This is a genomic window from Escherichia sp. Lx600-2 (genome assembly GCF_036662595.1).
In the GTDB taxonomy this organism is placed as follows: domain Bacteria; phylum Pseudomonadota; class Gammaproteobacteria; order Enterobacterales; family Enterobacteriaceae; genus Escherichia; species Escherichia coli.
In genome coordinates this window covers 57,672-111,738 of record NZ_JAYQWM010000008.1, presented here as the reverse complement: position 1 = coordinate 111,738, position 54,067 = coordinate 57,672, and the positions used below count along the sequence as shown (strand labels likewise).

Annotated in this window: 51 protein-coding genes and 1 pseudogene (1 of these 52 running past the window's edge); 29 read left to right on the top strand and 23 right to left on the bottom strand. The window is 51.1% G+C overall.

The window, feature by feature from the left end:
* The 3 genes and pseudogenes from OQV04_RS25005 to OQV04_RS05100 all read left to right on the top strand — a co-directional run.
* Positions 1 to 62 (top strand): IS1 family transposase (locus tag OQV04_RS25005; RefSeq protein ID WP_071528444.1); only part of this gene is annotated, 62 nt, incomplete at its 5' end.
* Positions 63 to 77: 15 nt separating this feature from the next.
* Positions 78 to 896, top strand: a pseudogene (locus tag OQV04_RS05105) (DUF2773 domain-containing protein); the annotation flags it as partial.
* Positions 893 to 1,348, top strand: coding sequence for an SF0329 family protein (locus OQV04_RS05100; RefSeq protein WP_000194199.1), 456 nt, complete (start codon positions 893 to 895; stop codon positions 1,346 to 1,348). The pseudogene OQV04_RS05105 and the gene OQV04_RS05100, both read left to right, overlap by 4 nt.
* Before the next feature lie 77 nt (positions 1,349 to 1,425).
* Here OQV04_RS05100 and rdgC read toward each other — a convergent pair whose 3' ends face one another.
* A complete protein-coding gene (rdgC, locus tag OQV04_RS05095) occupies positions 1,426 to 2,337 on the bottom strand; it encodes a recombination-associated protein RdgC (RefSeq protein ID WP_001298537.1) in 912 nt (303 codons plus the stop codon).
* 124 nt (positions 2,338 to 2,461) lie between these two features.
* Between rdgC and mak the strand changes: the two genes are divergently transcribed.
* A complete protein-coding gene (gene mak / locus OQV04_RS05090) occupies positions 2,462 to 3,370 on the top strand; it encodes a fructokinase (RefSeq protein ID WP_001612495.1) in 909 nt (302 codons plus the stop codon).
* Between the two features lie 142 nt (positions 3,371 to 3,512).
* Here the strand turns inward: mak and araJ are convergent, their stop codons facing one another.
* The 3 genes from araJ to sbcD all read right to left on the bottom strand — a co-directional run bounded on the left by araJ (position 3,513) and on the right by sbcD (position 9,165).
* A complete protein-coding gene (gene araJ, locus OQV04_RS05085) occupies positions 3,513 to 4,697 on the bottom strand; it encodes an MFS transporter AraJ (protein ID WP_001306939.1) in 1,185 nt (394 codons plus the stop codon).
* A gap of 125 nt (positions 4,698 to 4,822) precedes the next feature.
* Positions 4,823 to 7,966, bottom strand: a complete 3,144-nt coding sequence (gene sbcC, locus OQV04_RS05080) for an exonuclease subunit SbcC (RefSeq protein ID WP_032288156.1) — start codon at positions 7,964 to 7,966, stop codon at positions 4,823 to 4,825.
* Positions 7,963 to 9,165, bottom strand: coding sequence for an exonuclease subunit SbcD (sbcD, locus tag OQV04_RS05075; RefSeq protein WP_032288157.1), 1,203 nt, complete (start codon positions 9,163 to 9,165; stop codon positions 7,963 to 7,965). The genes sbcC and sbcD overlap by 4 nt, the downstream gene beginning before the upstream one ends.
* A gap of 189 nt (positions 9,166 to 9,354) precedes the next feature.
* Between sbcD and phoB the strand changes: the two genes are divergently transcribed.
* The 6 genes from phoB to OQV04_RS05045 all read left to right on the top strand — a co-directional run bounded on the left by phoB (position 9,355) and on the right by OQV04_RS05045 (position 18,202).
* Positions 9,355 to 10,044, top strand: a complete 690-nt coding sequence (gene phoB, locus OQV04_RS05070; RefSeq protein WP_000113933.1) for a phosphate response regulator transcription factor PhoB — start codon at positions 9,355 to 9,357, stop codon at positions 10,042 to 10,044.
* A gap of 57 nt (positions 10,045 to 10,101) precedes the next feature.
* Positions 10,102 to 11,397: a phosphate regulon sensor histidine kinase PhoR gene (gene phoR, locus OQV04_RS05065; RefSeq protein ID WP_000893611.1), complete on the top strand. Its 1,296-nt coding sequence runs from the start codon at positions 10,102 to 10,104 to the stop codon at positions 11,395 to 11,397.
* Positions 11,398 to 11,803: 406 nt separating this feature from the next.
* Complete coding sequence (gene brnQ / locus OQV04_RS05060) at positions 11,804 to 13,123, top strand: branched-chain amino acid transporter carrier protein BrnQ (protein ID WP_000149639.1); 1,320 nt, start codon at positions 11,804 to 11,806, stop codon at positions 13,121 to 13,123.
* Between the two features lie 75 nt (positions 13,124 to 13,198).
* Positions 13,199 to 14,572 carry a proline-specific permease ProY gene (proY, locus tag OQV04_RS05055; protein WP_001591613.1) on the top strand — a complete coding sequence of 458 codons (1,374 nt, stop codon included), beginning with the start codon at positions 13,199 to 13,201 and terminating at the stop codon, positions 14,570 to 14,572.
* 155 nt (positions 14,573 to 14,727) lie between these two features.
* Positions 14,728 to 16,545, top strand: a complete 1,818-nt coding sequence (gene malZ / locus OQV04_RS05050) for a maltodextrin glucosidase (RefSeq protein WP_032280386.1) — start codon at positions 14,728 to 14,730, stop codon at positions 16,543 to 16,545.
* Positions 16,546 to 16,732: 187 nt separating this feature from the next.
* Positions 16,733 to 18,202: a hypothetical protein gene (locus OQV04_RS05045; RefSeq protein WP_032280387.1), complete on the top strand. Its 1,470-nt coding sequence runs from the start codon at positions 16,733 to 16,735 to the stop codon at positions 18,200 to 18,202.
* Positions 18,203 to 18,222: 20 nt separating this feature from the next.
* Here OQV04_RS05045 and acpH read toward each other — a convergent pair whose 3' ends face one another.
* The gene (gene acpH / locus OQV04_RS05040) at positions 18,223 to 18,804 is read right to left on the bottom strand and encodes an ACP phosphodiesterase (RefSeq protein WP_032280388.1); all 582 of its coding nucleotides are present in this window, start codon (positions 18,802 to 18,804) and stop codon (positions 18,223 to 18,225) included.
* Positions 18,805 to 18,896: 92 nt separating this feature from the next.
* Here acpH and queA point away from each other — a divergent pair, with 92 nt between their 5' ends.
* The 6 genes from queA to yajD all read left to right on the top strand — a co-directional run bounded on the left by queA (position 18,897) and on the right by yajD (position 24,838).
* Positions 18,897 to 19,967 carry a tRNA preQ1(34) S-adenosylmethionine ribosyltransferase-isomerase QueA gene (queA, locus tag OQV04_RS05035; protein WP_001266503.1) on the top strand — a complete coding sequence of 357 codons (1,071 nt, stop codon included), beginning with the start codon at positions 18,897 to 18,899 and terminating at the stop codon, positions 19,965 to 19,967.
* Between the two features lie 55 nt (positions 19,968 to 20,022).
* Positions 20,023 to 21,150: a tRNA guanosine(34) transglycosylase Tgt gene (gene tgt, locus OQV04_RS05030; protein WP_032280389.1), complete on the top strand. Its 1,128-nt coding sequence runs from the start codon at positions 20,023 to 20,025 to the stop codon at positions 21,148 to 21,150.
* A 22-nt stretch (positions 21,151 to 21,172) separates the two neighbouring features.
* The gene (gene yajC / locus OQV04_RS05025) at positions 21,173 to 21,505 is read left to right on the top strand and encodes a preprotein translocase subunit YajC (RefSeq protein ID WP_000007629.1); all 333 of its coding nucleotides are present in this window, start codon (positions 21,173 to 21,175) and stop codon (positions 21,503 to 21,505) included.
* Between the two features lie 27 nt (positions 21,506 to 21,532).
* Complete coding sequence (gene secD, locus OQV04_RS05020) at positions 21,533 to 23,380, top strand: protein translocase subunit SecD (RefSeq protein ID WP_000934822.1); 1,848 nt, start codon at positions 21,533 to 21,535, stop codon at positions 23,378 to 23,380.
* A gap of 10 nt (positions 23,381 to 23,390) precedes the next feature.
* On the top strand, positions 23,391 to 24,362 hold the full coding sequence (gene secF, locus OQV04_RS05015) for a protein translocase subunit SecF (protein ID WP_000046637.1): 972 nt from the start codon (positions 23,391 to 23,393) through the stop codon (positions 24,360 to 24,362).
* 128 nt (positions 24,363 to 24,490) lie between these two features.
* On the top strand, positions 24,491 to 24,838 hold the full coding sequence (gene yajD / locus OQV04_RS05010) for an HNH nuclease YajD (protein ID WP_000974813.1): 348 nt from the start codon (positions 24,491 to 24,493) through the stop codon (positions 24,836 to 24,838).
* Between the two features lie 37 nt (positions 24,839 to 24,875).
* On the opposite strand, the gene tsx is transcribed toward yajD, so the two are convergent.
* Positions 24,876 to 25,760 carry a nucleoside-specific channel-forming protein Tsx gene (gene tsx / locus OQV04_RS05005; protein WP_001295328.1) on the bottom strand — a complete coding sequence of 295 codons (885 nt, stop codon included), beginning with the start codon at positions 25,758 to 25,760 and terminating at the stop codon, positions 24,876 to 24,878.
* A gap of 298 nt (positions 25,761 to 26,058) precedes the next feature.
* Positions 26,059 to 26,598 carry a DUF3251 domain-containing protein gene (locus OQV04_RS05000; protein ID WP_032280390.1) on the bottom strand — a complete coding sequence of 180 codons (540 nt, stop codon included), beginning with the start codon at positions 26,596 to 26,598 and terminating at the stop codon, positions 26,059 to 26,061.
* A 150-nt stretch (positions 26,599 to 26,748) separates the two neighbouring features.
* On the opposite strand from OQV04_RS05000, the gene nrdR reads away from it, so the two are divergent.
* The 6 genes from nrdR (at position 26,749) to pgpA (ending at position 30,854) form a co-directional block, all read left to right on the top strand.
* Positions 26,749 to 27,198 carry a transcriptional regulator NrdR gene (nrdR, locus tag OQV04_RS04995; RefSeq protein WP_000543535.1) on the top strand — a complete coding sequence of 150 codons (450 nt, stop codon included), beginning with the start codon at positions 26,749 to 26,751 and terminating at the stop codon, positions 27,196 to 27,198.
* Positions 27,199 to 27,201: 3 nt separating this feature from the next.
* Positions 27,202 to 28,305 (top strand): bifunctional diaminohydroxyphosphoribosylaminopyrimidine deaminase/5-amino-6-(5-phosphoribosylamino)uracil reductase RibD, encoded by a 1,104-nt coding sequence (ribD, locus tag OQV04_RS04990; protein WP_032280391.1) that lies wholly within the window; start codon positions 27,202 to 27,204, stop codon positions 28,303 to 28,305.
* A gap of 88 nt (positions 28,306 to 28,393) precedes the next feature.
* Complete coding sequence (gene ribH, locus OQV04_RS04985; protein ID WP_001021161.1) at positions 28,394 to 28,864, top strand: 6,7-dimethyl-8-ribityllumazine synthase; 471 nt, start codon at positions 28,394 to 28,396, stop codon at positions 28,862 to 28,864.
* 19 nt (positions 28,865 to 28,883) lie between these two features.
* Positions 28,884 to 29,303: a transcription antitermination factor NusB gene (gene nusB / locus OQV04_RS04980; RefSeq protein ID WP_000801125.1), complete on the top strand. Its 420-nt coding sequence runs from the start codon at positions 28,884 to 28,886 to the stop codon at positions 29,301 to 29,303.
* Positions 29,304 to 29,380: 77 nt separating this feature from the next.
* Positions 29,381 to 30,358: a thiamine-phosphate kinase gene (thiL, locus tag OQV04_RS04975; RefSeq protein WP_032280392.1), complete on the top strand. Its 978-nt coding sequence runs from the start codon at positions 29,381 to 29,383 to the stop codon at positions 30,356 to 30,358.
* Positions 30,336 to 30,854 (top strand): phosphatidylglycerophosphatase A, encoded by a 519-nt coding sequence (gene pgpA, locus OQV04_RS04970; protein ID WP_000154044.1) that lies wholly within the window; start codon positions 30,336 to 30,338, stop codon positions 30,852 to 30,854. Before thiL ends, pgpA begins: the two co-directional genes overlap by 23 nt.
* 53 nt (positions 30,855 to 30,907) lie before the next feature.
* On the opposite strand, the gene yajO is transcribed toward pgpA, so the two are convergent.
* From yajO to xseB, 4 genes are read right to left on the bottom strand one after another with little or no spacing between them, the layout of a single operon-like run.
* Positions 30,908 to 31,882 carry a 1-deoxyxylulose-5-phosphate synthase YajO gene (gene yajO / locus OQV04_RS04965; RefSeq protein ID WP_001199835.1) on the bottom strand — a complete coding sequence of 325 codons (975 nt, stop codon included), beginning with the start codon at positions 31,880 to 31,882 and terminating at the stop codon, positions 30,908 to 30,910.
* 54 nt (positions 31,883 to 31,936) lie between these two features.
* Positions 31,937 to 33,799 carry a 1-deoxy-D-xylulose-5-phosphate synthase gene (gene dxs, locus OQV04_RS04960; protein WP_032280396.1) on the bottom strand — a complete coding sequence of 621 codons (1,863 nt, stop codon included), beginning with the start codon at positions 33,797 to 33,799 and terminating at the stop codon, positions 31,937 to 31,939.
* A gap of 24 nt (positions 33,800 to 33,823) precedes the next feature.
* Positions 33,824 to 34,723, bottom strand: coding sequence for a (2E,6E)-farnesyl diphosphate synthase (ispA, locus tag OQV04_RS04955; RefSeq protein WP_000347221.1), 900 nt, complete (start codon positions 34,721 to 34,723; stop codon positions 33,824 to 33,826).
* On the bottom strand, positions 34,723 to 34,965 hold the full coding sequence (gene xseB, locus OQV04_RS04950) for an exodeoxyribonuclease VII small subunit (protein WP_001124935.1): 243 nt from the start codon (positions 34,963 to 34,965) through the stop codon (positions 34,723 to 34,725). The genes ispA and xseB overlap by 1 nt, the downstream gene beginning before the upstream one ends.
* Positions 34,966 to 35,170: 205 nt before the next feature.
* Between xseB and thiI the strand changes: the two genes are divergently transcribed.
* Positions 35,171 to 36,619 (top strand): tRNA uracil 4-sulfurtransferase ThiI, encoded by a 1,449-nt coding sequence (thiI, locus tag OQV04_RS04945; protein WP_000668703.1) that lies wholly within the window; start codon positions 35,171 to 35,173, stop codon positions 36,617 to 36,619.
* Between the two features lie 53 nt (positions 36,620 to 36,672).
* Here the strand turns inward: thiI and yajL are convergent, their stop codons facing one another.
* Both yajL and panE read right to left on the bottom strand, forming a co-directional pair.
* A complete protein-coding gene (gene yajL / locus OQV04_RS04940; protein WP_001276309.1) occupies positions 36,673 to 37,263 on the bottom strand; it encodes a protein deglycase YajL in 591 nt (196 codons plus the stop codon).
* Complete coding sequence (gene panE / locus OQV04_RS04935; RefSeq protein ID WP_000705869.1) at positions 37,226 to 38,137, bottom strand: 2-dehydropantoate 2-reductase; 912 nt, start codon at positions 38,135 to 38,137, stop codon at positions 37,226 to 37,228. Before panE ends, yajL begins: the two co-directional genes overlap by 38 nt.
* A 167-nt stretch (positions 38,138 to 38,304) precedes the next feature.
* Between panE and yajQ the strand changes: the two genes are divergently transcribed.
* Positions 38,305 to 38,796: a nucleotide binding protein YajQ gene (yajQ, locus tag OQV04_RS04930; RefSeq protein WP_001138904.1), complete on the top strand. Its 492-nt coding sequence runs from the start codon at positions 38,305 to 38,307 to the stop codon at positions 38,794 to 38,796.
* Positions 38,797 to 38,923: 127 nt separating this feature from the next.
* Here the strand turns inward: yajQ and OQV04_RS04925 are convergent, their stop codons facing one another.
* Positions 38,924 to 40,288: an MFS transporter gene (locus tag OQV04_RS04925; RefSeq protein WP_001000956.1), complete on the bottom strand. Its 1,365-nt coding sequence runs from the start codon at positions 40,286 to 40,288 to the stop codon at positions 38,924 to 38,926.
* Positions 40,289 to 40,694: 406 nt separating this feature from the next.
* On the opposite strand from OQV04_RS04925, the gene OQV04_RS04920 reads away from it, so the two are divergent.
* A complete protein-coding gene (locus tag OQV04_RS04920) occupies positions 40,695 to 41,630 on the top strand; it encodes a tetratricopeptide repeat protein (RefSeq protein ID WP_032280441.1) in 936 nt (311 codons plus the stop codon).
* 55 nt (positions 41,631 to 41,685) lie between these two features.
* Here OQV04_RS04920 and OQV04_RS04915 read toward each other — a convergent pair whose 3' ends face one another.
* The 9 genes from OQV04_RS04915 to OQV04_RS04875 all read right to left on the bottom strand — a co-directional run bounded on the left by OQV04_RS04915 (position 41,686) and on the right by OQV04_RS04875 (position 50,060).
* Positions 41,686 to 42,228, bottom strand: a complete 543-nt coding sequence (locus tag OQV04_RS04915; protein WP_032170811.1) for a GNAT family N-acetyltransferase — start codon at positions 42,226 to 42,228, stop codon at positions 41,686 to 41,688.
* Positions 42,212 to 42,523: a type II toxin-antitoxin system TacA family antitoxin gene (locus OQV04_RS04910; RefSeq protein WP_001577859.1), complete on the bottom strand. Its 312-nt coding sequence runs from the start codon at positions 42,521 to 42,523 to the stop codon at positions 42,212 to 42,214. Before OQV04_RS04910 ends, OQV04_RS04915 begins: the two co-directional genes overlap by 17 nt.
* Positions 42,524 to 42,707: 184 nt before the next feature.
* Positions 42,708 to 43,598 (bottom strand): heme o synthase, encoded by an 891-nt coding sequence (gene cyoE / locus OQV04_RS04905; protein WP_000971336.1) that lies wholly within the window; start codon positions 43,596 to 43,598, stop codon positions 42,708 to 42,710.
* 11 nt (positions 43,599 to 43,609) lie between these two features.
* Positions 43,610 to 43,939, bottom strand: a complete 330-nt coding sequence (locus OQV04_RS04900) for a cytochrome o ubiquinol oxidase subunit IV (RefSeq protein WP_000019869.1) — start codon at positions 43,937 to 43,939, stop codon at positions 43,610 to 43,612.
* On the bottom strand, positions 43,939 to 44,553 hold the full coding sequence (locus OQV04_RS04895; protein ID WP_032280399.1) for a cytochrome o ubiquinol oxidase subunit III: 615 nt from the start codon (positions 44,551 to 44,553) through the stop codon (positions 43,939 to 43,941). Before OQV04_RS04895 ends, OQV04_RS04900 begins: the two co-directional genes overlap by 1 nt.
* Entirely contained in the window at positions 44,543 to 46,534 is a 1,992-nt protein-coding gene (gene cyoB / locus OQV04_RS04890; protein WP_000467180.1) for a cytochrome o ubiquinol oxidase subunit I, read from the bottom strand. The genes OQV04_RS04895 and cyoB overlap by 11 nt, the downstream gene beginning before the upstream one ends.
* 21 nt (positions 46,535 to 46,555) lie before the next feature.
* Positions 46,556 to 47,503, bottom strand: coding sequence for a cytochrome o ubiquinol oxidase subunit II (gene cyoA, locus OQV04_RS04885; protein ID WP_001239436.1), 948 nt, complete (start codon positions 47,501 to 47,503; stop codon positions 46,556 to 46,558).
* A gap of 459 nt (positions 47,504 to 47,962) precedes the next feature.
* Positions 47,963 to 49,438 (bottom strand): muropeptide MFS transporter AmpG, encoded by a 1,476-nt coding sequence (gene ampG / locus OQV04_RS04880; protein WP_000098445.1) that lies wholly within the window; start codon positions 49,436 to 49,438, stop codon positions 47,963 to 47,965.
* Between the two features lie 43 nt (positions 49,439 to 49,481).
* On the bottom strand, positions 49,482 to 50,060 hold the full coding sequence (locus tag OQV04_RS04875; RefSeq protein ID WP_001295326.1) for a lipoprotein: 579 nt from the start codon (positions 50,058 to 50,060) through the stop codon (positions 49,482 to 49,484).
* A 304-nt stretch (positions 50,061 to 50,364) separates the two neighbouring features.
* On the opposite strand from OQV04_RS04875, the gene bolA reads away from it, so the two are divergent.
* The 4 genes from bolA to clpX all read left to right on the top strand — a co-directional run.
* Positions 50,365 to 50,682, top strand: coding sequence for a transcriptional regulator BolA (gene bolA / locus OQV04_RS04870; RefSeq protein ID WP_000973448.1), 318 nt, complete (start codon positions 50,365 to 50,367; stop codon positions 50,680 to 50,682).
* Between the two features lie 343 nt (positions 50,683 to 51,025).
* The gene (gene tig / locus OQV04_RS04865) at positions 51,026 to 52,324 is read left to right on the top strand and encodes a trigger factor (RefSeq protein WP_001198386.1); all 1,299 of its coding nucleotides are present in this window, start codon (positions 51,026 to 51,028) and stop codon (positions 52,322 to 52,324) included.
* Between the two features lie 245 nt (positions 52,325 to 52,569).
* Positions 52,570 to 53,193: an ATP-dependent Clp endopeptidase proteolytic subunit ClpP gene (gene clpP, locus OQV04_RS04860; RefSeq protein ID WP_000122253.1), complete on the top strand. Its 624-nt coding sequence runs from the start codon at positions 52,570 to 52,572 to the stop codon at positions 53,191 to 53,193.
* 125 nt (positions 53,194 to 53,318) lie between these two features.
* Positions 53,319 to 54,067: the 5' portion of an ATP-dependent protease ATP-binding subunit ClpX gene (clpX, locus tag OQV04_RS04855; protein WP_000130305.1), read on the top strand. The gene runs 526 nt beyond the window's last position; only the first 749 of its 1,275 coding nucleotides appear in the window; its start codon is at positions 53,319 to 53,321; the stop codon falls past the right edge of the window.

Genomic DNA, 54,067 nt, shown 5'->3' with positions numbered 1-54,067 from the left:
AATCGGTGGAGCTGCATGACAAAGTCATCGGGCATTATCTGAACATAAAACACTATCAATAAGTTGGAGTCATTACCGAAGATGTGCACAATTTGCGCGAAGGTGCGCGTTATCTGACATCGAAGGACGTGATTAGTTATCTATTGACTCAGCATGATGTTCCCACCGTCTGGGATGAGCTGGCACGCGATAAATTATTGCCGCTGGAATATAAGAAACAGTTATGGCAACGCACATTAAATTTAATGATGAGCAAACGGCAAGAAGATCAAGAGCAAGCCTACGAAGTACAGCTGGCGCTGATTGATAATGGTGTTGTTGACGAAGAGATGTTAAATAATGCCATTGATTTACTGGTTGATTTACCCGCTGAATACCGCTATCGAATGCGTAACCAATTATTTGATAATAAAGATTTATCTTCCGGAATTATCAACAAACTCGATCAACAGTATCGCTTCAACTCTGACTGGGCGCTGTCTGTTGTCAGTATGAAAAATAGCACCCGTAGGCAAAGTGAAAGAGGATTACACCGCTGGAACCGTGAGGATAGCGATATTTTTGCAGAACTGGCGACGATAAAAGATAAATCAGATGATGAATGGTGGCGTGCATTGCTGCAAAGTCGCAATGATCATTTGCGCCAAACGGCATTACGCAACGCACATACCCCGGCGTCGTTGTTAACGACATTGACTGAGCCTCAGGATCGGTCGCTGGCTATTAATAATCCACAGCTGGCTGCCGATGTGAAAACGGCGTGGTTAAAAGAGGATCCATCATTACTCTTATTTGTCGAACAACCCGATCTTTCGCTGTTACGTGATTTAGTGAAAACCGGGGCAACGCGGAAAATTCGCAGTGAAGCGCGTCACCGGCTTGAGGAAAAACAATGACACAACGTCCATGGAGCAAGTTACAGCGGGAGATCTATGACTTACTGACGCCAACGATCAACCTGCAAATTCACTGTACCCGTTATCCCATGCGCAGCCAAAATGGTGGAAGCACCGATTTACCGCGTTATTGGATCACGTTGGATAAAAACGTGATCTGGGATTACCCGAAAGACTTTATTGCAGGTAACGGTGGAGTGCGTAATTTTCACGGTGAAACTTGCTGGTATCCTTACCTGACGGATATTTGTTCAATTTCTGATTTATTGCGTGAATATATTGACACCCCAAAAGCGGAGTTGTTAACAAAACAATTTACCAGCGATAAATGGGGGTTAGTGAATATTCTGCGTGCTGCTGACAGGCGAATAGGGATGAGGCGATTAGATCAGTTACGGCGTAAAACGCATAATATTGCTGCGCTAAAAATTATTGCCCGCCGTAGCGAATAATTATATGCCTGGTGTGGCTTCGTACGCCGGATAAGACGCGGCAGGCGTCGCATCCGGCATTAAAGGAAAATCAGCAATTAACGTTGTGCTTCGCCACCTAATCCTTCAATCAGGTTTTGAATTAACGCTGCCAGTTCACCAGTCATCAGGATGAAATCGGCATCAAAACGCTGGGCGAAATCTTCACGGTCGATATCTTCGTTTTGATCGCGCAGCTCGTCGCAGAACTTCAGACGCTTGAGCGAACCATCGTCGCACATCACAAACTGAATGCGCTGCTGCCAGTCGAGCGCCAGTTTAGTCACCACTTTTCCGGCTTCAATGTGATTGGTGATCTCTTCGCTGGTCAGATCTTGTTTCTTCGCGCGGATCACGCCGCCATCTTCCAGCAACGATTTCAGCTCGGCTTCATCAAGCAGCTGGAAGCCCTGTGCCGCACTACCGGAGCGAACCCATTCGGTCAACGTCAGTTCAATCGGGTTTTCCATGCTCAATGGTACAACCGGTAACGACCCCAGGCTTTTACGCAGCAGTGCCAGCGTATCTTCCGCTTTTTTGGCACTGGCGCAGTCCACCATAATCAAACCGTTAACCGTGTCGATCCACATCATTGTCTGGCTAAAACGGCTGAAAGCACGCGGCAACAGAGAGTGCAGCACTTCGTCTTTCAGCGAATCTTTTTCGGTTTTCTTCAGCTTACGCGCCTGTTCCGCTTCCAGTTTGGCGATTTTCGCTTCCAGCGCCTGCTTAATCACCGGAGACGGGAGGATTTTTTCTTCTTTGCGCGCGCAGATAACAATTTGACCATTGGCAACGTGCGTTAACGCATCGCTGTGCGATCCCATCGGAGGAACCCAGCCCATCTTCGCCATGTCCTGGCTGCCGCATGGGGTAAATGCCATCGAGGCTAGCTGTTTTTCCATCTCTTCTGCACGCAGCGAAATCTCGCGGCTAAGACGGTAAACCATTAAATTTTTGAACCACAGCATGATAATTTCCACGGCCTTGTCGTTAAATTTAGCGGGCATGATAACGAATTGTCGGCGGCCTTGCATTGCCAATCCGGTTGTCCGTCTCTACGCTATTGATATTGAAAAAAATAAGGAGAGTACCGTGCGTATAGGTATCGATTTAGGCGGCACCAAAACTGAAGTGATTGCACTGGGCGATGCAGGGGAGCAGTTGTACCGCCATCGTCTGCCCACGCCGCGTGATGATTACCGGCAGACTATTGAAACGATCGCCACGTTGGTTGATATGGCGGAGCAGGCGACGGGGCAGCGCGGAACGGTAGGTATGGGCATTCCTGGCTCAATTTCGCCTTACACCGGTGTGGTGAAGAATGCCAATTCAACCTGGCTCAACGGTCAGCCATTCGATAAAGACTTAAGCGCGAGGTTGCAGCGGGAAGTGCGGCTGGCAAATGACGCCAACTGTCTGGCGGTTTCAGAAGCAGTAGATGGCGCGGCAGCGGGAGCGCAAACGGTATTTGCCGTGATTATCGGCACGGGATGCGGCGCGGGCGTGGCATTCAATGGGCGGGCGCATATCGGCGGCAATGGCACGGCAGGTGAGTGGGGACACAATCCGCTACCGTGGATGGACGAAGACGAACTGCGTTATCGCGAGGAAGTCCCTTGTTATTGCGGTAAACAAGGTTGTATTGAAACCTTTATTTCGGGCACGGGATTCGCGACGGATTATCGTCGTTTGAGCGGACATGCGCTGAAAGGCAGTGAAATTATCCGCCTGGTTGAAGAAAACGATCCGGTAGCGGAACTGGCATTGCGTCGCTACGAGCTGCGGCTGGCAAAATCGCTGGCACATGTCGTGAATATTCTCGATCCGGATGTGATTGTCCTGGGGGGCGGGATGAGCAATGTAGACCGTTTATATCAAACGGTTCCGCAGTTGATTAAACAATTTGTCTTCGGCGGCGAATGTGAAACGCCGGTGCGTAAGGCGAAGCATGGTGATTCCAGCGGCGTACGCGGCGCTGCGTGGTTATGGCCACAAGAGTAAAAAACGTAGGCAATTGGCGCATCATGCCTGATGCGACGCTTGCCGCGTCTTATCAGGCCTACAAAATGTGCCAGAACCGCGTAGGGCGGATAAGGCGTTCACGCCGCATCCGGCAATAAGCAACGCGCACCGTGACAGTAATCTACCCCAGTGGTTTCGCCAGCACCGGACTATCCGCCGCTTGCTGGCGCTTATAGCGACCATACAGCAGCAACGATGACATCGCAGCAAACGAAAGCAGGGCGGCAGGCAGCGCCACGTAATTATATGCCAGCCCCAGCGTCAGCATCATACCTCCGCAATATGCGCCGACGGCGCTACCGAGGTTAAACGCTATTTGCCCACCTGCGGCACCTAATAACTCTCCGCCTTTGGCATTTTGCAGTAACAATATTTGCAGAGGTGCTGAAAGGGCAAATAATCCCGCGCAACAAATAAAAGCAAAAATAAGCGACGTTGTTTTCATGCCGCCGCAGAAAAAGAGCATCAGCAGTGCCAGTACAATGATAAAGTCAGTCACTGCTGCAATGCGCAGTGGTGAATAACGTCCTGAAATCCTGCCACTTAGCATATTTCCCAGCACCATCCCTAGCCCAACTAACATCATAATAAAGGTCATCGCCGTTTCCGAAAAACCGGAAATAAACATCATGTATGGCTTTACGTAGCTGAACCAGGCAAATACACCTGCGTTGCCAAACATGGTGGCGGCGAAAATTAACCACGGGGCCGGGCTGCGCAAAAAGTGAAATTGTTCGCGCAGCTTTCCTTTCGCCTCGTCGCGAATATCCGGCACCCAAAAATAGACCGATGCCATCACCGCAATATTAAAAACAGCGATCAATAAAAAGGTGTAACGCCAGCTAAATTCCTGACTTAAATACGTTCCCAGCGGAATGCCCAGCAAATTGGCGACTGTCATCCCGGAAACCATCCCCGCCACGGCGGCGGTGACTTTTCCGGGTTTGATAATTTTTGATAACACGATCGCTCCGACGCCAAAAAATGCGCCATGCGGAAAGCCGGAAACCAGGCGACCAATAGCAAGCATCAGGTAAGACGAAGAGAGCGTGAACATGGCGTTGCCAATGACGCACAACGCCACCAGAAACAACAAGATATGTTTGAGTGAGTAGCGGCTAGAAAAGAGTGCGATGATTGGCGCACCGACCACCACCCCCAGCGCATAATACGAGATCATATGCCCGGCGGCAGGAATCGAAATTCCTACGTTATGCGCCAGCTCCGTGAGCACGCCCATAATGCCAAATTCGGCCATCCCCAAACCAAACGTGCCCAGAGCCAAAGATAAAATGACTTTTTTCATACCACCATCACAACCACCAGAACGGCTACCAATCACCGTAGCCAATAAAGTGATAGCTTGCAGGATAACGACCAGCAAGGCCAAGAGATAATTCGCCCCTCTGTATTCATTATCCTGCTGAATAGTTATTTCACTGCAAACGTACTTTCCAGTTTGCTGTAGCCCAGTCCATTGATCTTTTTCACTTTGATCTGCACCGGAATACGCTCTTTCATCGCTTCTACGTGGCTAATCACACCGATGGTTTTGCCACTGGCGTTCAGGGCATCCAGCGCATCAAGGGCGGTATCCAGCGTTTCGCTATCCAGCGTGCCAAAACCTTCATCAAGGAACAGCGAGTCAATACGCGTTTTATGGCTGACCAGATCTGAAAGCGCCAGCGCCAGCGCCAGACTGACGAGGAAACTTTCGCCGCCAGAAAGGGTACGGGTGTCGCGTACCGCATCTGCCTGCCAGGTATCAACAACCTCGACTTCCAGCGCCTCGCTGGCTTTGCGCTGTAACAGATAGCGCCCGTGCAGCCGGGTAAGTTGCTGATTAGCGAGATGGACTAAATTATCCAGCGTCAGCCCCTGGGCAAACTTGCGGAATTTATCGCCCTCTTTGGAACCTATTAGCGAATTCAGATATCCCCAGTCCTCAACCTGCTGCGTCATTTGAGCAATTTGCTGCAGTAAGGTTTGTTGTTGCTGACGGTTATCTGCATCCTGCTTCAGCTGCTGGCGAATCTCGCCTTGACTCGTGGTGTTCTCACGCAATTTTTGGTGAGTTTGCGCTAACTCTTGCTGAATCTGCTCCACCGTCACAGTGAGAGCCAACCCGTCAGGTCGGTGTTGCTGATGCTGTGCCAGCGTTTCTGCTGTCTGAGTGACCAGCGTTTGCGCCTGACGGCGCTGGTTTTCCAGATTCTGCTTGAGCTGTTCCAGTTGCGTTAGTGTTTGTTCATCCATTAGCGCCGCAAGGAACGCCTGCTGATCGTCAAAGACGCTGGCCTGTAGCGCGGTGTCAAACTGCGCCTGGGCTTTTTGCAGACTTTGCGCCGCCAGAACGTCCTGTTGCTGTAACGTCTGCTGCTGGCTGTGTAATGCGAGACATTGTTCATGTACCTGCCGCCAGTTTTCCAATACCACAGTTTCTTCGCAGTGCGGGAGTTCATCACTTTGCGGCAACGTTTCCAGAATCGGCGTCAGCTGCTGAATACGGTTTTGCAGCGCGGTTAATTCGTTCTGGCGTTGCTGCCAGCTCTGCGCTTCTTGCTGACGTGTCGCCAACCAGCTCTCTTCTTCATCTTCCTGTGGCACTGTCAGTGCATAACCCGCCAATGCCGTTAAGAGTTGCTGCTGGCGTTGTTCAATTTGCTGTTGATACTGGATAATTTGCTGATTATGCGCGGCAATCTGCCCTTGTAATTCATGCCGTTGGCTGAGTAACCGCAGCTGGCGTTCGTGCTCATCTTGTGCATCCAGCCACGGTTGAATATCGTCCTGTGGCTGCAACGTGATATTGAGGCTGGCCGTGACGGCTTGCCATTGTTGAGTAAGTGCTTGCTCATCTTGTCGGAGGCTTTGCGCTTCGTTTTCATCACGCTGAAGCTGCTTTGTTAAGGCGTCCAGTTGCCCACGTAGCGTCGCACCTTCTTCACCGAGCTTTTTAACTTCGTTTTCCAGCGCCAGTAATCGAGACTGATTAACACCAGGCTCCAGCGCCTGATACGCCTCGACCGCCGGGTGGCTGGTGGAACCACAAAGTGGGCAAGGCTGACCCGCCTGTAACTGTGCACGTTGAGCTTCCAGCGTTTTGATGCGCGCTTCCTGCTCGCAAATGGTTTTGACATCGGCAAGTTGCTGCGTCTTTTCTTTATAACGCTGGCGCATTTCGTTAAGTGCGGCATTACGTTGCGTCTGTTCCAGAGTGACATTCTGGATAGTGACCATTAACTGCGCCAGACGTTTTTGTTGGGGAACAATCTGCCCATGCAGCGCGACCAGGCGCTGACGCAGTGGGCGTTGCTCGGCATGTTGCGCCAGGGCGCTAGCAACTTCATCGGCGGTTAACGTCAACGTGATCGCCGCAAGCGTATTAAGTTTTTGCTCAGCATGGGTTAACTGTTGCTGCCATTGCCGCAGATGCTCGCGATCGCTGGTTTGTTGGGAGAACTGCGCACGCCAACCCGCCAGTTCGTTGTTCCACTGACGGAAGCGGTCGTGTTCCTGTAACCAGGTATTCAGGCTTTGTTGCTGCTGCTGTAATTCTGCTGACTGCTTCGCCGCGTGGTGGCGAATGCTCGCGCGAAGCGCCATTGTGCTCTGTAAGCGAGTATTTACTTCTTCAATCTGCTGGCGAGTATGCGCCAGCGCCGCGCTGTGTTCTGCGATGCGTTCCCAGTGCGGACGAAGATTTCGTGCCGGTTGTGCCAGACTGAGCGCCGCCAGTTGAGGTTGCGCTTTTTCTTCTTCGGCTAACGCCTGTTGCAAGGCCTGCTGACGGCGGCTGGCTTCTTGCTGCAATTCGTCCAGACGCGTTAACCAGTTTAGTGATTGTTGTTCTTGCTGCTGCGCGGTAAGTAACTGTTTTTCTTCGTCAGTAAGTACCTGCAAACTCGCTGTCAGCGATTGCACTTGTTCCGGCGTGAGCAACGCGACGCCGCTGGCCTGCGCTTGCAGCTTCTCCAGCTCAGTGCGGGCCGATTTGTGCTGCTCAAAAACCATCGCCGAGATTTGCCCGTAGATTTCAGTGCCGGTTAACTCCTCGAGCAATTCCGCGCGTTCTTTTGGTTTGGCATTCAGGAAGGCAGCAAATTGCCCCTGCGAAAGCAGCATCGAACGGGTGAAGCGCCCGTAATCCAGTCCGGTTAACGTCGCCGTCAGTTCCAGCTTATCTTTCACTTTGTCGGCGAGAATTTTGCCATCGGCGCAGCGCGCCAGCTCTACGCGTGGCACCTGCAAATTACCGTCGGGTTGGTTACGCGCCCGATTCTGGCTCCAGAACGCGCGATACGCTTCACCTTTCACTTCAAACTCCACCTCCGCCAGACATTCGGCGGTATCGCGGGTCATGAGATCATTTTGCGATTGTGAAACGTTAGAGAGACGCGGAGTTTCGTGATACAGCGCCAAACAAATGGCGTCCAGCAGGGTGGTTTTCCCCGCACCGGTTGGGCCGGTAATGGCAAACAGCCCGTTGCTGGCGAACGGCTCGCGGGTGAAATCAATCTTCCATTCGCCTTTTAATGAGTTCAGGTTTTTCAGGCGCAGGCTGAGAATTTTCATGCTTCGTGTTCTCCGGCGAGGGTATGCAACGTCGTGGTGAAAAGATGCTGCAGACGTTGCTGCTGCGATTCATCCAGTTCTTCCAGTGCCAGACGGCGATTGAACACCTCTTCGACGCTGAGTTCGCTGAGGGTTTCACGCTGTTGGCTGGCTAACACACGCTCGCGCTGTTCACGACTCCGGCGTACCAGTAATACTTCAACAGGCAATGATTCGGTTAATGTCTGGATTTTGCGCTGAATATCATGCAGATACTCATCAGTAGTGATTTCGATATCCAGCCAGACAGGTGGCTCCTGTGATACATCGCGCCACTGTTCCAGCTGTTCGGTAATCGACGCCAGATCGCCTTTCAGCACCGCCATAGGTTGCGTTACCGGTACGTTCAGGTTTTCCACGCTCTCTAATTTGCCGTTTGAAAATGTCACCAGATGGACATATTTACTCTTACCGCATTCATCAAAACTCAGTGGAATGGGGGAACCGCAATAGCGAACATGTTCCATGCCGCCAATAATCTGTGCGCGGTGAATATGCCCGAGCGCGATGTAGTCGGCTGGTGGAAAGTTTTGTGCCGGAAACGCGTCCAGCGTGCCAATATAAATGTCACGCACGGCGTCACTTTTACTGGCCCCCACGGTCGTTAAATGTCCCGTGGCGATGATGGGCAGAGGCTGATCGCCGCGCAGTTTGCAGGCATCGGCATAGTGTTGTTGGTAATAATCGGTAATCGCTGCCAGTAAATGCTGCTGTTTTTCAATACCATTAAGCCCCGCCTGGCTGGTAATAATGTCACGCGGACGTAAAAACGGAATGGGGCACAGCACTGCGCCTGGCGTCCCGTCGCGACGAGGCAAGATTTGCGGCGCATGTCCGGCGCTGGCGACCACGGTAGTATTGAGGAACGCCATGATATCGCGCGATTCATTCAGCGTGGCGACCGAGTCATGGTTTCCTGCCAGTACCACCAGATGACAGCCAGTTTGCTGTAAATTGACAACAAAACGGTTGTATAACGTGCGGGCGTAACTGGGCGGCGAGCCGGTATCGAAAACATCACCAGCAACAATAATCGCATCCACCTGATGGGTTTGTGCTGTTTCCAGCAGCCAGTCAAGAAAAGCCTGATGTTCAGCTTCGCGGCTTTTACTGTAGAAGTTCTGGCCGAGATGCCAGTCTGAGGTGTGAAGGATGCGCATAACGGTTCCCTGGCGAAAAAGCATGGGCGCGATTATACCCAAACAGATGTGCCATTTGCTTTTTTCTGCGCCACGGAAATCAATAACCTGAAGATATGTGCGACGAGCTTTTCATAAATCTGTCATAAATCTGACGCATAATGACGTCGCATTAATGATCGCAACCTATTTATTACAACAGGGCAAATCATGGCGAGACGTATTCTGGTCGTAGAAGATGAAGCTCCAATTCGCGAAATGGTCTGCTTCGTGCTCGAACAAAATGGCTTTCAGCCGGTCGAAGCGGAAGATTATGACAGTGCTGTGAATCAACTGAATGAACCCTGGCCGGATTTAATTCTTCTTGACTGGATGTTACCTGGCGGCTCCGGTATCCAGTTCATCAAACACCTCAAGCGCGAGTCGATGACCCGGGATATTCCAGTGGTGATGTTGACCGCCAGAGGGGAAGAAGAAGATCGCGTGCGCGGCCTTGAAACCGGCGCGGATGACTATATCACCAAGCCGTTTTCGCCGAAGGAGCTGGTGGCGCGAATCAAAGCGGTAATGCGCCGTATTTCGCCAATGGCGGTGGAAGAGGTGATTGAGATGCAGGGATTAAGTCTCGACCCGACATCTCACCGGGTGATGGCGGGCGAAGAGCCGCTGGAGATGGGGCCGACAGAATTTAAACTGCTGCACTTTTTTATGACGCATCCTGAACGCGTGTACAGCCGCGAGCAGCTGTTAAACCACGTCTGGGGAACTAACGTGTATGTGGAAGACCGCACGGTCGATGTCCACATTCGTCGCCTGCGTAAAGCACTGGAGCCCGGCGGGCATGACCGCATGGTGCAGACCGTGCGTGGTACAGGATATCGTTTTTCAACCCGCTTTTAACGCCTTGCTCATCGGACGCAGAGCAGGGCTTATGATTTCTTAACTGGAGTATCTTACGTGCTGGAACGGCTGTCGTGGAAAAGGCTGGTGCTGGAGCTGCTACTTTGCTGCCTCCCGGCTTTCATCCTGGGTGCATTTTTTGGTTACCTGCCCTGGTTTTTGCTGGCATCGGTAACGGGACTGCTTATCTGGCATTTCTGGAATTTATTGCGCCTTTCATGGTGGCTGTGGGTTGATCGTAGTATGACCCCGCCACCGGGGCGTGGTAGCTGGGAACCGCTACTATACGGCTTACACCAGATGCAGCTGCGAAATAAAAAACGCCGCCGTGAACTGGGCAATCTGATTAAACGCTTTCGTAGCGGCGCGGAGTCGCTGCCCGACGCAGTGGTGCTGACCACGGAAGAGGGCGGTATTTTCTGGTGTAACGGTCTGGCGCAACAGATTCTTGGTTTGCGCTGGCCGGAAGATAACGGGCAGAACATCCTTAACCTGCTGCGTTACCCGGAGTTTACGCAATATCTGAAAACGCGTGATTTTTCTCGCCCGCTCAATCTGGTGCTCAACACCGGGCGGCATCTGGAAATTCGCGTCATGCCTTATACCCACAAACAGTTGCTGATGGTGGCGCGTGATGTCACGCAAATGCATCAACTGGAAGGGGCGCGGCGTAACTTTTTTGCCAACGTGAGCCATGAGTTACGTACGCCATTGACCGTGTTACAGGGTTACCTGGAGATGATGGATGAGCAACCGCTGGAAGGCGCGGTACGTGAAAAAGCGTTGCACACCATGCGCGAGCAGACCCAGCGGATGGAAGGGCTGGTGAAGCAGTTGCTGACGCTGTCGAAAATTGAAGCCGCGCCGACGCAATTGCTCAATGAAAAGGTTGATGTGCCGATGATGCTGCGCGTTGTTGAGCGCGAGGCTCAGACTCTGAGTCAGAAAAAACAGACATTTACCTTTGAGATAGATAACGGCCTCAAGGTGTCTGGCAACGAAGATCAGCTACGCAGTGCGATTTCGAACCTGGTCTATAACGCCGTGAATCATACTCCAGAAGGCACGCATATCACCGTACGCTGGCAGCGAGTGCCGCACGGTGCCGAATTTAGCGTTGAAGATAACGGACCGGGCATTGCACCGGAGCATATTCCGCGCCTGACCGAGCGTTTTTATCGCGTTGATAAAGCGCGTTCCCGGCAAACCGGCGGTAGCGGATTAGGGTTAGCGATCGTGAAACATGCGGTGAATCATCACGAAAGTCGCCTGAATATTGAGAGTACAGTAGGAAAAGGAACACGTTTCAGTTTTGTTATCCCGGAACGTTTAATTGCCAAAAACAGCGATTAATCCGCCTTTGTCATCTTTTATTGCCATAAGCCAGCCGATGCTGGCTTATTTTCTTTGCAGTCAAAATACGGGCGCTAGATTTTACAACGGTTGGTGATTTTTTGTTCGCATGATTAGCCATGTCTTTTTCACGGAAATAGTGTTTTATACTGGTTGGTGATTTCTTATCGCTATATACCTCTGGTTTTTAGATCCCTCCTTGCTTTAAAACGTTATAAGCGTTTAAATTGCGCTTCAGGTGCTGTCATACTGACTGCATTAACGCGGTAAATCGAAAAACTATTCTTCGCCGCGCCTGGTTGGGAGTATTTCCCGCTAAAATTGTTTAAATATACCGCTGTATCATCCCCAGGGATTGGCACAAAAATTTAACGTTACAACACCACATCCACAGGCAGTATGATTTATGACCCATCAATTAAGATCGCGCGATATCATCGCTCTGGGCTTTATGACATTTGCGTTGTTCGTCGGCGCAGGTAACATTATTTTCCCTCCAATGGTCGGCTTGCAGGCAGGCGAACACGTCTGGACTGCGGCATTCGGCTTCCTCATTACTGCCGTTGGCCTGCCGGTATTAACGGTAGTGGCGCTGGCAAAAGTTGGCGGCGGTGTTGACAGCCTCAGCACGCCAATCGGTAAAGTCGCTGGCGTACTGCTGGCAACGGTTTGTTACCTGGCGGTGGGGCCGCTTTTCGCTACGCCGCGTACAGCTACCGTTTCTTTTGAAGTGGGGATTGCGCCGCTGACGGGTGATTCCGCGCTGCCGCTGTTTATCTACAGCCTGGTCTATTTCGCTATCGTTATTCTGGTTTCGCTCTATCCGGGCAAGCTGCTGGATACCGTGGGCAACTTCCTTGCGCCGCTGAAAATTATCGCGCTGGTCATCCTGTCTGTTGCCGCGATTGTCTGGCCGGCGGGTTCTATCAGCACGGCGACTGAGGCTTATCAAAACGCTGCGTTTTCTAACGGCTTCGTTAACGGCTATCTGACCATGGATACGCTGGGCGCAATGGTGTTTGGTATCGTTATTGTTAACGCGGCGCGTTCTCGTGGCGTTACCGAAGCGCGTCTGCTGACCCGTTATACCGTCTGGGCTGGCCTGATGGCGGGTGTTGGTCTGACTCTGCTGTACCTGGCGCTGTTCCGTCTGGGTTCAGACAGCGCGTCGCTGGTCGATCAGTCTGCAAACGGCGCGGCTATTCTGCATGCTTACGTTCAGCACACCTTTGGCGGCGGCGGTAGCTTCCTGCTGGCGGCGTTAATCTTCATCGCCTGCCTGGTAACGGCAGTTGGCCTGACCTGTGCTTGTGCAGAATTCTTTGCCCAGTACGTACCGCTCTCTTATCGTACGCTGGTGTTTATCCTCGGCGGCTTCTCGATGGTGGTTTCTAACCTCGGCTTGAGCCAACTGATTCAGATCTCCGTACCGGTGCTGACCGCCATTTATCCGCCGTGTATCGCACTGGTTGTATTAAGTTTTACACGCTCATGGTGGCATAATTCGTCCCGCGTGATTGCTCCGCCGATGTTTATCAGCCTGCTTTTTGGTATTCTCGACGGGATCAAAGCATCTGCATTCAGCGATATCTTACCGTCCTGGGCGCAGCGTTTACCGCTGGCCGAACAAGGTCTGGCGTGGTTAATGCCAACAGTGGTGATGGTGGTTCTGGCCATTATCTGGGATCGCGCGGCAGGTCGTCAGGTGACCTCCAGCGCTCACTAAATCACTGAACATTTGTTTTAACCACGGGGCTGCGATGCCCCGTGGTTTTTTATTGTGTTGATGGGTTAGGAATTGATGGAAAGTAAGAACAAGCTAAAGCGTGGGCTAAGTACCCGCCACATACGCTTTATGGCACTGGGTTCAGCAATTGGCACCGGGCTGTTTTACGGTTCGGCAGACGCCATCAAAATGGCCGGTCCGAGCGTGTTGTTGGCCTATATTATCGGTGGTATCGCGGCGTATATCATTATGCGTGCGCTGGGGGAAATGTCGGTACATAACCCGGCCGCCAGCTCTTTCTCGCGTTATGCGCAGGAAAACCTCGGCCCGCTGGCAGGTTACATTACCGGCTGGACCTACTGCTTTGAAATCCTAATTGTCGCCATCGCCGATGTGACCGCTTTTGGTATCTATATGGGTGTCTGGTTCCCGACGGTGCCGCACTGGATTTGGGTACTGAGCGTGGTGCTGATCATTTGCGCCGTAAACCTGATGAGCGTGAAGGTCTTCGGGGAGCTGGAATTCTGGTTCTCGTTCTTTAAAGTCGCCACTATCATCATCATGATTGTCGCTGGTTTCGGCATCATCATCTGGGGGATTGGCAACGGCGGGCAACCGACCGGTATTCATAATCTGTGGAGCAACGGCGGCTTCTTCAGTAACGGCTGGCTTGGGATGGTGATGTCGTTGCAAATGGTGATGTTTGCTTACGGTGGGATCGAAATTATCGGGATTACCGCCGGTGAAGCGAAAGATCCTGAGAAATCGATACCGCGTGCGATTAACTCCGTGCCGATGCGTATTCTGGTGTTCTACGTCGGTACGCTGTTCGTCATTATGTCTATCTACCCGTGGAATCAGGTTGGCACTGCCGGTAGCCCGTTCGTGCTGACGTTCCAGCATATGGGCATTACCTTTGCCGCCAGCATTCTTAACTTTGTTGTGCTGACTGCTTCGCTGTCGGCAATTAACAGTGACGTATTTGGCGTAGGCCGTATGCTCCACGGTATGGCAGAGCAGGGCAGCGCACCGAAAATTTTCAGCAAAACGTCGCGTCGCGGTATTCCGTGGGTTACGGTGCTGGTGATGACTACCGCGCTGCTGTTTGCGGTGTATCTGAACTACATCATGCCGGAAAACGTCTTCCTGGTGATCGCTTCGCTGGCAACCTTCGCCACGGTGTGGGTGTGGATTATGATCCTGCTGTCGCAAATTGCCTTCCGTCGCCGTTTGCCGCCAGAAGAAGTTAACGCGCTGAAATTTAAAGTGCCGGGTGGGGTAGCAACGACCATCGGCGGGCTGATTTTCCTGCTCTTTATTATCGGGTTGATTGGTTATCACCCGGATACGCGTATCTCGCTGTATGTCGGTTTCGCGTGGATTGTTGTGCTGTTGATTGGCTGGATGTTTAAACGCCGCCACGATCGTCAGCTGGCTGAAAACCAGTAATACTTGCGTTCTGTAAGCCGGTTCAGGAGGAAATCCTGATCCGGCTATTCCGAAAGTTATCCGCCCCCGTCCTCCTCCCCCAAATATCCTTCAGATGATGAGTGATCCTGCATTAGGCTATGGCAAGGTGATCAGATTTTCATCACAGGGGAATTATGATGTTAAATGCATGGCACCTGCCGGTGCCCCCATTTGTTAAACAAAGCAAAGATCAACTGCTCATTACACTGTGGCTGACGGGCGAAGACCCACCGCAGCGCATTATGCTGCGTACAGAACACGATAACGAAGAAATGCCAGTACCGATGCATAAGCAGCGCAGTCAGCCGCAGCCAGGCGTCACCGCATGGCGGGCGGCGATCGATCTCTCCAGCGGACAACCCCGGCGGCGTTATAGTTTCAAATTGCTTTGGCACGATCGCCAGCGTTGGTTTACACCGCAGGGCTTCAGCCGAATGCCGCCGACACGACTGGAGCAGTTTGCCGTTGATGTACCGGATATCGGCCCACAATGGGCTGCGGATCAGATTTTTTATCAGATCTTCCCTGATCGTTTCGCCCGTAGTCTTCCTCGTGAAGCTGAACAGGATCATGTCTATTACCATCACGCAGCCGGACAAGAGATCATATTGCGTGACTGGGATGAACCGGTCACGGCACAGGCGGGCGGATCAACGTTCTATGGCGGCGATCTGGACGGGATAAGCGAAAAACTGCCGTATCTGAAAAAACTTGGCGTGACGGCGCTGTATCTCAATCCGGTGTTTAAAGCTCCCAGCGTACATAAATACGATACCGAGGATTATCGCCATGTCGATCCGCAGTTTGGCGGTGATGGGGCGTTGCTGCGTTTGCGACACAATACGCAGCAGCTGGGAATGCGGCTGGTGCTGGACGGCGTGTTTAACCACAGTGGCGATTCCCATGCCTGGTTTGACAGGCACAATCGTGGCACGGGGGGAGCTTGTCACAACCCCGAATCGCCCTGGCGCGACTGGTACTCGTTTAGTGATGATGGCACGGCGCTCGACTGGCTTGGCTATGCCAGCTTGCCGAAGCTGGATTATCAGTCGGAAAGTCTGGTGAATGAAATTTATCGCGGGGAAGACAGTATTGTCCGCCACTGGCTGAAAGCGCCGTGGAATATGGACGGCTGGCGGCTGGATGTGGTGCATATGCTGGGGGAGGCGGGTGGGGCGCGCAATAATTTGCAGCACGTTGCCGGGATCACCGAAGCGGCGAAAGAAACCCAGCCAGAAGCGTATATAGTTGGAGAGCATTTTGGCGATGCACGGCAATGGTTACAGGCCGATGTGGAAGATGCCGCCATGAACTATCGCGGCTTCACATTCCCGTTGTGGGGATTTCTTGCCAATACCGACATCTCTTACGATCCGCAGCAAATTGACGCTCAAACCTGTATGGCCTGGATGGATAATTACCGCGCAGGGCTTTCTCATCAACAGCAATTACGTATGTTTAATCAGCTCGACAGCCACGATACTGCGCGATTTAAAACGCTGCTCGGTCGGGATGTTGCGCGCCTGCCCCTGGCGGTGGTCTGGCTGTTCACCTGGCCTGGTGTACCGTGCATTTATTACGGTGATGAAGTGGGACTGGATGGTAAAAACGATCCGTTTTGCCGTAAACCGTTTCCCTGGCAGGTGGAAAAGCAGGATACGGCGTTATTCGCGCTGTACCAGCGAATGATTGTGCTGCGTAAGAAAAGTCAGGCGCTGCGTCGTGGCGGCTGTCAGGTGCTGTATGCGGAAGATAACGTGGTGGTATTTGTCCGCGTGCTGAATCAGCAGCGTGTACTGGTGGCAATTAACCGTGGCGAAGCCTGTGAAGTGGTGCTACCCGTGTCACCGTTTCTTAATGTCGTGCAATGGCAACGCAAAGAAGGCCATGGGCAACTGACAGACGGGATTCTGGCTTTGCCTGCCATTTCGGCTACGGTGTGGATGAACTAAAGCATCTGTTTTATTTGTTACGTCGTTAGTCACCAGCCCTGACACTACGCAGCGCAAAAAAGCTGCTCAATGTCAGGGCTGAATTTGTTAAATATTTGTCCCGATCGATATGAGCGATTTTTGGTATTCTTTGCCCATGATGTTATGTACAACATGCTCCAGGATAACCCTGTAGTGGAGCAAAGATATGACAATTTCAAATTCGAATTTATTAAAACCGTTTATTACTGGTTCTAAGTTGCTACCTTTTAAGGATGATGTCTTTTCTAAAACAGAAGAACAATTTAAAAAAAGCCCCCATGGCAAATCGCTTTTCATTTCCGGAAATGAAAACTTAGTAAACATTTCAGCGGAAAAAATCGATGAAATAAAAAATAGCAAAAATTTCTTTTCAAACATTGTAAATATAATAATTTTACTCATTAAGCATCCTGATAAAATTCTGCCTATTCTTCATGGTTGTCCTGCAGAGTCCATCGAATTCATTAAGAATGCGAAACGAACGGGGCAATGGTCATATGAGATGACTGATAAGTACGGGCAGAGTATTGAAGTGTCCTATATTTTCACTGATACCATAGATAATAAATCTGATGGAAAATTATGCTTAAAAATCTGTAACTCCTGCAACCAAAATGATTCTAGTACACATGAATATAAAATAGAACATCAACAGTTGAAAAATCACATAAAGCAACTTGAGGAGTGGGCTCTTCTTGAAAAGTTTTATGATAACAACGCTTATTATTCTAAACGTACAAAACAATTAGAGAAGAAAATTACCGATGCGGGGTTTATAACAGGGAAGGTTAATGCCGAGAAGTTTAATGTAAAAGAGTTTAAAGACGATATAACCTCGATGCTTTGTGAACAGCCGCCCCTGCGTACACACCAGATTTCTTCATCCGGATACGTATCTGCAGATAAACTGCCCAAACTCTATGAGTTAAATTTGAAAGACGCGCAGAGAGATCTTAAAACAACACCGGTTGACATCGATGGTGTCAGTTTAAAATTTAAAACTCGGGAAAGAATTGCAGAAGAAATTGCGAAAAAAACTGCGGAAAAAACTGCGAAAAAAAATTCGGAAATAATTGCGAAACAAAATGCGAATAGCATTGAGGAGAAGAATATTGAAAAAAACAACAAAGAAACAAATCCTGAAGATAATTTTGTCTTAAAATTCTCACAGGAAGAAATCAATGAGATGCTCCTGGATTACAGCGACGAAGAACAAAAAAAATTAAGACCTTTTTTCACTAGTGATCACATCTATTGTTTGTTCGATGCTTTTAGTCAGTGTTTGTATAATGTTGCTCGTGATGGCAGTCCACGGTATGCAGGTTTACTACAACAAATAGCATCCAAGTGTGCGATATTACAAGATTTTGATCAACAATTGTTCTGGCGCACGTTTTCAGGAGGAGTCTTCCATCGACGTATCTCTGTGAACAGCGAGCCAGAAAAGACAGATGTATGGCGATTCAGTACACAATTTGATTTTCCACATATAAATGACAACGGAGAGTTGTCCAGAACGGTACTCATGTTCGAGGGGGTTGCTGAAAGCAACTTTAAAGATATCGCCAATCATTCCAGCGAATGTTTTTCTTACAGTTGTTATGCCGCTCCGCTGGATGTGAATGCTAAAAAATAGTGACGCCGGAACTTGAAGTTTCAGAGCGCCTTGCGTGACGCCTGCGCCATCATCCGCGGATAAAACTGCCAGAAGCGGGTTTCGAGGGCGGCATAATGTGCGTTTAAATCGTACCAGGAGCCACGCAGGGCATCCAGACGTGGGCGACGGCTTGCCATGCCGTTTAACACGTTCTGGATGAAATCCATATCGCGATAGCGCACCAGCCACTGCTCTGACCACAAGTAATTGTTCAGATTGATAAAACGTGGCGGTGAGTCCGGCAAAATCGTCATCACTTGCTCGCGGGCATAACAGACAAATTCCTGTAGCGGAAAGTCCGGCGACAGCTGCGACCAGTGGCGGGAAAGAAAGTGATCCCACATGACATCCAGCGTAATAGGCGCAACGCGGCGCGTTTCACTACGAAACCATTCCCGTGCTTCGCGGACTTCCGGCAGATTGTCAGTCAATACGTCGATACGTCGATGCATATGAATGCCAGCCACGACGTCGGGCGGAAAACTTTCTTCAGGATTTCCGCGTACGAAATCAGCCAGCAAATTGCCGGAAAGCGAGCTTTCCGCGAGATGGGCTAAATGCAGGTGAGCTAAAAAATTCATCGATTATATTCTATCCAAAGGGGGGTAAAGGTTGCAGGGAGAGCGCCCCGGCACTAGACTACCCGCCTCTTATTTTAGTCTGAGTCAGTGTCATGCGCGTTACCGATTTCTCCTTTGAATTGCCCGAATCCCTGATTGCCCACTATCCGATGCCTGAACGCAGTAGCTGTCGTTTACTGTCGCTGGACGGGCCGACGGGCGCGCTGACGCACGGTACTTTCACCGATTTACTCGATAAGCTCAACCCCGGCGATCTTCTGGTTTTTAATAATACCCGGGTGATCCCGGCGCGTCTGTTTGGGCGTAAAGCCAGTGGCGGCAAGATTGAAGTGCTGGTTGAGCGGATGCTCGACGACAAACGCATTCTTGCGCATATTCGCGCCTCGAAAGCGCCAAAACCTGGCGCAGAACTGCTGCTGGGCGATGACGAAAGTATTAACGCAACAATGACCGCGCGCCACGGCGCACTGTTTGAAGTCGAATTTAATGATGAACGCTCGGTACTGGATATTCTCAACAGCATCGGCCATATGCCGCTGCCGCCGTATATCGACCGTCCGGACGAAGACGCTGACCGCGAACTTTATCAAACCGTTTATAGCGAAAAACCGGGCGCGGTTGCAGCCCCGACCGCTGGTCTGCATTTTGACGAACCTTTGCTGGAAAAATTACGCGCCAAAGGCGTGGAGATGGCGTTCGTCACCCTGCACGTTGGTGCGGGCACCTTCCAGCCGGTGCGCGTCGACACCATTGAAGATCACATCATGCACTCGGAATACGCTGAAGTACCGCAGGATGTGGTAGACGCGGTACTGGCGGCGAAAGCGCGCGGTAACCGGGTGATTGCGGTTGGCACTACCTCAGTACGTTCGCTGGAAAGCGCGGCTCAGGCGGCGAAAAACGATCTCATCGAACCGTTCTTTGACGATACCCAAATCTTTATCTATCCGGGCTTCCAGTACAAAGTGGTCGATGCGCTGGTGACAAACTTCCACTTGCCAGAGTCGACGCTGATTATGCTGGTTTCGGCCTTTGCCGGTTATCAACACACCATGAACGCCTATAAAGCAGCGGTAGAAGAGAAATATCGCTTTTTTAGTTACGGTGATGCGATGTTTATCACGTACAATCCGCAGGCAATTAATGAGCGCGTCGGGGAGTAATTCCGCGGCGCTGGTTTAAAACGTTGGACTGTTTTTCTGACGTAGTGGAGAAAAAATGAAATTTGAACTGGACACCACCGACGGTCGCGCACGCCGTGGCCGCCTGGTCTTTGATCGTGGCGTAGTGGAAACGCCTTGTTTTATGCCTGTTGGCACCTACGGCACCGTAAAAGGGATGACGCCAGAAGAAGTCGAAGCCACTGGCGCGCAAATTATCCTCGGCAACACCTTCCACCTGTGGCTGCGCCCGGGCCAGGAAATCATGAAACTGCACGGCGATCTGCACGATTTTATGCAGTGGAAGGGACCGATCCTCACCGACTCCGGCGGCTTCCAGGTCTTCAGCCTTGGCGATATTCGTAAAATCACCGAACAGGGCGTGCACTTCCGTAACCCGATCAACGGCGACCCGATTTTCCTCGACCCGGAAAAGTCGATGGAGATTCAGTACGATCTTGGTTCGGATATCGTCATGATCTTTGATGAGTGTACGCCGTATCCTGCTGACTGGGATTACGCAAAACGCTCCATGGAGATGTCTCTGCGTTGGGCGAAGCGTAGCCGTGAGCGTTTTGACAGTCTCGGAAACAAAAATGCGCTGTTTGGTATCATTCAGGGCAGCGTTTACGAAGATTTACGTGATATTTCTGTTAAAGGTCTGGTAGATATCGGTTTTGATGGCTACGCTGTCGGCGGTCTGGCTGTGGGTGAGCCGAAAGCAGATATGCACCGCATTCTGGAGCATGTATGCCCGCAAATTCCGGCAGACAAACCGCGTTACCTGATGGGCGTTGGTAAACCGGAAGACCTGGTTGAAGGCGTACGTCGCGGTATCGATATGTTTGACTGCGTAATGCCAACCCGCAACGCCCGAAATGGTCATTTGTTCGTGACCGATGGCGTGGTGAAAATCCGCAATGCGAAGTATAAGAGCGATACTAGCCCACTCGATCCTGAGTGTGATTGCTACACCTGTCGCAATTATTCACGCGCTTACTTGCATCATCTTGACCGTTGCAACGAAATATTAGGCGCGCGACTCAATACCATTCATAACCTTCGTTACTACCAGCGTTTGATGGCGGGTTTACGCAAGGCTATTGAAGAGGGTAAATTAGAGAGCTTCGTAACTGATTTTTACCAGCGTCAGGGGCGAGAAGTACCACCTTTGAACGTTGATTAATATTAATAATGAGGGAAATTTAATGAGCTTTTTTATTTCTGATGCGGTAGCGGCAACGGGTGCACCGGCGCAAGGTAGCCCGATGTCTTTGATTTTGATGCTGGTGGTATTCGGTCTGATTTTCTATTTCATGATCCTGCGTCCACAGCAGAAGCGCACCAAAGAACACAAAAAGCTGATGGACTCCATTGCCAAAGGTGATGAAGTTCTGACGAACGGTGGCCTGGTCGGTCGCGTAACCAAAGTAGCGGAAAACGGCTACATTGCTATCGCGCTGAATGACACCACTGAAGTAGTTATTAAACGTGACTTCGTAGCTGCCGTCCTGCCGAAAGGCACCATGAAGGCGCTGTAATTAAAATTTTTCCCTAAGGGAATTGCCGTGTTAAACCGTTATCCTTTGTGGAAGTACGTCATGCTGATCGTGGTGATTGTCATCGGTCTGCTGTATGCGCTTCCCAACCTGTTTGGTGAGGATCCGGCTGTTCAGATCACTGGTGCGCGCGGAGTCGCCGCCAGTGAGCAAACGCTGATCCAGGTCCAGAAAACGTTACAAGAAGAAAAAATAACTGCTAAGTCTGTGGCACTGGAAGAGGGCGCTATTCTTGCGCGCTTCGACTCCACTGACACCCAGCTGCGCGCTCGTGAAGCATTAATGGGCGTTATGGGTGACAAATACGTCGTGGCGCTTAACCTTGCCCCGGCAACGCCGCGCTGGCTGGCAGCTATTCACGCTGAGCCGATGAAGCTCGGCCTTGACCTGCGTGGCGGCGTTCACTTCCTGATGGAAGTGGATATGGACACCGCGCTTGGCAAACTCCAGGAACAAAATATCGATAGCCTGCGCAGCGACCTGCGCGAAAAAGGCATCCCGTATACCACCGTTCGTAAAGAAAACAACTACGGCCTGAGCATCACTTTCCGCGATGCTAAAGCTCGTGATGAAGCCATTGCGTATCTGAGCAAGCGCCATCCGGACCTGGTGATTAGTAGCCAGGGCAGCAACCAGCTGCGTGCGGTAATGAGCGATGCTCGTCTGAGTGAAGCGCGTGAATATGCGGTGCAGCAGAACATCAATATCCTGCGTAACCGTGTAAACCAACTTGGCGTGGCGGAGCCGGTGGTTCAGCGTCAGGGTGCTGACCGTATCGTTGTTGAACTGCCAGGTATTCAGGACACTGCGCGTGCGAAAGAGATTCTGGGTGCGACGGCAACGCTGGAATTCCGTCTGGTAAACACCAACGTTGATCAGGCCGCTGCGGCATCCGGTCGCGTACCGGGCGACTCTGAAGTGAAACAGACCCGCGAAGGTCAGCCGGTTGTGCTGTACAAACGCGTAATTCTGACCGGTGACCATATCACCGACTCCACTTCCAGCCAGGACGAATACAACCAGCCGCAGGTTAACATCTCGCTCGATAGCGCTGGTGGCAACATTATGTCTAACTTCACCAAGGACAACATCGGCAAACCGATGGCAACCCTGTTTGTGGAGTACAAAGACAGCGGTAAGAAAGATGCAAATGGTCGTGCGGTTCTGGTGAAACAGGAAGAGGTGATTAACATCGCCAACATCCAGTCTCGTCTGGGTAACAGCTTCCGTATCACCGGCATCAACAACCCGAACGAAGCCCGTCAGCTGTCACTGCTGCTGCGTGCCGGTGCGTTGATCGCGCCGATTCAGATTGTTGAAGAACGTACAATTGGCCCGACCCTGGGTATGCAGAACATTGAGCAGGGGCTGGAGGCTTGCCTTGCCGGTCTGCTGGTTTCTATTCTGTTCATGATCATCTTCTATAAGAAGTTTGGTCTGATTGCGACCAGTGCTCTGATTGCCAACTTGATCTTGATCGTCGGTATTATGTCGCTGTTGCCAGGCGCAACACTGAGTATGCCAGGTATCGCGGGTATCGTCTTAACCCTTGCGGTAGCGGTCGATGCGAACGTACTGATCAACGAACGTATTAAAGAAGAGTTGAGCAACGGACGTACTGTTCAACAGGCAATTGATGAAGGTTATCGTGGCGCATTCAGTTCTATCTTCGATGCGAACATCACCACGCTGATTAAAGTCATCATCCTGTACGCAGTGGGTACCGGGGCAATTAAAGGGTTCGCGATTACTACCGGTATCGGTGTGGCGACGTCGATGTTTACCGCGATTGTCGGTACGCGTGCCATCGTAAACCTGCTATATGGCGGCAAGCGCGTCAAGAAGCTGTCAATCTGAGGAGTGCGATGTGGCACAGGAATATACTGTTGAACAACTAAACCACGGCCGTAAAGTCTATGACTTTATGCGCTGGGACTACTGGGCTTTCGGCATCTCTGGTCTGCTGTTAATCGCTGCTATCGTTATTATGGGCGTGCGCGGCTTTAACTGGGGGCTGGATTTCACCGGTGGTACGGTTATCGAAATTACGCTCGAAAAACCGGCTGAAATTGACGTAATGCGTGATGCATTGCAAAAAGCCGGTTTTGAAGAGCCGATGCTGCAAAACTTTGGTAGCAGCCACGACATCATGGTCCGTATGCCGCCTGCTGAAGGCGAAACCGGCGGTCAGGTGCTGGGCAGCCAGGTTCTGAAGGTGATTAACGAATCCACCAATCAGAATGCAGCAGTGAAGCGTATTGAGTTCGTCGGTCCGAGCGTGGGGGCAGACCTTGCGCAAACCGGTGCGATGGCGTTGATGGCAGCGCTGCTGTCTATCCTCGTGTACGTAGGTTTCCGCTTTGAGTGGCGACTGGCGGCAGGGGTGGTTATTGCGCTGGCGCACGACGTTATCATTACGCTGGGTATTTTGTCGTTATTCCATATCGAGATTGACCTGACCATTGTGGCATCGTTGATGTCGGTTATCGGTTACTCGCTTAACGACAGTATCGTGGTATCGGACCGAATTCGTGAAAACTTCCGCAAGATCCGTCGCGGTACGCCTTACGAAATCTTTAACGTGTCCTTGACCCAGACGCTGCACCGTACCTTGATCACATCCGGTACTACCTTGATGGTTATCCTGATGCTGTATCTCTTCGGTGGTCCGGTACTGGAAGGCTTCTCGCTGACCATGCTTATCGGTGTTTCCATCGGTACTGCATCTTCCATCTATGTGGCATCTGCGTTGGCTCTGAAACTGGGTATGAAGCGCGAACACATGTTGCAGCAGAAAGTGGAAAAAGAAGGGGCGGATCAGCCGTCAATTCTGCCGTAATCAAGTTCCCGTTGATGTTGAAAATCCCGGTCAGAAGATCGGGATTTTTTTTGATGTATGGAGATTGCGAAAATCCCCGCATCTTGGGAAACTGCGCGTAACCCTACATTTCATCCAGGTAACTTTTCATGGCTATCATCCCAAAAAACTATGCGCGGTTAGAAAGCGGCTATCGCGAAAAAGCATTAAAAATCTATCCGTGGGTCTGCGGTCGCTGTTCCCGCGAGTTTGTTTATTCCAACCTGCGTGAACTTACCGTTCATCACATTGATCACGACCATACCAATAACCCGGAAGATGGCAGTAACTGGGAATTGCTTTGTCTCTATTGCCACGATCATGAGCATTCGAAATATACCGAAGCGGATCAGTATGGTACGACCGTTATCGCAGGGGAAGATGCGCAGAAAGATGTCGGTGAAGCGAAGTACAACCCATTCGCTGACCTGAAAGCGATGATGAACAAGAAGAAGTGATAAAAAATGCCGGATATGAAATCCGGCATTCTCACAATCAGAAGTTGTAACCTACTACCAGGTAACCACCCCAGCCGGTAGAGCGAACGTTGAAGTTGCCGTTGCCGAAGTTCAGTTCTGCATCGTCGTTCCACTGACCACCGTCGTGCCAGTAACGAGCTACGACAGAGTAGTGCCAGTGATCGTAGTTCAGAGCCAGAATATGGCTGGAAGCGATAGAGTTATTAGTACGGGTCTTAATACCGTTGATTGCGTTACCGCTGTCATCCCCTAAATCGGAACCCCAGTCGAAGTTGGTGAAGCCGATGTAGCTCAGCTGACCGCCCCACAGATCGGTAATCGGCACAAAGTATTTAATTTTGAAACGGTAACCGTCCCACTCGTTTTCGTTCGCTGCGCCATAGTTCTGCCACTGGTATTTCGCATAGACGTTCATGGACAGGCTCATCGGCAGGCCAGTGTCGATATCGGTACCCAGACCCATGTACCAGGTGCTCTGGCGACCATCTTTATTACGACCCATGTCGTAAATGTAGTTGTTCGCGAAGTACCACTCTTTGAACGGACCGAAGCTAAGGTCAGTATTGGTCAGCTTGTCGATGGAGAAACGTGGTTCGATTTCCATAAACAGCGGAGAACCGTGGTTCCAGATACCTTTTGCATCGGAGTTACCGCCGAAGAATACCGGCGCATCCGCATAACCATAGAAGTCGAACCAGTCTTTTTTAGCGAATGCTTCGTACTCAAGGTAGGTATCGTTGCGGATCTGCGGTCCGAAACGGGTGTGATAGCTTCCGACAACGTTAACGCTCTGGTGCCACCAGTCGGAAAGATACTGCGGTTTGTCGTTTTCAGCTGCGTTGACAGTAAAAGACGAAGAGAGCGCCAGTACCGCACCGGCTGCCAGTAATGTTTTTTTCATATGTATGCCACTGTTTGAAAATCCCTTGCGGGAGTGAAAAAGGCGCAAATTGCGTTTCTAAATATTTCGTATACAGAGGAGCCTATTATAAAAATCATTGCTCACAAAAATATGTTTCGTTTCACAGTTCTATCATTTACGTAATCGATTGCGTTCACGTTTACACACATTCGGGCGGGGATTGTACTGACTTTCGCCCTTGTTGCAAACTTTTACTATCAATCTGGGTTATGTAAGCGGAGTAACAAAATGATGGGGAAGGATGTTGCGGGACGCACAAAATCGCCCCGCTATAAGTTTACTGCATAACAGGTTGAATGTCGTGGATACGTACAAAGCCTAACTGATCCGCAGAAATCCCCTTTAACTGTAACGGAATATCAACATCGCTGGGGGCGAGGACGCTGGCAGGGGCATTAATCAATTGATTCTGTACATTGATTTCCTGAAAGTTGTCTATTGTTCCCTGAATTTGCCCATATTCAACAGTTCCGCTGAATGCGGGCAAGGGATCATTCGACTCACCCTGAATACGTAGTGTCAGGGTGGTGCCATCTGTATCAGGCGTAATATTCACCAGCGACATACGTAAATTACCGATCTGGCTTTCCAGTCTTGCCGGTGTTTTCGCTCCAGGCAGAAGGTAAACTCCACTGCTGGATTTTGCATTCAGCCTGTTTTGCTGAGTGATTTTGACTGTTTCTTGATTGAGTTGCGTCATCTCCTGGTTCAGCGTGCTGACGCTGTGTTTCATCTGTCGCACTTCGCTTTGCTGCACACAGGCGCTAAGGCTGAATAGGCTTCCCAGCAGGATCAGTCGAAAAACGTTAATATTCATAGGTCGTCCCTTTCTCGTCGCAATTAGCCTAATGGTAGAGGGTAAAAGCAGCGAAAGCATCGATCCTTTATCTCAAAAGCGTTGCGCCTTTGTTGTATCGTCAGTTCAGGGTAAAATAGATTTCTGTTAACCACCTGGTCAGGACGCCGTATGCATTGCCCATTCTGTTTCGCCGTGGACACTAAGGTAATTGACTCTCGTCTCGTGGGCGAGGGTTCATCCGTACGCCGCCGTCGGCAGTGTCTGGTGTGTAATGAACGTTTCACCACCTTTGAAGTGGCGGAGCTGGTTATGCCGCGTGTTGTAAAAAGCAACGACGTGCGTGAACCGTTTAATGAAGAAAAATTACGTAGCGGAATGCTGCGGGCGCTGGAAAAACGTCCGGTGAGTTCCGATGACGTCGAAATGGCAATCAATCATATTAAATCGCAGCTGCGCGCCACCGGTGAGCGCGAAGTGCCGAGCAAGATGATTGGCAATCTGGTGATGGAGCAATTGAAAAAGCTCGATAAAGTCGCCTATATCCGTTTTGCCTCTGTCTACCGCAGTTTCGAAGATATCAAAGAATTTGGCGAAGAGATCGCGCGCCTGGAGGACTAAGCCGTGCAGGACGAGTATTACATGGCGCGGGCGCTAAAGCTGGCGCAACGAGGACGTTTTACCACCCACCCCAACCCGAATGTCGGGTGCGTCATTGTCAAAGATGGCGAAATTGTCGGTGAAGGTTACCACCAACGAGCGGGTGAACCACATGCCGAAGTACACGCATTGCGAATGGCGGGTGAAAAAGCCAAAGGTGCGACCGCCTATGTCACACTCGAACCCTGTAGCCATCATGGTCGTACGCCACCGTGCTGTGACGCACTCATCGCCGCTGGCGTAGCGCGCGTGGTCGCTGCGATGCAGGACCCGAACCCGCAGGTCGCTGGGCGTGGACTTTACCGTTTGCAACAGGCTGGCATTGACGTCAGCCACGGGCTGATGATGAGTGAAGCCGAGCAATTGAATAAAGGCTTTCTCAAGCGGATGCGCACCGGCTTTCCTTATATTCAGTTAAAACTTGGCGCATCGCTTGATGGTCGCACGGCGATGGCGAGCGGCGAAAGCCAGTGGATCACTTCTCCTCAGGCGCGGCGCGACGTACAACGACTGCGCGCACAAAGTCATGCCATTTTAACCAGCAGCGCCACGGTGCTGGCGGATGATCCTGCCTTAACGGTGCGTTGGTCTGAACTGGATGAACAAACTCAGGCGCTCTATCCGCAACAAAATCTCCGTCAGCCGATACGTATTGTGATTGATAGCCAAAATCGCGTGACGCCGGTACATCGCATTGTGCAGCAGCCCGGCGAAACCTGGTTCGCGCGTACGCAGGAAGATTCTCGTGAGTGGCCGGAAACGGTGCGTACCTTGCTGATTCCAGCGCATAAAGGTCATCTGGATCTGGTTGTACTGATGATGCAACTGGGTAAACAGCAAATTAACAGCATCTGGGTGGAAGCGGGGCCAACGCTCGCTGGCGCATTGCTGCAGGCGGGTTTAGTCGATGAGCTGATTGTCTATATCGCACCTAAACTATTAGGCAGCGACGCCCGTGGATTATGCACACTGCCAGGGCTTGAGAAATTAGCTGACGCCCCCCAATTTAAATTCAAAGAGATACGTCATGTAGGCCCGGATGTTTGCCTGCATTTAGTGGGTGCATGATCTCCCGGCTCGAAAGGGAAGCAGCGCACGAAATATTATGCTAAAATCCGCCCCCCTGCGGGGCCATACTCGAACCCGAAGGAAGAAAATGAACATTATTGAAGCTAACGTTGCTACCCCGGACGCTCGCGTCGCCATCACCATCGCGCGTTTCAACAACTTTATCAATGACAGCCTGCTGGAAGGTGCAATTGATGCACTGAAACGTATCGGTCAGGTAAAAGATGAAAACATTACCGTTGTTTGGGTGCCTGGTGCCTATGAGCTGCCGCTGGCGGCGGGTGCACTGGCTAAAACCGGTAAATACGACGCGGTGATTGCGCTGGGTACGGTTATTCGTGGTGGCACTGCCCATTTTGAATATGTCGCTGGTGGTGCAAGCAACGGCCTGGCGCATGTTGCCCAGGACAGCGAAATTCCGGTTGCTTTTGGGGTTCTGACCACTGAAAGCATTGAACAAGCGATCGAACGTGCTGGCACCAAAGCTGGCAACAAAGGTGCAGAAGCTGCACTGACCGCGCTTGAAATGATTAATGTATTGAAAGCCATCAAGGCCTGAAATTAGTAAGGGGAAATCCGTGAAACCTGCTGCTCGTCGCCGCGCTCGTGAGTGTGCCGTCCAGGCGCTCTACTCCTGGCAGTTGTCCCAGAACGACATCGCTGATGTTGAATACCAGTTCCTGGCTGAACAGGATGTAAAAGACGTTGACGTCCTGTACTTCCGTGAGCTGCTGGCCGGGGTGGCGACTAATACCGCATACCTCGACGGACTGATGAAGCCATACCTGTCCCGCCTGCTGGAAGAACTGGGACAGGTAGAAAAAGCAGTACTGCGCATTGCGCTGTACGAACTGTCTAAACGTAGCGATGTGCCATACAAAGTGGCCATTAACGAAGCGATCGAACTGGCGAAATCGTTCGGCGCAGAAGACAGCCATAAGTTCGTCAATGGCGTACTCGATAAAGCAGCACCTGTGATTCGCCCTAACAAAAAGTAATATCCAGGCCGGTAGATTCACGGAAGACCGTTCCATGATCGCCGGCCTTTTCTTTTTTACCTGCTGAGGCATAACGTATGGCATGTGGCGAGTTCTCCCTGATTGCCCGTTATTTTGACCGTGTAAGAAGTTCTCGTCTTGATGTCGAACTGGGCATCGGCGACGATTGCGCTCTTCTCAATATCCCCGAGAAACAGACCCTGGCGATCAGCACTGATACGCTGGTGGCGGGCAACCATTTCCTCCCTGATATCGATCCTGCTGATCTGGCTTATAAAGCACTGGCGGTGAACCTAAGCGATCTGGCAGCGATGGGGGCCGATCCGGCCTGGCTGACGCTGGCATTAACCTTACCGGACGTAGACGAAGCGTGGCTTGAGTCCTTCAGCGACAGTTTGTTTGATCTTCTCAATTATTACGATATGCAACTCATTGGCGGCGATACCACGCGTGGGCCATTATCAATGACGTTGGGTATCCACGGCTTTGTTCCGATGGGACGAGCCTTAACGCGCTCTGGGGCGAAACCGGGTGACTGGATCTATGTGACCGGTACACCGGGCGATAGCGCCGCCGGGCTGGCGATTTTGCAAAACCGTTTGCAGGTTGCCGATGCTAAAGATGCGGACTACTTGATCAAACGTCATCTCCGTCCATCGCCGCGTATTTTACAGGGGCAGGCACTGCGCGATCTGGCAAATTCAGCTATCGATCTCTCTGACGGTCTGATTTCCGATCTCGGGCATATCGTGAAAGCCAGCGACTGCGGCGCACGTATTGACCTGGCATTGCTGCCGTTTTCTGATGCGCTTTCTCACCATGTTGAACCTGAACAGGCTTTGCGCTGGGCGCTCTCTGGCGGTGAAGATTACGAGTTGTGTTTCACTGTGCCGGAACTGAACCGTGGCGCGCTGGATGTGGCTCTCGGACATCTGGGCGTACCGTTTACCTGTATCGGGCAAATGACCGCCGATATCGAAGGGCTTTGTTTTATTCGTGACGGCGAACCTGTCACGTTAGACTGGAAAGGATATGACCATTTTGCCACGCCATAAAGATGTCGCGAAAAGTCGCCTGAAGATGAGTAATCCGTGGCATCTGCTTGCTGTCGGATTCGGAAGTGGATTAAGCCCAATCGTTCCTGGCACGATGGGATCGCTGGCGGCGATTCCGTTCTGGTATCTGATGACCTTTTTGCCCTGGCAGCTCTACTCGCTGGTGGTGATGTTGGGGATCTGTATCGGCGTCTATCTTTGTCATCAAACGGCGAAAGACATGGGTGTGCACGATCACGGTAGCATCGTCTGGGATGAGTTTATTGGCATGTGGATCACCCTGATGGCGCTGCCGACCAATGACTGGCAGTGGGTCGCCGCCGGGTTTGTGATTTTCCGTATTCTGGATATGTGGAAGCCGTGGCCGATCCGCTGGTTTGATCGCAATGTACATGGCGGCATGGGGATCATGATCGATGATATTGTCGCCGGGGTGATCTCCGCTGGCATCCTGTACTTTATTGGTCATCACTGGCCGCTGGGCATTCTGTCGTAGTTGTGCACCGATGCCTGATGTGACGCTTGTTGCGTCTCATCAGGCCTGGACTCTTATTTAAATCCTACTACCGGATGCGGTTTATACGGCGTTTCCAGTTCGGCAATCTGTTCTGGCTTCAAAGTGATATCCACCGCGTTCAGTAGCTCATCAAGCTGTTCTTCCCGCGATGTACCGATAATCGGTGCAGCAATGCCAGGTTTGCTCAACAACCATGCCAGTGCGACTTGTGCTCGTGTCGCGCCCAGATCTTCACTGACGCCCGTTAACCGCTCCGCAATTTGCGCGTCATTCTCATCGCTTTCTTTATAGAGATTTTTCCCCACCTCATCAGACACCAGTCGTGCAGTGGTTTCTCCCCACGGACGCGTCAGACGTCCCCGTGCCAGCGGGCTCCACGGAATCACCGCCACGCCTTCCTGATAACACAGCGGCAGCATCTCGCGCTCTTCTTCGCGATAAATCAGATTGTAGTGATCCTGCATACTGACAAACTGCGCCCAGCCGTGCTGTTTTTGTAGCTCCAGCGCCTGAGCAAACTGCGAAGCGTGCATTGATGACGCGCCGATATAACGCGCTTTCCCGGCTTTTACCACGTCGTTGAGGGCTTCCAGCGTCTCTTCGATCGGCGTGTTGTAATCCCAGCGATGAATTTGCAGGATATCGACATAATCCATGCCGAGACGTCGCAGGCTGTCGTCGATAGAGCGCAAAATTTGTGCACGGGATAATCCTTCCGGTAAATCACCAACGCGATGGAACACTTTGGTGGCAACGACCACGTCTTCACGACGGGAGAAATCCCGCAGTGCGCGACCGACGATCTCTTCGCTGCTGCCATCGGAATAGCTATTGGCGGTATCAAAGAAATTTATGCCGCCTTCCAGCGCGCGTTTAATTATGGGACGGCTGCTCTCTTCCGGCAGTGTCCATGCGTGATTACCACGATCTGGCTCGCCAAAGGTCATACAGCCGAGGCAAAGTCGGGAAACGCGAAGGTCGGTTTTTCCTAAGGGGTTGTATTGCATGCTGCCACTCCTGCCATGAATAATTTCTTAAGCATAGCAGGAGTGGAGTAGGGATTATGCCAGCCAGGCCTTGATTTTGGCTTCCATACCGGCGGCATCGAGGCCGAGTTCGGCGCGCATTTCTTCCTGAGTTCCTTGCGGAATAAAGAAGTCCGGCAGGCCAATGTTCAGCACGGGTACTGGTTTACGATGGGCCATCAGCACTTCGTTCACTCCGCTGCCTGCACCGCCCATAATGGCGTTTTCTTCTACGGTAACCAGTGCTTCATGACTGGCGGCCATTTCCAGAATTAACGCTTCATCAAGCGGTTTCACAAAACGCATATCGACCAGCGTGGCATTCAGCGATTCGGCGACTTTCGCCGCTTCTGGCATCAGCGTACCAAAGTTAAGGATCGCCAGTTTCTCGCCACGACGCTTCACAATGCCTTTGCCAATTGGTAGTTTTTCCAGCGGCGTCAGTTCCACGCCGACCGCGTTGCCACGCGGGTAGCGCACCGCTGACGGGCCATCGTTATAGTGATAGCCGGTATAGAGCATCTGGCGACATTCATTTTCATCGCTCGGGGTCATAATGACCATTTCCGGTATGCAGCGCAGGTAAGAGAGATCAAAAGCGCCCTGGTGGGTTTGACCGTCAGCACCAACAATGCCCGCGCGGTCGATGGCGAACAGGACCGGGAGTTTTTGAATCGCCACATCATGCAGCACCTGATCATAGGCGCGTTGCAGGAAAGTGGAGTAAATCGCGACAATGGGTTTGTACCCACCAATCGCCAGACCCGCAGCAAAGGTCACCGCGTGTTGCTCGGCAATTGCCACGTCAAAGTAGCGATCCGGGAATTTACGTGAAAACTCGACCATGCCGGAACCTTCACGCATCGCCGGAGTAATCGCCATCAGCTTGTTGTCTTTCGCTGCCGTTTCGCACAACCAGTCGCCAAAGATTTTTGAATAGCTTGGCAAACCGCCGCTACTTTTCGGCAAACAACCGCTGGAGGGATCAAATCTAGGCACGGCGTGGAAAGTGATTGGGTCTTTTTCTGCCGGTTCATAACCACGACCTTTTTTAGTCATGATATGCAGGAACTGCGGGCCTTTCAGGTCGCGCATGTTCTTAAGCGTGGTGATAAGCCCCAGCACATCGTGACCGTCAACCGGGCCGATGTAGTTAAAGCCCAGCTCTTCAAACAACGTGCCAGGCACTACCATGCCTTTAATATGTTCTTCGGTACGTTTGAGCAGCTCTTTAATGGGTGGCACGCCAGAGAAAACTTTTTTCCCGCCTTCGCGCAGTGAAGAGTAAAGCTTACCTGAAAGCAGCTGCGCCAGATGGTTGTTGAGCGCGCCGACATTTTCGGAAATCGACATTTCGTTGTCGTTGAGGACCACCAGCATATCAGGACGGATATCGCCCGCGTGATTCATCGCTTCAAACGCCATGCCTGCGGTAATCGCACCATCGCCGATTACACAGACGGTGCGGCGATTTTTGCCTTCTTTCTCGGCAGCAACCGCAATACCAATTCCGGCACTGATGGAGGTTGATGAATGCCCGACGCTTAATACGTCATATTCGCTTTCGCCGCGCCACGGGAACGGGTGCAGACCGCCTTTCTGACGGATGGTGCCGATTTTGTCGCGGCGTCCGGTCAAAATTTTATGCGGATAAGCCTGATGCCCCACATCCCAAATCAATTGGTCAAACGGGGTGTTATAGACGTAGTGCAGCGCCACGGTCAGCTCGACCGTGCCCAGCCCGGAGGCGAAGTGCCCGCTGGAACGGCTCACGCTGTCGAGTAAATAGCGGCGCAGTTCGTCGCAGAGTTTCGGTAAACTCTCTTTCGGCAACAGTCGTAACTCCTGGGTGGAGTCGACCAGTGCCAGGGTCGGGTATTTGGCAATATCAAAACTCATCAGGGGCCTATTAATACTTATTGTTTATTTATTACGCTGGATGATGTAGTCCGCTAGCGCTTCCAGTGCCGAGGTATCGAGTGACTGTTCAGCCAGTTTTTTCAGCGACTGACGGGCATCCTCGATCAGATCCCGGGCTTTCTTCCGGGCTTGCTCAAGACCCAGAAGTGCAGGGTAGGTACTTTTACCAAGTTGCTGGTCGGCACCCTGGCGTTTTCCCAACGTTGCAGTATCTCCCACCACATCCAGGATGTCATCCTGAACCTGGAAGGCAAGGCCGATGCTCTCTGCGTACTTGTCGAGTACTGGCAGAGCACGACGCCCTTTATCTCCGGCGCTTAATGCACCAAGGCGAACGGCGGCGCGAATCAATGCGCCAGTTTTATGACGATGTATACGCTCAAGCGCGTCCAGAGGTACGTGTTTGCCTTCCGCGTCTAAATCTAATGCCTGACCACCGCACATTCCGGCAATACCGCTGGCGCTCGCCAGTTCAGAAATCATCGAAATTCTGTCGCGATCCGACACTTCCGGCATATCAGCATCGCTTAAAATCGAGAACGCCAGCGTTTGTAAAGCGTCGCCAGCGAGAATCGCGTTTGCTTCGCCAAACTTCACATGGCAGGTCGGCAAACCGCGACGCAGATCGTCATCATCCATCGCCGGTAAATCATCATGAATTAATGAGTAAGCGTGGATACACTCTACGGCGGCAGCGGGTGCGTCCAGCGTGTTTGTGCTAACGCCAAACATATGACCGGTGGCATAAACCAGGAAAGGTCGCAGACGCTTACCACCTAATAATGCGCCATACTGCATGGTTTCGACCACGGGAGTGTTCTGAAAGGGCAGTGGGGCGATAAAACGGCTCAGCGCCTGGTTGGCCTGCTTAACGCAGGCTTCGAGTTGCTGCGGAAAGTCCATTACTCATTGTCCGGTGTAAAAGGGGTTAGAGAGGCGTCTTCATTGTCAGACAGCAGAATTTGTACGCGCTGTTCGGCTTGTTGTAATTTGGCCTGCCCCTGACGTGCCAGCTGCACGCCGCGTTCGAACTCGTTCAGCGCCTCTTCCAGCGGCAGGTCGCCACTTTCCAGACGGGTTACAATCTGTTCCAGCTCGCTCAGCGCCTTTTCAAAGCTGGCGGGCGCCTCATTTTTCTTCGGCATAATGAATGTCTGACTCTCAATATTTTTCGCCCCGTCATGGTAACGGACTCAGGGCAAATAGCAAATAACGCGCAATGGTAAGGTGATGTGCGCAGCAAAGCGATGTTAGTGGTATACTTCCGCGCCTGGATGCAGCCGCAGGTGTGGGCTGCTGTATTTTTCCCTATACAAGTCGCTTAAGGCTTGCCAACGAACCATTGCCGCCATGAAGTTTATCATTAAATTGTTCCCGGAAATCACCATCAAAAGCCAATCTGTGCGCTTGCGCTTTATAAAAATCCTTACCGGGAACATTCGTAACGTTTTAAAGCACTATGATGAGACGCTCGCTGTCGTCCGCCACTGGGATAACATCGAAGTTCGCGCGAAAGATGAAAACCAGCGTCTGACTATTCGCGACGCCCTGACCCGTATTCCGGGTATCCACCATATTCTCGAAGTCGAAGACGTGCCGTTTACCGACATGCACGATATTTTCGAGAAAGCGTTGGTTCAGTATCGCGATCAGCTCGAAGGGAAAACCTTCTGCGTACGCGTGAAGCGCCGTGGCAAACATGATTTTAGCTCGATTGATGTGGAACGTTACGTCGGCGGCGGTTTAAATCAGCATATTGAATCCGCGCGCGTGAAGCTGACCAATCCGGATGTGACTGTCCATCTGGAAGTGGAAGACGATCGTCTCCTGCTGATTAAAGGCCGCTACGAAGGTATTGGCGGTTTCCCGATCGGCACCCAGGAAGATGTGCTGTCGCTCATTTCCGGTGGTTTCGACTCCGGTGTTTCCAGTTATATGTTGATGCGTCGCGGCTGCCGCGTGCATTACTGCTTCTTTAACCTCGGCGGCGCGGCGCATGAAATTGGCGTACGTCAGGTGGCGCATTATCTGTGGAACCGCTTTGGCAGCTCCCACCGCGTGCGTTTTGTCGCTATTAATTTCGAGCCGGTCGTCGGGGAAATTCTCGAGAAAATCGACGACGGTCAGATGGGCGTTATCCTCAAACGTATGATGGTGCGTGCCGCGTCTAAAGTGGCTGAACGTTACGGCGTACAGGCGCTGGTCACCGGCGAAGCGCTCGGCCAGGTGTCCAGTCAGACGCTGACCAACCTGCGCCTGATTGATAACGTCTCTGATACGCTGATCCTGCGTCCGCTGATCTCTTACGACAAAGAGCACATCATCAACCTGGCTCGCCAGATTGGCACCGAAGACTTTGCTCGCACGATGCCGGAATACTGCGGTGTGATCTCCAAAAGCCCGACGGTGAAAGCGGTTAAATCGAAGATTGAAGCGGAAGAAGAGAAGTTCGACTTCAGCATTCTCGATAAAGTGGTTGAGGAAGCGAATAACGTTGATATCCGCGAAATCGCCCAGCAGACCGAGCAGGAAGTGGTGGAAGTGGAAACTGTCAATGGCTTCGGCCCGAATGACGTCATCCTCGATATCCGTTCTATCGATGAACAAGAAGATAAGCCACTGAAAGTCGAAGGGGTTGATGTGGTTTCTCTGCCGTTCTATAAACTGAGCACCAAATTTGGCGATCTCGACCAGAGTAAAACCTGGCTGTTGTGGTGTGAGCGCGGGGTGATGAGCCGTCTGCAGGCGCTCTATCTGCGCGAGCAGGGCTTTAACAATGTGAAGGTATATCGCCCGTAATTTGTGGTTGTAACGTCGCATCTGGTCAGATGCGACGCTTACCGCATCCGACACTACTCGTAATAATTATAAATCCCTGCCGCCATCACCAGTTGTGATGCCACTTCATGGGCTTTCTCGCGCCCAACCAACAGGTCGATAATTTTCAGACCAAAGTCGATAGCTGTACCCGGCCCCTGGCTGGTCAGCAATTTTACCCGTGCATCCCAGACGACGCGTTTGTCCTGCCATTGTTCGGCGGGAATTTTGTCTTTCAGCGTTGGGAAGCCGGTCATATTGCCAATCGGGAAGATATCGTGCGGCACCAGCACGGTGGCTGGCGCGGCGCAAATAGCCGCGACGATACGCCCGGAACGGTGGAACTGTTTAACGGTTTCAACCAGCAGGGTGCTATCGCGAAAACACTCCGCGCCTTTAATGCCACCAGGCAGCACGATCACGTCATATTCGCCATCAGCCACTTCGACCAGCGGCGCATCCGCCAGCAGCTTAACGCCGCGCGAGCAGGTAATCGCCAGGTTGCCATCGCTGGCTACGCTGGCAGTGGTGACTTTGATACCGCCGCGAACCAAGAGGTCGATCGTGGTGACGGCTTCAGTCTCTTCACTACCAGGGGCGAGGCAAACCAGTGCCGATGCGCTCATATTCACTCTCCTTTCTTTTTACCATTTCAAACAGGCGGGTGTTTTCCGGTACGGCAATCCCATGCGCGCGGGCGCGGCGTAAGAGAAAACCATTGATATAGTCGATTTCGGTGTGGCGCAGCGCGCGGATATCCTGCAACATCGACGAGATATTTTCCGCTGTGGCATCAATCACCTGCATCACGTAATCACGTAAATCTTCCGCTGAAGTATGATGCCCTTCGCGTTCGATCACTGCCGCGACTTCTTCGCATATTTGCGTAATTTCTTGCGGATGATGACGTAATTCACCGTTCGGGCAATTCCAGATGGCAGTCAGTGGATTAATCACACAGTTGACTGCCAGCTTGCGCCACAGCTCGGCGCGAATATTGTTATGCCAGGCAACGTCAGGCAACACGGTTTGCAAAATATCCGCCAGATAACTGTAATCGCCGTCCTGTTGCCGTGCTGGACCAATATGCGTGATACCGTTTGCCACATGAATAATGACATTGCCGTCGCGGCGGGCGGCATGGGTGGTGGTGCCCATCAGTAATGGCTGCTGAATGTTTTGCAATTCTTCGATGGTGCCCATGCCGTTGTGAATTAACAGTATTGGCGTAGTTACAGGCAGTGTGGACGCGAGGCTTTTGACGGCATCGGAAACCTGCCATGCTTTCAGCGTCACCAGGAGCAGATCGCTGGTGGCAAGAAAATCGGGATCGTTGGCGGTCAGCGATTCGTTAAATATCGAACCATCAGTCTCAACCAGATTCACACTACAATAAGGTTGCGGTACGCGCAGCCAGCCCTGAACTTCGTGACCCTGTTTACAAAGTGCTGTAAGCCATAATTGCCCTAAGGCACCGCATCCCAATACGGTAATTTTCATTGTTCCTCCTCACCCGCAACCACTCCGGGTGTTCAATAAGGCTATCCCTTAATTGTGCATGCTGTTGCGACTATGCACAATTAAGGGATACGTCCTGGTGCAGGACTGTTGGTTATTTAACTTTGCAGGTATTATGCTTCGCATCAAAAATGAAGGGAGAGGAAAAGATGCCATCTTTCGATATTGTCTCTGAAGTTGATCTTCAGGAAGCACGTAACGCGGTCGATAACGCGAGCCGCGAAGTGGAGTCCCGTTTTGACTTCCGTAACGTTGAAGCCTCATTTGAGCTGAACGACGCCAGCAAAACCATCAAAGTGTTGAGCGAGTCCGACTTCCAGGTCAATCAGTTGCTGGATATTCTGCGTGCCAAGCTGCTGAAGCGCGGCATTGAAGGCAGTTCACTGGATGTACCGGAAAATATCGTTCATAGCGGTAAAACCTGGTTTGTGGAAGCGAAACTGAAACAGGGCATTGAGAGCGCCACTCAGAAAAAAATCGTCAAGATGATCAAAGACAGCAAACTGAAAGTGCAGGCGCAAATTCAGGGCGATGAGATCCGCGTGACTGGCAAATCTCGTGATGATTTGCAGGCTGTCATGGCGATGGTGCGCGGTGGCGATCTGGGTCAGCCGTTCCAGTTCAAAAACTTCCGCGATTAATCGCGACAACCTGCGCTTTGTTCATGTCAGATGCGGCATGAACGCTTGGTTCGGCCTACAAAGGTTTGTAAATCAGGAGCTTAGTAGGCCTGATAAGCGTAGCGCAGCAGGCAATTTCGCCTCGCTTTTATGCCTGGCGAATTGCCTGTTCAACATCAAAGCGATTCGTCACTTTGCTGTCGATTTTCACATAAGCTGAATGTTCTTCTTCTGCAATCAACACTTCTTTGATGCCTTCAGTTTCTAGCAAACGCACTTTTAACGCCTCGTTTGCGGCAATGTTCGCCGGGATTTCAATGCGCAAGCTGCTGACATACGGCGGTTCTTTCATGGTACTGGCGACTGCCAGCCACACTGCGGCCAGCATTGCGCCAGCGAGAAATACGCCCTGACCGTCAAACATGCCGTCAATCCAGCCGCCCAGTGAACCGCCAATCGCCACGCCAAGAAACTGGCTGGTGGAGTAAACACCCATCGCCGTACCTTTGTAACCTGCTGGCGACTCTTTACTGATAAGTGAGGGCAGGAGGGCTTCCATCAAATTAAACGCCACAAAGAAAAGCTGCACGCCGACCACCAGTTGCCAGAACTGCGTTTGCGCGTTCCACAACACAATTTCCGCAACCACGATCAACCCGACGCAGAAGACAAAGACTTGCTTCATTTTGCGCTTAACTTCAGCGTAGATAATGAAAGGCACGACCGAGCCAAAGGCGATTAGCATTGTCGCCAGATAGACCTTCCAGTGTTCAGCCGCCGGGAACCCCGCATCAGCCAGTTGTCCGGGCAGGGCAACAAACGTCGACATCAGCAAAATATGCAGACACATAATGCCAAAGTTGAGTTTCAGCAGCCGCGGTTCCGCCAGCACTTTACTGAAACTGCCTTTCACCATTCCGGACTCACGATTAAGTACGTGAGTGCTACTGTTGGGCACAACCCAAATGGTCAACGCAATGCCGGTCGTTGCCAGAATAGCGATCATCCAGAACAGCGCGTGCAGCCCAAGTTTGTGAGTGATGATCGGGCCAAGCACCATCGCAATGGCAAAGGTAATGCCAAAGCTCACGCCGATAAACGCCATTGCTTTGGTGCGGTTTTGTTCGCGCGTGAGATCGGAAAGCAGCGCCATAACGGCAGCGGCAATCGCACCGGAGCCTTGTAGCGCCCGACCCAGAATAATTCCCCAGATGGAGTCAGAGAGCGCAGCGATAACGCTACCGGCGGCAAACACTGCCAGCCCACCGACAATTAATGGTTTGCGACCAATGCGGTCGGAAAGCAGGCCAAACGGAATCTGAAAAACGGCCTGAGTCAGACCATAAATACCAATGGCAATACCGATTAATGCTTCGCTGGCACCTTGCAGAGCCATGCCGTACGTGGTCAGAACCGGCAGAACCATGAACATGCCCAGCATGCGCAACGAGAATACGGTCCCTAAACCCCAGGTCGCGCGCCGCTCACCTGGTGTCATTTTATAATCGTTCATTACCACCTCTTAAAAAAATGCCCACATAGTGTAGTGCGGAGCGCATGTTGGGTAAACAGAGTGTTAATGAGAAAATATTACAGAGGAGAATAATTTGTGTGTCAGGTATGTTTTTTGCATTCATAAAATGAATGCTCTATATGTTGAAAAAATGAATTTTAAAGCTAAATAGTTTTACATCAAAAAAATAATAATATCATTTCTTGATTACCATGTGCATTTTTTATCTTACGAATATGCTAGTTTTATCTTACTAAATAAACGATTTGGTGACATGGATGATAATGTTTCAGGCTAAATGTGTGCTTATTACTTGGGCCTTTATGGCACTGTATTTATTCATTAAATGGATGTTTGGTGGTTAATTATTATGGAAGTATATGACAGTGAGGACATAAAGGTATACATGTTAACTAAAAGAATATTATTTTCTTTAATGCTAATAGTTTCACCAGGCGTGGTGGCAAGCGAGAAAGCGCATGAATTGTATGACAGCATATACGGTGGTCAACCTGCGCCCGATGTTATAAATACACTGCATAAAATGGCTGAATTGGGAGATGTCGACGCGCAGAGCCTGTTAGGCTGGGAATATTATCAGCCTCGCTATGATACCAAACCTGATGTTCAGGAAGCGATTAAATGGTTCGAGTTAGCCGCTAAACAAGGTGACAGAGAAGCTCCGTTAGCGCTGGGGAGTATCTACTACATCGGTGAGCTGGTGCGGGTGGATTATGCCAAAGCGTATGCACTATTTAATCAGGCCGCGCAATACGGTGTGAATTTAGCATGGTCCAGGTTGGGCATGATGTACGCCAATGGTCAGTATGTTGAGGTAGATTGTAAGAAAGCGAAGGAATATCTTGATAAAGGTGTCCACATTTATGGTGGTCCGGAAGACTTTCTGGCTACATGTCGAAAAGACATGATTGACAGAAAAACGGTTGACGATACGTTACCCGTGATCACGGTTACCCGTTCTGGGATGCGGGATAATTTTTTAGATAAAGATTTTTCCTGCATGGATAGCCTCTTCGCCACCACCAATAAATTAGGCGAAGTGGCCAATCTTCGCGTGACATTCAGCATTCGTAGCCCATCCGGTAAGGAGATTAACCAAACGGTTGGCTTCGCGCCTTTCGGTTTAAACCGGCTGAATATTAGCTTTACTGATTACATATTTGATTCATTTACCAGTAATTCGTCTCTAATTCTTTATAAACCGGAATTTGAGCGAAAATCTTGTGCAACTGTAAGGACCACAATCGTTGCCGCAACGGCAACCATTAACGGCAAGGATGTGGAGTTGCTGAAAGCGGGGGCAATTGAACAAAAGTGGTAACGCTGCTCAGCCCCCGGCTAAGGCAAAACTTGCCCTGGCGGGTGGCGATAATAATCTAAGCCGCGAGAATATGCTGAATCGCCAAAAACATAGGTACAGCACCAAAAGCATTTGGTGTCGCTGAAAGCTGAACAAAGCCGAGACGAGCATAAAAGTTAATGGCGGCAGGGTCAGCATCAAGATAAACCCCTTTAATTGGTAATGCCTGGTGAATTATTTTTACATGTTCAAAAAAATCACATAGTAGGTCCTGACCAAAGCCCCGCTTTTGATACTTCCGCGCCACCCCCAACATGACTAATCTGACAACACCAATCTCTGAAGGCTGTGAACCCTGAAGGACGCCAGAAACGCGTTGTTTTTCCAGCGAATATGCCGTAAAAGTACAGATGCCAATCAGTTCACCACTTTGTCTGTCAATAAGTGCTTTAGCCGCACAGTCGCTATTACGCACACTTTTCTTTAGCGATGTGCGTACAAATTTATCGATAACAGGGTTACCGCAATCAAACTGTTTTTGCCCAGGATAAGTAATATCAGACTGATAATTACAGGAGAGGACTATGGGCAGAGTAATCTCTTCATGCTTGTCGACCATCGCTGTTTTTCCTTTTCATTAACGCCTTGAGTGCGAGCGTCGGTTGAGCAGGTTCGGCGATGAGTTGGTTCATCAGTTCCCAGCTTTGATTCGAAAGCTCACGGCGACGTTGGTTATCAAGCACGCTTTCGGCGCGTTCCATAGCAGCGCTCAAAATAAAGGCGCTTAAATCTAACCCAACGGCTTGCGCAGCTTCACGAAGTCTGTTTTTGGCGTCGGGACTGGTTTTGAGTTCAACCCGCGCATTTTTCAGCGTTTTATCGACATCGGGTAGAGTGGCTGTTTTTCCAGGCATTGTGACCTCTTTGATTAACTGAATGAAATCGTAGGGAGTCGATCTCATACATAATACGGCTATCAACCGTATGATTAATTTATGTGCATCTGCTCACTCTGTCAAGAGATACGGTTATTAGCCGTATCTCTGATCTCAGACAATAAAAAAGGTGCCGTAGCACCTTTTTAATAGAGAGGTTTTGTTACCACACAGCAGCCAGCAGCGTATGCGAGTCCGGTACCATAAAATCAACGGACATCATCACCGAGAGGGCAGTGATGGCGATGATAGAGAAGCCGAACAGCTTGCGCGCCCAGATTCTGTCATCAGCAACCTTATAACCGCGCAGGGCCATACCTAACCACCAGACGCTCACCGCCGCGGCGACCACCAGATATTTATATCCAGCGTAACCGCCAAGAGAGAGCATCAGCGTGGCAACGGCAAAGGCGATGATATACAGCGTGATGTGATTCTTCGCCACCGAAATGCCTTTTACCACTGGCAATACCGGAATGTTTGCCGCCTGGTAATCCTTAAAGCGGAAAATGGCGATGGCATAGGAGTGAGGCATCTGCCACAGGCTGAAGATAGCCAGCAGGATCGCTGCGCCGCTATCGAACTCGCCGGTTACTGCACAGTAGCCAATCACCGGCGGCGCAGCGCCGGAGAGCGAACCAATCAATGTGCCGTAGACTGAGTGGCGTTTCATGTACAGGCTATAAACGCCGACATAAACCACAAAGCCCATCACCCCCAGCCAGCAGGCCAGCGGATTCGCGCCAAACCACAGCAGCATAAAGCCAGCAATACCCAGCAAGGTGGCGTACACCAGCGAGACAGCAGGAGAGATCAGGCCTTTAACCAGCACCCGATTCTTCGTCCTTTCCATCTTTCTGTCGATATCCCTGTCGATGTAGTTGTTAAACACACAACCCGACGCCACAACCAGTGACACCCCAACCAGCGTGTAGATAAACAGGGGATAATCAATGCTGCCCTTTGAGGCCAGCAGGAATCCCCCAATCACCGAGATCAGGTTGCCAAAGATGATGCCTGGTTTCGTTACTTGCAGGTATTGCTTAAACATCATAACCGCCGCTCTTAGTGCATCATCATGTTGTAGTTGAGGTTCCACATAATCCAGATGGAGCCTACAACCAGGATAGCGATGATTAGCACGGTGAAGACAAACGCCGTCATGTTCCAGCCTTCATCTGATTTGGTATTCATGTGCAGGAAGCACACCAGATGCACCAGAACCTGTACCACTGCCATTGCCAGGATTGTTCCCAGAATTACGGCCGGAGAGGCAGCCCCTGTCATCACCATCCAGAACGGAATCACCGTCAGAATGATCGACAGGATAAAGCCTGTCATGTAGGTTTTTACGCTGCCATGGGACGCGCCGCTGTGATCGGTAGAATGACTCATTACATCGCCCCCATCAGATAAACAACAGTGAACACACAGATCCAAACCACATCCAGGAAGTGCCAGAACAGGCTCAGGCACATGATGCGGGTACGGTTAGTGCTGGTCAGGCCGCGACGAGCGATTTGTACCATCAGCACCGCCATCCAGATAAGACCGGAAGTGACGTGCAGACCGTGCGTGCCGACCAGCGCAAAGAACGCTGACAGGAAGCCGCTGCGATCCGGACCCATGCCGTTAACAATCAGGTGATGGAATTCGTAGATTTCCATCCCGATAAATCCGGCGCCAAACAACCAGGTCAACGCCAGCCAGGAGATAACCTGGCTTTTGTTGTTTTTGAACATGGCGATAGCCGCCATGCCGTAGGTGATGGAGCTGAACAACAGCAAGAAAGTTTCAACCAGAACGAACGGCAGTTCGAAAATGTCCTTACCTGTCGGGCCGCCTGCGGTGCCGTTCACCAGAACGGCATAGGTAGCAAACAAGATAGAGAACAGAATGCAGTCGCTCATCAGGTAGATCCAAAATCCGAAGATTTTGGTTCCGCCTGCATCGTGGTGCCCGTGTTCGTGCGCGTGGGCAGTCGCGTGCGTCAAAGTATCAGTTGCCATTTTTCAGCCCTGCCTTAGTAATCTCATCGAAATGCTGGTTTTCCAGTTTTTCGATTTCTGCCACCGGCACGTAGTAATCCACGTCCTCGTCGAAGCTTTTCACGATCCAGGTGATGATCATGCCTGCGAAGCCAACAATCGCCAGCCACCAGATATGCCAGATCATGGCGAAACCGAAGATGGTGGAGAAAGCTGCAATGACGATACCTGCACCGCTGTTTTTCGGCATATGAATTTCTTCATAGTGGTCAGGCTTTTTATACGCTTCGCCTTTCTCTTTCATTTCCCAGAATGCATCACGCTCGTGAACGTGCGGCACAACGGCAAAGTTATAGAACGGAGGCGGGGAAGAGGTTGCCCACTCCAGCGTACGGCCACCCCACGGGTCGCCAGTCAGGTCACGGTTCTGGTCGCGGTCACGAATAGAAACGTACATCTGAATAACGAGGCAGAGAATACCTAGCGCAATCAGTACTGCACCGCTGGCTGCAATCATCAGCATGGTGTGGAACTGCGGGTCAATCTGCTGGCTCAAACGACGGGTCATGCCCATGAAGCCCAGCGCGTACAGTGGCATAAAGGCAACGAAGAAGCCGATGATCCAGAACCAGAACGCGCGTTTACCCCAGGTTTCGTTCAGTTTGAAACCGAACGCTTTAGGCCACCAGTAGGTCATCCCTGCGAAGCAGCCGAAGACCACGCCGCCGATGATCACGTTATGGAAGTGCGCAATCAGGAACAGGCTGTTATGTAGAACGAAGTCCGCGCCCGGTACTGCCAGCAGCACGCCAGTCATACCGCCCACCGAGAAGGTGACGATAAAACCGATAGTCCACAGCATCGCAGAATGGAACACGATGCGGCCCTGATACATGGTGAACAGCCAGTTGAAGATCTTCACCCCGGTCGGGATGGCGATAATCATTGTGGTGATACCAAAGAAGGCGTTTACGTTCGCGCCCGCACCCATCGTAAAGAAGTGGTGCAGCCAAACGATGAACGACAGCACGGTGATACAGACGGTTGCCCATACCAGCGAGGTATAACCAAACAGACGTTTACGCGAGAAGGTTGCCGCAATTTCGGAGAACACACCGAAAACAGGCAGGATCAGGATATAAACTTCCGGGTGGCCCCAGGCCCAAATCAGGTTGATGTACATCATCATGTTGCCACCCATATCGTTGGTAAAGAAATGGGTGCCCAGATAGCGATCCAGGGTCAACAACGCGACGGTAACCGTCAGAATTGGGAAGGAAGCAATAATCAGTACGTTCGCGCACAGTGATGCCCAGGTAAATACTGGCATCTTGAACATGGTCATGCCCGGTGCGCGCATCTTCAGAATGGTAACGAAGAAGTTGATACCGGTAAGCGTCGTACCTATACCGGATAGCTGGAGACTCCATATCCAGTAATCGACACCGACTCCCGGACTGTACTCTATTCCCGATAGCGGTGGATAGGCCAGCCAGCCGGTCTGCGCAAATTCGCCCACGCCGAGAGAAACGTTAACCAGAATCACACCAACAACGGTAAACCAGAAGCTTAAGTTGTTGAGGAACGGGAACGCAACGTCACGCGCGCCGATCTGCAGCGGAACCACCAGGTTCATCAGACCGATAACGAAAGGCATCGCGACGAAGAAGATCATAATCACGCCGTGCGCGGTGAAGATCTGATCGTAGTGGTGAGGTGGCAGGAAGCCCGCTTCGCCCGCCGAGGCAAGAGCCTGCTGGCTACGCATCATAATGGCGTCAGCAAAACCACGCAGCAACATCACAATCGCCACGATGATATACATGATACCGAGGCGTTTATGGTCGACGGAGGTCAGCCACTCTTTCCACAGGTAGGTCCACTTACCGAAGTAAGTGATCAGGCCAACGAGCGCCAGACCTCCCAAAATAATGCCAGCGATCGTAACCATGACGATAGGTTCATGGAACGGGACTGCATCAAGTGATAATTTTCCGAACATCTTTATTCTTCCTCAACCCCTTTAATGGGCGGATTCCGCGTGGCTCATGTCCATGCCTTCCATACCTTCGTGTGCACTGTGCTCACCTTCTGGCTGGGTCATGTCCATGCTCTTACCGTGAGCCATAAACTTGTTAATCACATCAGCAAACAAGTCTGGTTTCACGTTGGAGAAATATTCCACCTGGTTGTATTCGCTAGGCGCGGCCAGTTTTTCGAACGCAGCCATGTCAGACATGGTGTTCGGCGACTGTTTCGCTTTTGCGACCCACTGGTCGAATGCGGCGCGATCCGGTGTTGCAATAGCTTTGAACTTCATGCCTGAGAAGCCCGGGCCGCTGTAGCTGGCGGAGATACCGTCATAAGTGCCGGGTTCGTTGGCGATCAGATGCAGGCGAGTCTGCATACCGGCCATGGCATAAATCTGGCTACCCAGACGCGGAATGAAGAAGGAGTTCATCACGGAGTTGGAGGTCACTTTGAAGTACACCGGAGTGTTCGCCGGGAAAGCGATTTCATTCACGGTAGCAATGCCCTGTTCCGGGTAGATGAAGAACCATTTCCAGTCCATGGAAACCACTTCGATGGTAATGGGCTTCTCGTCGTGTGCCAGCGGCTTGCTAGGCTCAAGAGCGTGAGTGGTTTTCCAGGTCAGTACCGCAAGGAAGATGATGATTAAGATAGGTACCGTCCAGACCACAGCTTCCACTTTATTGGAGTGTGACCAGTTCGGGCTGTACTTAGCATCTTTATTGCTCGCACGGTACTTCCAGGCGAAACCAACAGCCATCAAGATTGCGGGAATAACGACAATCAACATCAGGCCAAATGCCGTCAGTATCAGTGAACGTTGCTCCAGACCAATCTGTCCTTTGGGATCTAACAGCGCAGAATTACAGCCACTGAGCAATACAGTGCCTGCAAATAATGACAACCATCCCAAACTTTTATTGTATTTCCTGAGTCTCATTTAACGACCTCAATTCCACGGGATCTGGTGGCGTTTAAAGTGTGTGGGCATTTTACGGGAAGGTTACATTACTGTAAACATGATTAAATTCCTGTTACTTGAATTTGGCTGTCAGGTCACATATGTTGCAAAACATATCAGGTTGATTTTAAGAAGCTGTTGCAAAAGGGCGTTATAACAAAAGGGGAGTGCAGAAGGAGTCTGGGCGGGCAATTGGTATAACCAATGCGAAATAAAACAATTATTTAACAAATAATTATCATTGGAGTGACAACTGGGTGGTGAGAAAATAAAGACTCATTAGCTGAATCGTGTAAGAAAAATAGAATTTATAAATGGCGCCAATAATTTCCAAACGCTAAGCCGCACAAAAGAACAAATATTAATAAGCGATGCTGATGTTTATTTAGCCGTAATAATTACGGCGAGTGATTACTACAGCTAAATAATATTTACAGATTACGTCAGATGCGTTTTTCGTAGCGCCAGATAATCCAGCAAACCACCAAGCACGACGCCAGAAAGGGCGACTAAAACCCCGACTTCCAGCAGAGCAGGCAGGAAAGAGAAGTGCGTCAAATCCAGCGCGTCCATCGTCAACAGCAGTAACCACACGGCCAACAGGCTGACGCCCGCCGCCAGTGTCCACATGGCAAAGGCATAACCTGCCGGATATGCGGTACGGGAGATAAAGTTGTCATTTACTCGTGTATATTCAAGCGTCTGGCGGCAAACCAGCAGCAAAATAAGCCCTGGTACGGCAGCGGCGACGGAGAATAGATAGAATGTCGACCAGCCGTGTGCTTCAACAAACCAACCCGCCACGGGGCCGACATAAACTCGCCCTACAGCAGAAAGCGCTGAGAGCAGGGCAAATTGAGTAGCGGAAAATGACTTATTACATAGCGTCATTAACAGCGCGACAAAGGCTGATGTGCCCATCCCGCCACAGAGGTTTTCGAAAAAGACGGCTGCGCTCATGCTGTAGAGATGCTTATCAGTAATCGACAGCAGCCAGTAACCAGCGTTAGACGCACCTTGTAAAATGCCGAAAATCAGCAGTGCCCGGAACAGTGACAGGCGCTGCATCAAAATCCCACCGTACAATGCGCCAACAATGGTCGCTAGTAAGCCAAGCGTTTTGTTTACCACGCCTACTTCACCCGCATCAAACCCGACGCCGCGAATCAAAAACGTGGTTGTCAGGCTCATGGCGAATGCGTCGCCCAGCTTATACAGCACGATAAGAAGCAAAATAAGCCAGGCATTATTGCGACCAAAGAAATCTCGCAGAGGTGCAACAACCGCTTGTTCCAGCGTTTTGGGCACAGGAATGGTGTCGGTTGGTTCTGGTGCAAGCAACGTCGCGATAATACAGGGGATCAACAGCGCCGCCATCAACCAGTACATGCCCTGCCAGCCCAGCCATTTATCTGCCAGCCACAGGGCTAGGCCGCCGGAAACCAGCATCCCTAAACGGTAACCCAGCACGCTGATTGCCGCGCCCGCACCACGTTCTTCTGCCGGGAGCACATCGGTTTTCCACGCATCGAAGACAATATCCTGGGAGGCAGAGCAAAAAGCGATCACCACCGCCAGCGCCGCCATCCAGCGGAGTTGGGTGCCTGGTTCGAGAAAACCCATCGCCGCAATGGCGACTAATAACAGGATTTGCGTGGCGAGCAGCCAACCGCGCCGCCGCCCAAAAAATGGGGGCGTGTAGCGGTCCATCAGCGGTGACCAGAGGAATTTAAAAACGTAAGCCTGGCCTACCAGAGAGAAGAAACCAATGGTTTTGAGATCGATATTCTCGACCGTCATCCAGGCCTGTAAGGTGCCGGATGTCAGGGCGAGCGGTAGCCCGGAAGCAAAACCCAGGATCAGCAATATGGCTGAACGCGGCTGTTGAAAAATACGTAAATATTGACTGGACATGGGCGTCTACAGGCCCGGCTTGCACCGGGCCAGAGGGCAGAAATTAACGCGCGTTCTGCTTGATGAATTCGTGAATGCTGGTGTCCTGAGACATATCAGCGATGGTATCGGTCAGCACACTGTTAACCGCATCGGCGATATTTTTGTTGGAGGCCTGGAACGCACCTTCAACGTTGTAGCTGGCACGATAGTTTTTGGTCATTTTGTTGCCATTCTGCGCGGTAGCGATGATGGCGATATCCGCTTTGGTAGCGATGTTGTAGCGCACGTTGCCCTGGGACACGTCAGCATACAGTTGGCTAACGATGATTTGCAGATTAACCGGGCCATTCGGACCAACCATGTAACCACGCGCGGTCATCTGTTTTTCCAGCACTTCTTGCAGCAGGAAACGCAGATCGCGGGAGGCGGTCAGGGTAACGATTTGATTATCGCGGGTGACTTTTGCCAGCGCCTGATCGGTACGCTGATCGGCACCATTAATGCTTACGGTGACGCCCATCAGGCTTGGATCCTGCTGTGGCAGTGTAATCGTCGGGGAAACTTCAATAGTTGTTGGCGGTTTTGCGCATCCTGCAAGCATAAACAGAGCAACTAACGGGAAGAGGATTTTTTTGAACATGTTCGGGCTCTCAGAGACTCTTAAGCGTGTTTGGTAAAAATTCCCGCCATCATAACATTGCCAACGGCGAGGGGAAGTAGGTAAGGCATGTAAATTCATCATGTTGACGAAATAATCGCCCCTGGTAAAAGAAACGCTGATGCGAGGCCTGTGTTTCAATCTTTAAATCAGTAAACTTCATACGCTTGACGGAAAAACCAGGACGAAACCTAAATATTTGTTGTTAAGCTGCAATGGAAACGGTAAAAGCGGCTAGTATTTAAAGGGATGGATGACATCTCAGCGTTGTCGGAGGAGATATTTCATGATGATACGTGAGCGGATAGAAGAAAAATTAAGGGCGGCGTTCCAACCCGTATTCCTCGAAGTAGTGGATGAAAGCTATCGTCACAATGTCCCAGCCGGCTCTGAAAGCCATTTTAAAGTTGTGCTGGTCAGCGATCGTTTTACGGGTGAACGTTTTCTGAATCGTCATCGAATGATTTACAGTACTTTAGCGGAGGAACTCTCTACTACCGTTCATGCGCTGGCTCTGCATACTTACACTATTAAGGAGTGGGAAGGGTTGCAGGACACCGTCTTTGCCTCTCCTCCCTGTCGTGGAGCAGGAAGCATCGCGTAAAAACGCATTTGCAACTGTCGGCGCTTTTCCAGTATGTTGCTAAAGATTTTATGAAAAACGGCCTGCGGGCCGTTTTGTTTTGTCTGGATTTTGCGCTTTTTGCCCAGCATTCAGACGAAAATTGCCCGGGAATTGTGAAAAAATACGCGACAGCGCGCAATAACCGTTCTCGACTCATAAAAGTGATGCCGCTATAATGCTGCGTCCTATTTGAATGCTTTCGGGATGATTCTGGTAACAGGGAATGTGATTGGTTATAAGAACATCCCGGTTCCGCGAAGCCAACAACCTGTGCTTGCGGGGTAAGAGTTGACCGAGCACTGTGATTTTTTGAGGTAACAAGATGCAAGTTTCAGTTGAAACCACTCAAGGCCTTGGCCGCCGTGTAACGATTACTATCGCTGCTGACAGCATCGAGACCGCTGTTAAAAGCGAGCTGGTCAACGTTGCGAAAAAAGTACGTATTGACGGCTTCCGCAAAGGCAAAGTGCCAATGAATATCGTTGCTCAGCGTTATGGCGCGTCTGTACGCCAGGACGTTCTGGGTGACCTGATGAGCCGTAACTTCATTGACGCCATCATTAAAGAAAAAATCAATCCGGCTGGCGCACCGACTTATGTTCCGGGCGAATACAAGCTGGGTGAAGACTTCACCTACTCTGTAGAGTTTGAAGTTTATCCGGAAGTTGAACTGCAGGGTCTGGAAGCGATCGAAGTTGAAAAACCGATCGTTGAAGTGACCGACGCTGACGTTGACGGCATGCTGGATACTCTGCGTAAACAGCAGGCGACCTGGAAAGAAAAAGACGGCGCTGTTGAAGCAGAAGACCGCGTAACCATCGACTTCACCGGTTCTGTAGACGGCGAAGAGTTCGAAGGCGGTAAAGCGTCTGATTTCGTACTGGCGATGGGCCAGGGTCGTATGATCCCGGGCTTTGAAGACGGTATCAAAGGCCACAAAGCTGGCGAAGAGTTCACCATCGACGTGACCTTCCCGGAAGAATACCACGCAGAAAACCTGAAAGGTAAAGCAGCGAAATTCGCTATCAACCTGAAGAAAGTTGAAGAGCGTGAACTGCCGGAACTGACTGCAGAATTCATCAAACGTTTCGGCGTTGAAGATGGTTCCGTAGAAGGTCTGCGCGCTGAAGTGCGTAAAAACATGGAGCGCGAGCTGAAGAGCGCCATCCGTAACCGCGTTAAGTCTCAGGCGATCGAAGGTCTGGTAAAAGCTAACGACATCGACGTACCGGCTGCGCTGATCGACAGCGAAATCGACGTTCTGCGTCGTCAGGCTGCACAGCGTTTCGGTGGCAACGAAAAACAAGCTCTGGAACTGCCGCGCGAACTGTTCGAAGAACAGGCTAAACGCCGCGTAGTTGTTGGCCTGCTGCTGGGCGAAGTTATCCGCACCAACGAGCTGAAAGCTGACGAAGAGCGCGTGAAAGGCCTGATCGAAGAGATGGCTTCTGCGTACGAAGATCCGAAAGAAGTTATCGAGTTCTACAGCAAAAACAAAGAACTGATGGACAACATGCGCAATGTTGCTCTGGAAGAACAGGCTGTTGAAGCTGTACTGGCGAAAGCGAAAGTGACTGAAAAAGAAACCACTTTCAACGAGCTGATGAACCAGCAGGCGTAATTTACGCAGCATAACGCGCTAAATTCGCACAAAGGCCCGTCACCGCCAGGTGGTGGGCTTTTTTTTGTCATGAATTTTGCATGGAACCGTGCGAAAAGCCTCTTTCGGTGTTAGCGTAACAACAAAAGATTGTTATGCTTGAAATATGGTGATGCCGTACCCATAACACAGGGACTAGCTGATAATCCGTCCATAAGGTTACAATCGGTACAGCAGGTTTTTTCAATTTTATCCAGGAGACGGAAATGTCATACAGCGGCGAACGAGATAACTTTGCACCCCATATGGCGCTGGTGCCGATGGTCATTGAACAGACCTCACGTGGTGAGCGCTCTTTTGATATCTATTCTCGTCTACTTAAGGAACGCGTCATTTTTCTGACTGGCCAGGTTGAAGACCACATGGCTAACCTGATTGTGGCGCAGATGCTGTTCCTGGAAGCAGAAAACCCAGAAAAAGATATCTATCTGTACATTAACTCCCCAGGCGGGGTGATCACTGCCGGGATGTCTATCTATGACACCATGCAGTTTATCAAGCCTGATGTCAGCACCATCTGTATGGGCCAGGCGGCCTCGATGGGCGCTTTCTTGCTGACCGCAGGGGCAAAAGGTAAACGTTTTTGCCTGCCGAATTCGCGCGTGATGATTCACCAACCGTTGGGCGGCTACCAGGGCCAGGCGACCGATATCGAAATTCATGCCCGTGAAATTCTGAAAGTTAAAGGGCGTATGAATGAACTTATGGCGCTTCATACGGGTCAATCATTAGAACAGATTGAACGTGATACCGAGCGCGATCGCTTCCTTTCCGCCCCTGAAGCGGTGGAATACGGTCTGGTCGATTCGATTCTGACCCATCGTAATTGATGCCAGAGGCGCAACTGTGCCGCTATACTTATCCAGGGCGGCACAACGCTGTAAGCGGCTTGCGCCTGAGAATGGCATTTGCGTCGTCGTGTGCGGCACAAAGAACAAAGAAGAGGTTTTGACCCATGACAGATAAACGCAAAGATGGCTCAGGCAAATTGCTGTATTGCTCTTTTTGCGGCAAAAGCCAGCATGAAGTGCGCAAGCTGATTGCCGGTCCATCCGTGTATATCTGCGACGAATGTGTTGATTTATGTAACGACATCATTCGCGAAGAGATTAAAGAAGTTGCACCGCATCGTGAACGCAGTGCGCTACCGACGCCGCATGAAATTCGTAACCACTTGGACGATTACGTTATCGGCCAGGAACAGGCGAAAAAAGTGCTGGCGGTCGCGGTATACAACCATTACAAACGTCTGCGCAACGGCGATACCAGCAATGGTGTCGAGTTGGGCAAAAGTAACATTCTACTGATCGGTCCGACCGGTTCCGGTAAAACGCTGTTGGCTGAAACGCTGGCGCGCCTGCTGGACGTCCCGTTCACCATGGCCGACGCAACCACGCTGACCGAAGCCGGTTATGTGGGCGAAGACGTTGAAAACATCATTCAGAAGCTGTTGCAAAAGTGCGATTACGACGTACAGAAAGCGCAGCGCGGGATTGTCTACATCGATGAAATCGACAAGATTTCTCGTAAGTCAGACAACCCGTCTATTACCCGTGACGTTTCCGGTGAAGGCGTACAGCAGGCACTGTTGAAACTGATCGAAGGTACGGTAGCTGCTGTTCCACCGCAAGGTGGGCGTAAACATCCGCAGCAGGAATTCTTGCAGGTTGATACCTCTAAGATCCTGTTTATTTGTGGCGGTGC

What these genes read in the sequence shown, in the direction of transcription:
- yajC (WP_000007629.1), top strand. Translation starts at nt 21,173, where the DNA reads ATGAGCTTTTTTATTTCTGATGCGGTAGCGGCAACGGGTGCACCGGCG.
- araJ (WP_001306939.1), bottom strand. Translation starts at nt 4,697, where the DNA reads ATGAAAAAAGTCATTTTATCTTTGGCTCTGGGCACGTTTGGTTTGGGG.
- cyoB (WP_000467180.1), bottom strand. Translation starts at nt 46,534, where the DNA reads ATGTTCGGAAAATTATCACTTGATGCAGTCCCGTTCCATGAACCTATC.
- thiL (WP_032280392.1), top strand. Translation starts at nt 29,381, where the DNA reads ATGGCATGTGGCGAGTTCTCCCTGATTGCCCGTTATTTTGACCGTGTA.
- queA (WP_001266503.1), top strand. Translation starts at nt 18,897, where the DNA reads ATGCGCGTTACCGATTTCTCCTTTGAATTGCCCGAATCCCTGATTGCC.
- xseB (WP_001124935.1), bottom strand. Translation starts at nt 34,965, where the DNA reads ATGCCGAAGAAAAATGAGGCGCCCGCCAGCTTTGAAAAGGCGCTGAGC.
- acpH (WP_032280388.1), bottom strand. Translation starts at nt 18,804, where the DNA reads ATGAATTTTTTAGCTCACCTGCATTTAGCCCATCTCGCGGAAAGCTCG.
- thiI (WP_000668703.1), top strand. Translation starts at nt 35,171, where the DNA reads ATGAAGTTTATCATTAAATTGTTCCCGGAAATCACCATCAAAAGCCAA.
- cyoE (WP_000971336.1), bottom strand. Translation starts at nt 43,598, where the DNA reads ATGATGTTTAAGCAATACCTGCAAGTAACGAAACCAGGCATCATCTTT.
- yajQ (WP_001138904.1), top strand. Translation starts at nt 38,305, where the DNA reads ATGCCATCTTTCGATATTGTCTCTGAAGTTGATCTTCAGGAAGCACGT.
- OQV04_RS04915 (WP_032170811.1), bottom strand. Translation starts at nt 42,228, where the DNA reads ATGGTCGACAAGCATGAAGAGATTACTCTGCCCATAGTCCTCTCCTGT.
- sbcD (WP_032288157.1), bottom strand. Translation starts at nt 9,165, where the DNA reads ATGCGCATCCTTCACACCTCAGACTGGCATCTCGGCCAGAACTTCTAC.
- OQV04_RS04920 (WP_032280441.1), top strand. Translation starts at nt 40,695, where the DNA reads ATGTTAACTAAAAGAATATTATTTTCTTTAATGCTAATAGTTTCACCA.
- tgt (WP_032280389.1), top strand. Translation starts at nt 20,023, where the DNA reads ATGAAATTTGAACTGGACACCACCGACGGTCGCGCACGCCGTGGCCGC.
- tig (WP_001198386.1), top strand. Translation starts at nt 51,026, where the DNA reads ATGCAAGTTTCAGTTGAAACCACTCAAGGCCTTGGCCGCCGTGTAACG.
- OQV04_RS04900 (WP_000019869.1), bottom strand. Translation starts at nt 43,939, where the DNA reads ATGAGTCATTCTACCGATCACAGCGGCGCGTCCCATGGCAGCGTAAAA.
- OQV04_RS05100 (WP_000194199.1), top strand. Translation starts at nt 893, where the DNA reads ATGACACAACGTCCATGGAGCAAGTTACAGCGGGAGATCTATGACTTA.
- nrdR (WP_000543535.1), top strand. Translation starts at nt 26,749, where the DNA reads ATGCATTGCCCATTCTGTTTCGCCGTGGACACTAAGGTAATTGACTCT.
- phoB (WP_000113933.1), top strand. Translation starts at nt 9,355, where the DNA reads ATGGCGAGACGTATTCTGGTCGTAGAAGATGAAGCTCCAATTCGCGAA.
- OQV04_RS04875 (WP_001295326.1), bottom strand. Translation starts at nt 50,060, where the DNA reads ATGTTCAAAAAAATCCTCTTCCCGTTAGTTGCTCTGTTTATGCTTGCA.
- ribH (WP_001021161.1), top strand. Translation starts at nt 28,394, where the DNA reads ATGAACATTATTGAAGCTAACGTTGCTACCCCGGACGCTCGCGTCGCC.
- malZ (WP_032280386.1), top strand. Translation starts at nt 14,728, where the DNA reads ATGATGTTAAATGCATGGCACCTGCCGGTGCCCCCATTTGTTAAACAA.
- yajL (WP_001276309.1), bottom strand. Translation starts at nt 37,263, where the DNA reads ATGAGCGCATCGGCACTGGTTTGCCTCGCCCCTGGTAGTGAAGAGACT.
- cyoA (WP_001239436.1), bottom strand. Translation starts at nt 47,503, where the DNA reads ATGAGACTCAGGAAATACAATAAAAGTTTGGGATGGTTGTCATTATTT.
- yajO (WP_001199835.1), bottom strand. Translation starts at nt 31,882, where the DNA reads ATGCAATACAACCCCTTAGGAAAAACCGACCTTCGCGTTTCCCGACTT.
- rdgC (WP_001298537.1), bottom strand. Translation starts at nt 2,337, where the DNA reads ATGCTGTGGTTCAAAAATTTAATGGTTTACCGTCTTAGCCGCGAGATT.
- sbcC (WP_032288156.1), bottom strand. Translation starts at nt 7,966, where the DNA reads ATGAAAATTCTCAGCCTGCGCCTGAAAAACCTGAACTCATTAAAAGGC.
- ispA (WP_000347221.1), bottom strand. Translation starts at nt 34,723, where the DNA reads ATGGACTTTCCGCAGCAACTCGAAGCCTGCGTTAAGCAGGCCAACCAG.
- OQV04_RS04925 (WP_001000956.1), bottom strand. Translation starts at nt 40,288, where the DNA reads ATGAACGATTATAAAATGACACCAGGTGAGCGGCGCGCGACCTGGGGT.
- proY (WP_001591613.1), top strand. Translation starts at nt 13,199, where the DNA reads ATGGAAAGTAAGAACAAGCTAAAGCGTGGGCTAAGTACCCGCCACATA.
- pgpA (WP_000154044.1), top strand. Translation starts at nt 30,336, where the DNA reads ATGACCATTTTGCCACGCCATAAAGATGTCGCGAAAAGTCGCCTGAAG.
- OQV04_RS04910 (WP_001577859.1), bottom strand. Translation starts at nt 42,523, where the DNA reads ATGCCTGGAAAAACAGCCACTCTACCCGATGTCGATAAAACGCTGAAA.
- OQV04_RS04895 (WP_032280399.1), bottom strand. Translation starts at nt 44,553, where the DNA reads ATGGCAACTGATACTTTGACGCACGCGACTGCCCACGCGCACGAACAC.
- bolA (WP_000973448.1), top strand. Translation starts at nt 50,365, where the DNA reads ATGATGATACGTGAGCGGATAGAAGAAAAATTAAGGGCGGCGTTCCAA.
- panE (WP_000705869.1), bottom strand. Translation starts at nt 38,137, where the DNA reads ATGAAAATTACCGTATTGGGATGCGGTGCCTTAGGGCAATTATGGCTT.
- OQV04_RS05045 (WP_032280387.1), top strand. Translation starts at nt 16,733, where the DNA reads ATGACAATTTCAAATTCGAATTTATTAAAACCGTTTATTACTGGTTCT.
- clpP (WP_000122253.1), top strand. Translation starts at nt 52,570, where the DNA reads ATGTCATACAGCGGCGAACGAGATAACTTTGCACCCCATATGGCGCTG.
- ampG (WP_000098445.1), bottom strand. Translation starts at nt 49,438, where the DNA reads ATGTCCAGTCAATATTTACGTATTTTTCAACAGCCGCGTTCAGCCATA.
- yajD (WP_000974813.1), top strand. Translation starts at nt 24,491, where the DNA reads ATGGCTATCATCCCAAAAAACTATGCGCGGTTAGAAAGCGGCTATCGC.
- OQV04_RS05000 (WP_032280390.1), bottom strand. Translation starts at nt 26,598, where the DNA reads ATGAATATTAACGTTTTTCGACTGATCCTGCTGGGAAGCCTATTCAGC.
- dxs (WP_032280396.1), bottom strand. Translation starts at nt 33,799, where the DNA reads ATGAGTTTTGATATTGCCAAATACCCGACCCTGGCACTGGTCGACTCC.
- brnQ (WP_000149639.1), top strand. Translation starts at nt 11,804, where the DNA reads ATGACCCATCAATTAAGATCGCGCGATATCATCGCTCTGGGCTTTATG.
- tsx (WP_001295328.1), bottom strand. Translation starts at nt 25,760, where the DNA reads ATGAAAAAAACATTACTGGCAGCCGGTGCGGTACTGGCGCTCTCTTCG.